We start from the raw sequence: 46,460 nt of genomic DNA, 5'->3' as shown, positions 1-46,460 counted from the left end.
CTTTCACCAATTAGCAATTAACGGCTTGCTGGGCACGCAAAAAGCAAAGCGCCATTTAATGGCGCTCTGCTGAAACTGCTTGTTATTTCTTAGGGACAACCTGGCAAACCGTAAACCGTTCTTCACTTATCAAATTACCAGCCGCATTTTCCACATCCTCAAGAGTGATGCTTTCAAGGGTCGGCACAACATCAAATAAATCCATTTCATTAAAAGCATACCGGGTAAATTGATTGGCGATATATTCCGGTGAATTGACAGCCCGCAGGAATGCACCTATTTTCTTCTTTTTTGTCCGATCAAGTGTTTCCTGTGAAATAGTCCCCTTTTCCCTTGCATCCAGGAGCATCTTTTGCAGTGTTTTAGCCAAACGGTCAGGATCGTTCGTGTCTCCGCCCACCATGGCAAATCCAAAACCCTGCTCCTGTGTATAATCAAAGGAGAATGTGTCATCAATTAATCCTTCACTGTACAGTGTGCTGTACTGCTCAGAGCTTTTACCGAACAAGATATCCAGCAGCACATTCAGACTCAGCTCATTTTTAAGCATTTCTTTGCCTGACTGATTTGCAGTACTGCTCTTTATCCCGACCAGGCACTTTGAGGTCTGGACATTCATCTCAAGAACTTTTTTCTTATTGGCCGCTTCAGAAGGCTCTTCTTCGAATTGGCGTTTGATTTCCGCCATCTCTTTATAATCCTTCTTGTTTTGATTATTCCTTACCTGAGACATAATCTTATCCGGATCAACGGGTCCGACTATGAACAGCAGCATGTTGCTTGGGTGGTAGAAAGTCTCATAGCATTCATACAGCATATCTTTTGTGATATGGGAAATGGAATCGATCGTACCTGCGATATCGATTTTAACCGGATGGTTTTTGTACATATTTTCGATGAGGCCAAAATATAGGCGCCAGTCAGGATTGTCATCATACATGGTGATTTCCTGACCGATGATGCCTTTCTCTTTTTCAACCGTCTTTTCTGTAAAATAAGGATCCTGTACAAAATCAATCAGCGTCTCAAGGTTCATCTCTACATTGGATGTGCTGGAAAATAGATAAGCTGTCCTTGTGAAAGATGTAAAAGCATTAGCTGATGCTCCCTGCTTGCTGAATTGCTGGAACACATCCCCGTCTTCTTTCTCAAAAAGCTTATGCTCCAAAAAATGTGCAATCCCATCGGGAACTTTTACATACTCTTCCTTTCCGGGGGGCAGGAAATGATTGTCGATTGAACCATATTTAGTCGTAAACGTGGCATAAGTCTTGTTAAATCCCTTTTTCGGCAAGATATATACATCCAGCCCATTTTCAAGTTTTTCATAATACAGCTCTTCCTGAAGCTGGTCAAAAGTGATTTTATCCATTACTTGCCCGCCTCCTTTCCTGTCAGAAAGTACACTGTATCCAAACTGACCTTCTTGGCTGTTGCGGCAATTTCCTCTTTTGTTACCTTATCCATTTCATTCATCCAGGTTTGAAGGGTAATTTCTTTTCCTGACACAACATTATGGTAAAGGACCTCGACAATCCCGCGTGCTGTATCAACAGTCTCCAAAAGCTGATTTTTAATGACTGCTTTGGTCTGTTCCATTTCCTGTTCTGTAAAATCGCCATTCTTCATAGCTTCCAGCTGCTCTTTAATAATACTCACTGCCTGGTCATAGTTGCTGTTATCTATTCCGGACATCACCATCATTAACCCTTTATGGCTTTCCAGGCGGCTGGCTACATAGTATGCGAGACTGGCTTTTTCCCGGACGTTCAAGAACAGTTTTGAATGAGAAAAACCTCCGAAGATTCCATTGAATACCTGAAGCGCATAATATTCCGGATCACCGTACACGACATTTGTCCGGTAGCCGATATTTAGTTTTCCCTGCTTCACATCTTGTTCTTCCCGGACTTCGTTTACAGATTCTTTCGTTCTTACCGAGGATGCAGGCGCTGTCTGAGGTGTTCTCTTCTCAAAAGTTAAAAGCTCCCCAGCAAAGGATTCGGCGTCTGCCTCTTCCACGTCACCAATAACATATAAATCAAGCTCATCCTCCGCCAATGCCTGCTGATAATATTCATAAAGGCTTTGAGGAGTGATATTGTCCACATCTTCTTTCTCGCCATGCACATGCAGTGCATACGGCTCATCTTTGCACATTTCCTGAACCAGCCGGAAATTGGAATAGCGCATTTTATCATCGTATACTGATTGAATTCGCTGTTTTAGCGTCCTTTTTTCTTTTTCAACTGTATCCTCGTCAAAAGCTCCTTCATGCACATTAGGCTTTGTCAGGATTTCCGCTAAAAATTGGAACGCTTTTTTCAACAGAGGAGTTGGATCTGAAAGAAATTTTTCGTTTGCGATTTCAACTGAAATGGTAATGACATGATACTCTCCCTTTTTCGCCAAATCGACGAAAAGCGTTGCACCATATAATTCATCAAGGTAAGCGCGCAGCTTTCCGGTTGAAGGGTAGGACGAACTGCTGCTCTGCAATACATGAGGCAATAGGGATCTTAATGTAACTGTATTCTTTTCAAGCGGGGCTTTCATTTTCCAAACCAGGGTATTGGTTTTATATTTCTCTGTTTTAACCACGTGAAGCTTATAGCCATTCATGGCTTTTACGGATTCAGAGATTACGGCCATGTCTTTTCCTCCTGTCAGTAGATTGATCAGTCCAAGGTACGGTCAATAGTAAAAAGAGGGAGCATCCCCTGTATGTAAACACTTTGCTGCTATCTTCTATAATATCCTTTGTAATAAATCATATTCTTACTATACCTTGCCCTATTTCTTTATTTCAAGTTATTGGCTGTATTGGAAGGTTTAATATAAGCAATCACGGCTTGTCCATGAATGAGTGAAGAATAAATGGTTCTCCAATAAGAATATTAGCAATAAAAAGCCCCATTTCCGAAAAGAAATGAGGCTTTGCTGTTTAACGTTTTCCTTTTATATAAGGAGTACCAGAAGCTTTTGGAGCATCTGCGCGTCCGATGAAACCCGTTAATGCAAGAATCGTTAAAACATATGGCGCAATGAGAAGATAGACATTTGGAATATTCTCAAGGAATGGAAGGCTGGAGCCGATGATGCTCAAGCTTTGCGCAAATCCGAAGAATAAAGCCGCACCCATAACACCAAGCGGATGCCACTTACCAAAGATCAATGCCGCTAGAGCCATAAAGCCCTGGCCGCTGATGGTTGCATGCCCGAAGTCTGAAGAAATAGATTGTGCGTACACACCTCCGCCTATTCCTGCAAGGGCTCCGGAGATTAATACCCCAATGTATCTCATCCTTGTTACATTGATACCCATTGTATCGGCAGCCATTGGATGTTCACCAACCGCCCGAAGCCGCAGCCCGAATGGTGTTTTAAACATTACAAACCAGGCCAGGAATGCAACGGCAATGGCAACGAATGAAGTATAATAAGTGTTTGAGAAGAATAATTTACCGATAACAGGTATGTCACTCAAAAACGGAATATCCACTTTGCTGAATCCTTTTTGAATGATATCTGTCTGGCCTTTACCATAAATGAATTTAACCAGGAACAGTGCTGCACCAATTGCCAGAAGGTTAATCGCAACCCCTGACACAACCTGGTCAGCTCTAAACGTAATAGAAGCAACAGCATGCAGGATGGATAACAGAGCTCCAACAACCATAGCTGCGAGTAATGCAACCCATGGTGTCATACTGCCAAATACATCAACAAACGTAAGGTTAAAAACAATGGCAGTAAATGCTCCAATTACCATCAAGCCTTCTAAACCAATATTTACAACACCGGAGCTTTCTGAAAAGTTTCCGCCCAATCCAGTGAAAATAAGCGGGGCTGCCCAAAGCAAAGTTGATGGAATAATAATTAATAAGATCTCCATTAAGCCCACTTACTTCACCCCCTTTTTGCTGATACGGTCAATAAAGATGCGAATCATATAGCTTGCTGCAACAAAGAAAACAATAAGAGCAATGATAATATCAACCAGTTCATTTGGAACTCCAGCTTCAAGCGGCATGTTTAAGGCGCCGACCTTCAAGCTTCCGAATAGCAATGCTGCAAAAATAATTCCAATTGGACCATTCCCGCCTAAGAGTGCTACCGCGATACCATCAAAACCTACTCCGGTAAAGCCGCCCTTAATGGCTGCATAGCCGAATGTACCCAACGCTTCCATCGCACCCGCAAGACCTGCAAATGCTCCTGAAATTACCATTGATAGAATAATATTTTTGCTTACGCTCATGCCGGCATATTCAGATGCATGCTGGTTAAAGCCTACTGCACGCAATTCGTATCCCTTTGATGTTTTTTCTAATAGGAACCACATAATAAACACACATGCTAAAGCAATTAAAATACCCCAATGCAGACGAGAATAATCAGTTAATCCCTCAAGAAACGGGGAACGCAATGATGCAGATTCTGCAATCATCTCAGTCCGGTCACTTTTTTCTGAAAGAACCGTACGGATTATATAGTTGGTTACATGCAAGGCCACATAGTTCATCATGATCGTGACAATTACTTCATGCACTTTAAACTTGGCTTTCAAAAGGCCCGGTATGAATGCCCACATCGCACCAGCAGCTGCAGCTGCGAGAACCGCGAGGGGCAGATGGATGAATTTTGGAAGTTCAAATGCAACCCCTACCCAAACAGCTGCAAGCCATCCGACGATCAGCTGTCCTTCAACACCGATATTAAATAAGCCTGTACGGAAAGCAAATGCAACTGCCAAACCGGCAAGAATATAAGGTGTGACCTGTCTGACTACTTCACCAGTGTAGTAGATTTCACCAAAAGCACCGTTCCATAGGGCAATAAATGCAGATCCAGCGTTATACCCTGTTGCTACCATTATGATTGTACCTACTAATACCCCGAGCAGAACGGCAACTAGAGGTACGACAATATTCTTCATGCGATTAGACATGGTTTTCGCCACCCGCTTCCTTCCGTTTAGAACCGGCCATTAATAAACCTAATTCTTGTTCTGTTGTTTGTTTAGGGTCAACTACCGCTACAATTTCACCTTCATAAATAACAGCGATGCGGTCACTGACATTCATAATTTCATCCAATTCGAATGAAATCAGCAGCACTGCCTTCCCCTGATCGCGCTGTTCAATCAGGCGCTTGTGAATGTATTCAATAGCTCCAACATCCAGGCCGCGTGTCGGCTGAGCAGCGATCAGCAGATCCGGATTCCGATCAATTTCACGCCCGATTATAGCTTTCTGCTGATTACCGCCGGAGAGTGCCCTTGCAAGTGTATATTCACTTGGAGTTCTGACGTCAAATTCTTTAATCAGCTTTTTTGCTTTGCTGTATATTTCTTTAAAGTTCAGAACACCTTTCTTAGAGAATGGAGCTTTGTAATAGGTTTGCAAAACCATATTTTCTCCGATTGGAAAATCGAGGACAAGTCCATGCTTATGACGGTCCTGAGGGATATGCCCAACACCCGTTTCCGTAACTTTACGCGGAGACATATTCACAATTTCTTTGCCATTCAATTTAATTGAACCGCTTTCAGACTTCCTCAAACCAGTGATCGCTTCAATTAACTCTGACTGTCCATTCCCATCTACACCGGCAATACCGACAATTTCACCTGCCCGTACATTGAGGTTAAGATTATTAACAACACCAAGCCCCCGTGAATCTTTCACATTTAAATCATGAATCTCAAGCACCTGCTCCTGCGGCTTTGAGTCTGTTTTATCCGTTTTAAAAGTAACTTCCCTTCCCACCATTAAGCTGGCAAGTTCATTCGGGTTCGTTTCAGTAACATTAACTGTACCGATTCCAACTCCTTTGCGGATAACTGTTACCCGATCACACACTTCCATAATTTCCTTCAGCTTGTGTGTGATTAGAATAATAGATTTTCCTTCCTGAATTAGAGTTTTCATTATCTGGATTAACTCTTTAATTTCCTGAGGAGTCAGAACAGCAGTAGGCTCATCAAAAATAAGGATTTCAGCACCCCGATATAGAGTCTTTAAGATCTCCACCCGCTGCTGCATTCCTACTGAAATATCGGAAATTTTCGCCTGAGGGTCAACCGCAAGTCCATATCGCTCGGAAATCTCCCTGACTTCCTTCTCAGCCTTTTTAATATCTATTTTTCCGCCTTTGGTTGTTTCTTTTCCCAGAATAATATTTTCAGTGACAGTGAAACGGTCTACAAGCATGAAATGCTGGTGGACCATTCCGATGCCCAAGTCGTTTGCTATATTAGGATCAGTGATGCGCACCGGTTTTCCTTTAACTTTAATTTCACCCTTTTCGGGCTGATACAGGCCAAAAAGGACGTTCATCAACGTTGACTTGCCAGCACCATTCTCGCCAAGCAGCGCATGAATTTCACCAGGTTTCAGCTGAAGCGTGATATTATCATTTGCAACGATTCCAGGAAACTCCTTGCGAATGTTGAGCATTTCAATAACATAATCCATTTGTTTCACTCCTTGCTCAAAATATAAGGAAATCATTAGTAGTAAGAGGTCAGACCTTGGAACTCCTTAGAAAAACCTGGCTATAAAAGCCAAGCTCCTAAATAATATGAAAATATAATTAGTGCATTAAAAATCTAAGTGAAATACAGAATTTATTCTGTCCTTCATTTAAACTTTTAATATCTTAAAGAAGGAATAAGAGGCCGCAGCGCAACCTGCTTATTCCTAAAATTAATTATTCAACTGAGAAAGAAGCCAGTTCATCTTTAGAAGATGGAACAGTCAGGTCACCATTCTTGATCTTTTCCTGCCATTCTTTAACTGCACCTTCGATTTCTGCTTTTGTAGATACTTCCGGGTTGATAGGAGCAAGGCCTACACCGTCTTCAGCCAATCCGTAAGTAGTTGTTTCTCCACCAGGGAAGCTGCCGTCTTTTGCCTTTGTAGAAAGGTCCTTAACAGCATTGTCTACACGCTTAAGAGCAGATGTAAGGATTACATTGTGCTCTTTACCATCGATTTCTACTACACCCTCAGCTGTCTGATCAGAGTCAACACCAATTGCCCAAAGCTCTCTTGCCGGATCTTTCTTTTTCAGGTCACGAGCTTCTTTGAAAAGACCGTTTCCAGTTCCGCCGGCAGCGTGGAAGATTACATCTACGCCAGAAGAGTACATTTTAGAAGCAATTGTCTGGCCTAATTCAGCTTTATCAAATGCTCCAGCATATTGAACTTCTACTTTAATATCAGGATTTACCGCTTGAACACCAGCAAGGAATCCAGATTCAAAACGCTCGATTACCGGAATTTCCATACCGCCAATGAAACCAATTTTGTTTTCTTTAGTTGCATTTGCTGCAGCAACACCTGCAAGGAATGCAGCTTCCTGCTCTTTAAACATGATGCTTGCTACGTTCGGCTGATCTACGACCGCGTCAACGATACCGAAATGAGAATCTTTTTGCTGCTGGGCAATCTCATTGATTGCACCTTCCATTAAGAAACCGATTCCAAAAACAAGATCAAAGTCCTGACGTGCTAATGTATTCAGGTTTGTAGAATAGTCGGCATCTGACTGTGATTGAAGATAGTCAAATCCGCCTTTTCCTTTTTCAAGTCCATTTTCTTCACCAAATGCTTTTAAACCTTCCCAAGCAGATTGGTTAAATGATTTATCATCTACACCGCCGACATCTGTTACCATCGCTACAGAGAATGCTTTTTCTTTATTGTCTCCACCAGCTGTTTCTCCGCCTTTTTCTTCACTTTTGCCGCAAGCACCCAGAATTGTTCCGGCAGCAAGAACTAAAGATAGCGCCAATCCAAATTTACGCTTTTTCAAGGTTGGTACCCCCTAAGAAATTGTTTTTGCATTAGCGGAATGAATGATATTGTTTTCGTGCATCCCAAAAAGCTAGATTCTCTTCCTGAGGACATGGAAACTGAACTTATCAGCTCTGAAATAATTGACCGAATAAAGAATCGGAGTATCCGCTTCATCGAAATGCATTTGCTTTAATACAAGCAGTGCAGTTTCCGGGTCACATTCCAGAATAGGGGAAATTTTCTCATGATAGCCAATAGGCTCTATTTGGGCCACAGCATAAGTGATTTTCCGGTTTGCCTCCTCTTCAAGCATGTTGAGGATCGACTCCTGTTCGTGGGAAAATGTGTCCGGAAGAATATTCTCAGGAACTTTATCCACACAATAAACGACCGGTTCACCATTAGCTGTCCTAACCCGCTCAATCACGGCAATTTCCTGGTCTAAAGCACATAAGAATCTGCGGATATCATCTTCAGTCGGTCCCAAAGTTACAGAACTCAAGAAAACGGTTCCCGGCTTCATCCCTGCCTGCAAAATCATGTTTGTGACACTATTAAGCTGTTCGATGCCGGATGTAAAAAGCGGCTTTGCATTGACAAAGGTGCCTACACCGTGACGGCGGATGATGACGTTTTCTTCTTCAAGAATGCGCAGCGCCTCCCGCAGTGTAGCTCTGCTTACACCAAGCTGTTTGGCAAGATCGAATTCGGACGGAAGCTTTTCTTTTTCTTTATACACTCCATCTTCAATGTCTTGTTTTAATCGATCGATGACTTGCAAATATAAATGCCGGTTATCTGACTTAATAGACATGCAGGGTTCCTCCAACTTCAGTTCTCAAGACATCAGACCTCTGATGTTCAATCATTCCTACTAATCGAAAATACTATAACACTTTTTACCCAATAAAGAAATAGAAATTTATCAATTTGTCGAAAAAAGGTGAAAAGAACAAAATGTTTGTGAATCCCTCTGTACCAATTCTTTTTTTCTGGTATAATACTACTTTGAAAACGATTACATTTAAGTTTTATGCTAATAATGCACCAGACAAAATACCCTCTTTTGAGATGAGTTGAAAGCACCATACCTCTTTCATTTTATGTAATTGCTTTTAGTAGTATGGCATATTGAACTATATTTTTTTATTGATCTCAGTTTTAGTCATATATCTTCCTATTACATAAAAAAATGGCCGTCCGGAGACTGGCCATTTTTTTATAAGTCATGCTTATAAATTTTAAGAGCTTGCTTCTTCAGAAGGCTTGCCCTGGAGCACAGCTCTTGGCTTGCTGCCTTCATATGGTCCGACAATGCCCCTTGCTTCCATTTCGTCAATCAGCCTTGCCGCTCTAGTATAACCGATCCTGAATCTCCTCTGAAGCATGGATACAGAAGCAGTCTGCATTTCCAATATCAATTCAACAGCTTCTTCATAAAGATCATCATCCACTTCTCCCGCTGCTTCCGGGATATCCTCTGGAATCATTTCTTCCTGATATTGTGCCTTCTGCTGGCCGATGACAAAGTCCACTATCTCTTCAACTTCTTCGTCTGACAGAAAGGCACCCTGTACACGGACTGGTTTAGAAGCACCCACAGGAAGGAAGAGCATATCTCCTCTTCCCAGAAGTTTTTCCGCTCCGCCCATATCCAGGATGGTTCTTGAATCTGTCATCGATGAAACAGCAAACGCAATTCTTGAAGGTATATTCGCTTTTATTACACCTGTGATAACATCCACTGACGGCCGCTGGGTTGCAATGATTAAATGGATGCCTGCCGCCCGTGCCATTTGAGCAAGGCGTGTGATTGCGTCTTCGACATCGGAGGATGCTACCATCATTAAGTCTGCAAGCTCGTCCACTATGACAACAATATACGGCAGGAGGGGCTGTTGTGCTTCCTCCTCGGCATTATGTCTTTTTACATACTCATTGTAGCCTTCGATATTTCTTGTGCCGGTATGGGAGAAAAGCTCATAGCGCCTTTCCATCTCACTGACAACTTTCTGCAGAGCCTGAGCCGCTTTCTTCGGATTTGTCACAACCGGCGCCAATAAATGAGGCACCCCATTGTAAACATTCAATTCCACCATCTTAGGGTCAATCATCATTAATTTTACTTCATGAGGTTTTGCCCTCATCAAAATGCTGGTAATGATTCCGTTAATACACACACTCTTCCCGCTTCCTGTCGCGCCGGCAACAAGAAGATGGGGCATTTTGTTGAGTTCTGCAAGGACTGCTTCTCCGGTGATATCACGGCCGAGTCCGATCATAAGCTTGGAGTCCGGCTTGTCATTTTGTTTGGATTCAATCACTTCCCGTAGAGAAACCATCGCCACTTCAGAGTTAGGGACTTCAATTCCAATAGCTGATTTACCCGGGATAGGTGCTTCGATCCGGATATCCTTTGCTGCAAGTGCCAGCGCCAAATCATCATTCAGACTAACAATTTTGCTTACCTTTACCCCAACATCAGGATGCACCTCATATTTTGTAACAGCAGGTCCTAAATGAACCTGTGTCACTCTTGCTTTTACTCCAAAACTCTGAAATGTTCTTTCGAGCTTGGCAGCATTCGCGTGTATAAGTTCATATTCACCACTTTGGTCAGTTTGCCTTGGCAGCTTTAAAAGTCTGATAGGAGGCAGCTCGTAGTCTTTGTTTTCCACTTCTGTAAACGTGATTGGCGGCGCATTCTCATCCTCCGGCTCTGTGACTGCCATTTCCTGAGGCTGATTAGAACCAGCTTCCAGGGGATCCTCCTGATAAGCTCTTTCGGCAAAGCTTGATATAATTGGTTCGGGATTTGGTTCAGATACCGGTTCAGCAGTATTATTGATGGTAATAACCGTTTCTGGTTCTTCTTCGTGCTGGAGAGCCTGCTGTTCTTCTTCTCTTCTTGACTGCCTTTCTTCACGTCTCTCTCTGCCTTTTTGTTTCCATTCTTTTATATCATCTATAAAACCAGCCCATTGTTTCTTGCAGAAATTCAGAATTGCGGCCATCATTTTCCCAGCAGCATCTCCGAATGTTTTTCCTGTAATAAGAACAAAACCGATAATAATTAATAAAAAGGCTACAATTTTTGAACCTGCTTCATCAAAAAGATAATAAAAGAGAGCGAAAAAAATAGCTCCAAGCATTCCTCCTCCTAAATCGGTTGTGCTTGTTTCTCCCCGGGCTTCCATCCGGAATAATTCCCATGTATTAGCTATTACGCTCGGATCATCAAACTTCCCTCCATTTGAGAGAAGCTGAAATAATGTTACATGACTCAGCAGCAGAAGGGAGCTGATGATGAGATAAACTCCGATTAATTTAGTGTGGAATAGATAGGGAAGTGCCCTCTTCCACATCAGGAAACCTGAAAAGATAACGAGTCCAATCAGGCTGAGCATGTACCATTCTCCCATAAAGAAACGGAAAAAAAGTACCGTTGCATTCCCGACCGCTCCCAGCCTGGCAATTGATATTACCGCAAGTGCCAGTAAAATCAGGGCAATTAGTTCAAATTTCATCGTCCGTTTCAATGTTTCGTTTTTTTTAGACTTTCTTTTCTTTCTTTTGGCCATATTATCACCTTATCATTGTTCTTATTAACAGCATCATCAAAATTCCATTATGTAATACATCATGTCTGTTATGAAAGAAGAAGCAGCCATTTTTTGGCTGCTTCTAAAGTTACTTTTATTATATCATAACGATTCTAATTTAAGTTGTTTTTTGAAAGGTTTTTCAGCTTAACTGCGTTAAAGTGATCATGGATCCGGGAGTGTACCTTTCATCCATATAATGGGTAGGATCACTGCTCATAATTCTTAAAATGCGGCATTCTTGTCCTGCATTCATTTCAACAAGGAGAGGGATTCCGTCATATGAGACAATTTTCTGCTTGCCGAAATCGTCCTGTTCATTTTGGTAAATGAGTTCTTGCGGCATCATAGTATAGAGGATCATTGAACCATCACTTCTTCTTTTGGTTTATTCATATCAATTAGCTCATTCAGCTTTGCAAGCGCCGGCCCGACCCCGCCTACTTCATCAATCAGTCCATATTCAACAGCATCCCTGCCGACCACATTGGTCCCTATATCCCTGGTCAGGTTGCCCTTATCAAACATCAGGTCTTTAAATTTCTGTTCGGATATATTGGAATGCTTTGTTACAAAATTAATTACCCGATCCTGCATTTTATCCATATACTCAAACGTTTGCGGCACACCGATTACCAGGCCGGTCAGCCTGATAGGGTGGATGGTCATCGTAGCTGTTTCTGCAATAAAGGAATAATCGCATGATACCGCAATTGGAACACCAATGGAATGGCCGCCTCCAAGGACAATGGAGACTGTTGGCTTAGACAATGAGGCAAGCATTTCTGATATTGCCAGTCCGGCCTCCACATCGCCGCCAACAGTATTCAAGATAACAAGAAGACCTTCTATTTTTGGGTTTTGCTCGATCGCGACGATCTGAGGGATTAAGTGCTCATATTTTGTTGTTTTATTTTGCGGCGGAAGCTGTAGATGACCTTCTACCTGTCCGACAATTGTCAAGCAGTGAATTTTGGAATCCTGAGACAGCTGCGGCACATTTGTTTGTCCAAGCTGCTGAATTTTCTCCATAAGGGCAGATGGTTTATCCTCTTTCGGCTGTTCTTGCCCTTCTCCGCTCTCATTGCGGTTTTTATTCATTTCGTTTTCCATCCTTATTTCTCCCTTCAAGCAATATATTGTTAGTATGAACGCGTGATCATTTTTCATGCGCATTATTGCCTGTGGGGCAAGAGCAAAAAAACACAGCCCTGCAATCAATGCGGGCTGTGTTCTAACTGTTATCCCTCCATAAGAATCGGAAGTATCATTGGTCTGCGTTTTGTTTTTTCATAAAGGTATTGATTCAGGCTGTCCCGCATATCCTGCTTAATCCCTGACCAGTCAAATGCTTCTCTGGCAAGGTTCTGTTCCACCGCTTCCCTAACTATTTTAACAGCTTCCTCCAGAAGCTTTTCCGATTCCCTGACATATACAAATCCTCTAGTAATGATTTCAGGACCAGCGGAGATTTTCTTTTCCTTTTTATTAAGAGTAACCACCACTAATAAAACCCCATCCTGTGAAAGCAGCTTCCGGTCTCTTAAGACAATATTGCCGACATCGCCGACACCAATCCCGTCAATCAGCACATTACCAGATGGGATTTTCCCTCCGGGAACGATTGCGCCGTCCTTTATTTCTGCTACATCGCCTTTATCCGGGATGAAAATTTGTCCGCTTGATAATCCGCACTCCATAGCAACTTTAGCATGGGCTTTCAGCATTCGGTACTCCCCATGAACCGGGATGAAGAATTTGGGACTCATCAGATTAATCATAAATTTAAGTTCTTCCTGACTGCCATGGCTCGAGGTATTAAAGGTTCCCTTTCCGGGGATCACCTCAGCACCCGCTCTAAACAGCATATCAATCGTTTTGAAAATAAATACTTCTGTTCCTCTTAAAGGTGATGCAGCAAGTAGGACGGTATCACCCTGTTTTATATTGACCTGTCTGTGGGACTGCTTCGCCATTTTTTGAAGGGCTTCGATTGGCTCTCCCTGTGTACCCGTGGTAAGAACAACGATTTGGTTATCACTGTATTTGCCGATCTCAGTGACAGGTATAATCACATCTTCTCCTACCTGCAAATACCCGAGCTGCAGAGCAATATCATAGATTCTCTGCAGACTTTTGCCGACCACTGCCACTTTCCTGCCTGTTTCGATCGCTGAATCAAAAATATGCTGTATCCGAATTAAGTCAGATGCAAATGAAGCTGCAATGACTCTCCCCTTCGCAGCATAGAATGCAGCTGTCATCTCTCTGGCCACTTTAGATTCTGAGCTGGTGTAGCCTGGCTTTTCTGCTTCTGTACTGTCAGATAGAAGGCAAAGAACTCCCTCTTCCCCTAAGCGTGCCATTTTGCCGATTTCAGGTTTGTATAAGTCAGTCGCTGCCTGATCGAATTTAAAGTCGCCGGTATACACAATTGCACCCTCTGATGTATGTATAGCCACACCGACACTGTCCGGTATACTATGGCTCGTTCTAAAAAAAGTTACATCTGCCGAATCAAATTCAACCTTGGTATCTGAATTAATTTCAATAAGCTGTGCTTTGCCTTTGTATTCCTGTTCCTTCATTTTTGCTTTGGCCAGTGCCAGAGTCAGCTTTGTTCCGTATACAGGCACATTGACCTTTGCAAGCACATAAGACAGGCCCCCAATGTGATCTTCGTGTCCATGTGTCAGAAAAATTCCTTTTACTCTTTCCTTATTTTGAAGTAAATATGTAACATCCGGTATGACGATGTCAATTCCGAGCATTTCATTTTCAGGGAACATTAATCCGGCATCAATGACATATATATCATCGTCCACCTCTGCCAAGTACATATTCTTTCCAAGTTCTCCGACTCCTCCGAGTGCTGCCAGCTTGATGCTTTCATTCTGTCTCTTTTTCAATGTATTATCCTCCCATGCATGTTCAGCCGATCAAGATCAGTTATCCATATTATACTTGAAGTCATAAAACCATGACAACCAAATTTATACATGGACTTTAATTGAGCGTTCCTGAGCTTTTTAATATAATGGTCTCTGGTTTTCGGTCCTCATGATGACTTTATGAAGACCCTTTTCTTTCATGTTCATTGATTTTGAAAGACTTAAGTACTCCATATAAAAATAAAAACCAACCAGCAAAACACTGGTTGGCAAGCTTACATTTATTTAAATAGAGCAGCAACTGCACTGCGTTCCTGTTCTGTTAACGGAACCATTGGAAGACGGACGGATCCGACATCCAGCCCTTTAAGCTGCAGCGCTGTTTTTACAGGCACTGGGCTTGGAGCAGCGAAAAGCCCTTCCATGATCGGAAGAATTTTTTGATGGATTTTTGCAGCTTTTTCATTTTCACCATTCAGGTAAGCTGTGATCATTTCCTGCATTTCATTTCCTATTACATGGGAAGCAACAGAAACAATTCCAGTCCCGCCTATTGCCATGCATGGAAGAGTAAGTCCGTCATCGCCGCTGTAAAGCATGAAGTCCTCATCCGTATTAGCAATAATTTTGGCCATAGCATTCAGATCTCCGCTTGCTTCTTTAACAGCAGCGATGTTAGAGATTTCCGAAAGGCGGATAATGGTTTCAGGCAGAATATTCACGGAAGATCGTCCCGGAATATTATAAACCATTACCGGAAGGTTCGTGCTTTCCGCAATCGTCTTGAAATGCTGGTAAAGCCCTTCCTGATTTGGCTTATTGTAGTAAGGTGCTACGATCATGATCGCATCTACCCCAATTTGCTCTGCTTTTTTCGTTAATTCAATGGATTCATACGTATTATTGCTGCCGGTGCCGGCAATGACAGGCACACGTTTGTCAGCTGCTTTCACGGCGTGTTTGAATAAAGCCAGCTTTTCCTCTTTTGTAAGTGTTGGCGACTCGCCTGTTGTCCCGGCAACGACCAAAGAATCTGTACCGTTTTCAATTAGATGATTGATAAGCTGTGTGGTTTTAGGGAAATCAATATGCCCCTTATTATCGAATGGTGTTACCATAGCTGTTGATACTCGGCCAAATAGAACCATGTTTACACTCCTTGCAGATGTTTAAAAGATCAGGAAGAAACGGGCGGATCTGCCGAATAGGATGCAAATCCGTCGTTAACCGCTGAATGGCTTTCTTCTCCTTTTTAAACATGTTATTTTCTAAAATTAAATGTCTGTTCTCTCATATTCCGCTAAATCTTCTTCCAGGCGGAAAGCATCATGCAATGCATTAACAGACTTTATCAAATCTGTCTGCTTCACCAGAACCCAGATTGTTGTATGGCTGTCTGCTGATTGCAGGATGCGGATTCCCTGCTCGGACAATGCCGTAACAATTCGCGAGGCCACACCGGGTACTCCCTGCATTCCAGCTCCGACAACCGAAACTTTTGCACACTCTCTTTCAACAAGCGGATCATGACCAAGGCCCTTTAATATACTAATTGCTTTATCGGTCATTTCTTCCGTAACCGTGTAGTTGACGCCATTCGGATATATATTGATAAAGTCAACACTGATCCCCTGGTTTGCCATAGCTTTAAAGACCTCAGACTGAAGATCATACTGGTCTTTCTTAGCAAGGACCTTTATTTGTGTCACATTGGAAACATGGGCTATCCCAGTTACCGAACGCTCTTTAATATCTGTTCCGCGTCTGTTCTTATTCAATGTTGTGACAAGTGTTCCGGGACTGTCGGAGTATGTTGAGCGGATTCTGATCGGAATTTTAGCCTGCATGGCAATCTCGACAGCACGAGGATGAATCACCTTAGCACCCTGATACGCCATATTGCAGACTTCCGTATAAGTGACAACTGATAAAGGGCGAGCATTTTCAGCTATACGCGGATCAGCAGTCATAATGCCTTCCACATCAGTGAAGATATCAATCCACTCAGCATTTATGGCTGCGCCAAGAGCCGCTGCGGAGGTATCACTGCCCCCCCTGCCGATAGTTGTGACATCACCGGTTTTAGAAGATCCCTGAAATCCTGCCACTACGACAACATCATGATTTTCAAGCTCTTTCAAAAGCCTGTCGCATTTCATATCGATAATTTTTGCGTTAGTATGATCGTTATTCGTTCTAAAACCTGCCTGTGCCCCAGTCAGAGCTGCTGCAGTGATTCCATGTTCATTTAGCATGTTTGATAATACAACACTTGAAATGACTTCACCGCAGGATAAAAGCAGATCCGTTTCGCGTTTGCTGATTTTGGTATTATTGCCTTCTATCAGCGAAAGCAGGGTGTCAGTTGCATATGGATCTCCTTTTCGGCCCATTGCCGAAACAACGACAACAACCTTATATCCATCTGCCAGCGCTTTTCTTATATGCTTAATTGCATGTTCGCGGCTGGTCTCGTCGCGGACTGATGTGCCTCCATATTTTTGAACGATGATATTCATTAAAACACCTCTAACCTCTCAACATGAAGAGAATACGTTAACTATTTTACTATTCCCAGATTAATTAAACTTTCGGCGATCTGCACGGAATTCCATGCTGCCCCTTTAAGAAGATTATCAGAAACCACCCACATATGGAAGCCTTTATCCTCATCCAAATCTTTACGGATACGGCCGACAAATACATCGTTTTTCCCGACACAATCAGCAGGCATCGGATAAATCTGATTATCCGGATCATCCTGCAGAACAACTCCAGGTGCATTTTCAAGAAGGCTCTTTACTTCATTTGCAGTCACACTGTCAGTTTCCACTTCAAAATAAAGGGACTCTGAGTGTCCGGTTGCCACTGGTAGACGAACGCATGTAGCAGCCACTTGCAGCTCTGGCATATGCATGATTTTCTTTGTCTCATTGATCATTTTCATTTCTTCATATGTGTAGCCATTATCCTGAAATTTATCAATTTGCGGAATCGCATTGAATGCAATTTGATAATGTTTTTTATCGCTCTTAACCGGAAGAATTGACGGCTCATACTCTTCGTTATTTAAAATAGCTTTTGTCTGTTCATTCAGCTCTTGAACAGCAGCTGCTCCAGAACCTGAAACAGCCTGGTAAGTAGAAACAATTACTTTTTTCAAACCGAATTTCTCTTTTATTGGCTTCAGTGCAACAACCATTTGGATCGTTGAACAGTTTGGATTGGCTATAATGCCATTATGCTTATGAAGGTCTTCTTCATTTACTTCAGGTACGACAAGAGGCACATTGGGATCCATTCGGAAAGCACTTGTATTGTCTACCACAATGGCACCATGTTCCACTGCATGAGGAGCCAGTTCCTGTGAAACACTTCCTCCCGCACTGAATAATGCAATGTCCACATCTTTAAAGCTCTCTGGCTTTGCCTCCTGAACCGTATATTCCTGGCCCTTGTATGCTACCTTTGACCCAGCAGAACGGGCTGATGATAAAAGGGTTAATTGGGAGATCGGAAAATCTCTATTTTCAAGTGTTTGAATCATTTGCTGACCAACTGCACCAGTTGCTCCAACTACCGCGACATGAAATCCTTTTTTCTGTTCCAAATTTCTTTTCCCCTTCCAGTACCATTATATTTTTCTAGCAAAGTTAGTTTTTAGTGAAAAACAATAGCCCAAAATTCAATAGAACGGCAGCCAAAGTCAATTGGCAGCCGTTTTCCTGCCTGGTTATAAAGATGGCAGGCTTCCATTTATATTATCAGCATATTGTCAATACTCCAAGAGGTTAATACTATTTTAAACATAGCTTGGAGGTTGGTTATCTTAATAATCTTTATTCTAACATATTCGTTCACTAAAGGACTAAAATTTTTTGCTAGAAAAAATAGGGGACTAATTGTCGTCTTTATATTTTTCCACTAAAACCGGCTGAAGCTGTTTGCCTTCCATTGCATGAAGCACTGTATCAGATAATGCTGTCATTCTTGCCACCATTGAATTCGGCTTTTTCACAGGATCATCCTGGCCATATGGAATAAAATAAATATTTTTTGTAGCCATTAGTCTCATTAAATTTACTCCGTTTAAACCCAATGCATCATTTGTAGATATTCCCAGCACCACTGGCTTCCCGTTTCTTAGAGTTGCCTTTGCTGCCATCAGCACAGGTGAATCGGTCATGGCATTGGCGAATTTGCTCATCGTATTTCCGGTAAGCGGGGCAATCACCATGCAGTCAAGAGGAATTTTAGGTCCCAGCGGCTCAGCTTTCACAATCGAATCAATCACTTTATGTCCAGTCAGATCTTCTATTCTCTGAACCCAGTCTTCCCCTTTTCCGAATCTGGTCTCAGTGCTCTTTACGGTAAAGGTGACGACGGGAAGCACTTCAGCCCCTGCAAGAACAAGTCTCTCTATTTCCGGGAACACTGCATCATATGTGCAATGCGATCCAGTTAATCCGAATCCGATTCTTTTTCCTTTCAAACTCATATTGTATTCCCCTTTCTCTTTTGCAAATCTTCCTTAATCAATTGAGAAAGAACATTCGCCAGTATTTGTCCGGCTGTTTTTGGAGCAACGATTCCAGGCAGGCCAGGGGCAAGCAGTGCTTTTACGCCCCGTTTTTCTGCGTAGCGGAAATCGGTTCCTCCGGGCTTTGAAGCCAGGTCAATGATGAGCGTATGTGTCGGCATCTTCGATATGACGGACGCTGTTACAACTAAATGGGGAGCTGTGTTTATGCAAATATCAACATCTTTTACCGCATCATCAATCTCTTTCAGGTTAAATGGAGTTAGGCCCATTTCCGTTATCCTGGCGATGTGCTCACTTTTTCTCGCTCCCACCTTTACTTTTGCACCCAGTGCATGAAAGGTTCTAGCTACACTCATTCCAACTCTGCCTAGGCCGATTACGGCAATATTAGAACCATGTATGGTGAAATCTGTATGCTGGATTGCCATCATGATGGTTCCTTCAACTGTTGGGATAGAATTATAAATAGCTACATCATCTCGTTCAAATAATTGAACAAGACGGCGGTCTGCCGATTTGGTGACTCCGGTTAAATATGAATTGGTTATGCCGGAATATACTGTACAGTGTGCTGGAGTCTGGGCGAGAAGTTCCTCTTCAAAAATCACTTTTTCATTGGAGAAAATCGTTTCAATCTGACCCTCCAGACCCGTACCGGGAACAGGCAGGATAATCGCGTCTATATTGGAAAAGTCCACTTCATCTATTTTTTCTTTTACTGCACCAGAGAACGCATGATCGAGCTGCTCAAAACCAATTAATGCGAGCTTTGCATCAAGCTCCGTCAGTTTACGGATGATTTCGAGCTGTCTTGCATCACCGCCGATGACTGCTATTTGGGTTCCTGTCAGCATGCAACACTCACCTTCTTTTTTCTTTCTTTTTAAGAAAGCATTTATTTTTGAAGCCAAAAACTGCATGACTCCTGGTAAAAGTATCCTCGCACCGGCAACGCCGCTATACTAAACAGCTGCACAAGACAGCAATTGCAAGCAGATTTATCATTAAACAAATGTGGCGTTATTTTGGCCGGCAATTCAATTAATAATCATAAGGGAATTGTTGTAATGAACTACTTCAACATCTTATGTATGAACGGGGCAATAGGTGAGTTTTCCACTTAAAAGAAAATGGGTCAAAGATGGAAGGGTTTTAAAGGGATTAAGGAGATTGACTTTAAACGGTAAAAAACAAAAAGGACCTAATCGGCCCTTCGTTCAAAACTAATCCTGCTGATCTTCAGATTGCGGAATATCAATAATGATCATGTCATTGCCAATTTTCCTTATATGCTCCCACGAAACCCGGATCTCGTCACCTTGGCGCTTGAAGCCGAACCACTTTAATGAAGGAATGAGCAAAGCCTGGATCTGCCCATTTTTTTCATTTATTTCAAGATCTGTCTGCCCAAGTACTCCCAGCCGTTCTGCCCGCTTCACATCCACGATTTCCTTTCCGCTCAGTTCACTTAATCTCATCATCTGCCCCCCTTTTCTTTTTCTCTATATTTTTATCGTTCAGATGGAAGTTTTAGAAGTCCTGGACAAAAAGAAAACAGCCTGCAGGAACAGGCTGTTTCTCCAATTTTGCAATCGGCCCTCAAAATTTACAGATTTTTCGGAAGTTCTCCATCCGGGCTGATTAAAGCCACAGAATAATGATCTGTGAAAATGGAATTCGCCATATTATTAACGCCCTCCATGGAAACTGCATCGATTTCATCGACAATTTCATCCATAGACCGATGGCGGCCAAGAAGCAGTTCGTTTTTGCCATTGCGGCTCATCCTGCTGTTTGTGCTTTCAAGGCTTAACATTAAGCTTCCTTTGAGTTGTTCTTTACTGTTATTCAGCTCTTTATCTGTAATGCCTTCTTTTTTAAGAGTAGCAAGTGTTTCCTGAATCGTATCAAAAAGAACATCCAGCTGTTTAGCTCCTGTTCCGCCGTAAAGCGTAACTATTCCGCTATCCTGAAAAGCAGAATGATAAGAGAAAACAGAATAAGCCAATCCTTTTTGTTCCCTGACATCCTGGAATAGGCGGCTGCTCATGCTTCCACCCAAAATATTATTTAAAACAATCAGATTGTATATATCCTCATGCCCTACCTGCAGTCCCTCGAACCCTAAGCAAAGATGCGCCTGCTCAGTATCCTTTTTACGGGCAAGATGGTTTGAATGGAACTCAGGCTTCTGCTCTGTGCGTTCTCTCTTACCGCCTTCGTAGGATCCAAAGTATTTTTCAACTTCTTTAATGAAAGATTCCTCGATATTTCCGGCAATGGAAATCACGACATTTTCAGGCGTGTATGTTTCATGCATATACTGTTTTAATGTTTCACCATTAAACGTGCCCAGCGTTCCTTCAGTGCCGAGAATCGGATAGCCAAGTGAGTGGTTCTCGTAGATTGCTTTGCTCAAAAGATCATGAACGATATCATCAGGCGTGTCTTCATACATTTTAATTTCTTCGTAAACAACATTCTTTTCTTTGTTCAGTTCCTCATCCACAAATGTGGAGTTAAAAAACATATCAGAAAGCACTTCAAGGGCAAAGTCAGAATGGGTGTCGAGTACTTTTGCGTAATAACATGTATATTCTTTTGAAGTGAAGGCATTCACCTGCCCGCCAATACTATCAAAGCTCTCAGCAATTTCCCGGGCTGATCTCGTTTTCGTTCCTTTGAAGAACATATGCTCAAGGAAATGAGAAATTCCATTATTCTCGGGAATCTCATTTCTTGAACCTGTTCCGATCCATACTCCTATTGCTACAGAACGGACGGTTGGAATGTTTTCTAGTACGACTCTTACCCCGTTTTGGCATGTATATTTCTTGATCAAATAAATTCCTCCTGTTCTGAAACCCAAAGACATAGCTTACATTAGTTTATATTATTATTGTTATTTTTTCCAAAATCCTGATTATTATTTTCTCTATATTGGATTCTCTTCTCGCTTAACAGCTCCGATACTGTTCCAATCTCCAGGTTCTTCTGCTTAAGTCCTGTTATAAGTCTATCAAGTGATTTTGCGGTGGATTCCGTAGGATGCATCAGAATTAGTGCTCCATTATGGACCTTTGATAACACTCTGTTTATCAGCACATCCGGGGAGGGCTTCCTCCAATCCACTGTATCAACAGTCCACATGACAGTGCCAAGGTTTTTCTCGGCAGCAATCTTCACTGTTTCATCTCTATAGCTGCCGCTTGGAGGAGCAAACCATGTAATGGGCTTACTCAGTTTTTCATCCATTGTGGCTTCAATCACATCATTTGTCTTTTGGATTTCTTCCCTTGTCCTGGCAGAAGAGATCACTTTCATATCCGGATGGGTGTACGAATGGTTGCCTACTTCATGGCCTGCATCCATTATCATTCTGGCAAGTTCCGGGTTATTCTTTACCCATCTACCTTCAAGAAAAAAACTTGCTGACACATTATGTTCCTTTAAAGTGGCCAGCATACCGGACAAATATTCATTCCCCCATGCCACATTAATGATGAAGCTGACCATCGGTTTATCGGGATGGCCTTTATATACAGGTGACGGCGGCAGGTCCTTTAACTTCACCTTCGGTTCAATTTGTTTAAATACAAGCTTATCATCATTGAACTTTTTGCCTGACTTCATCTTTTTATATGATGCCTCAACATCTACTTCAATCCCGTTAAGACCGGGAATGGCTTTCCATACAGGGTCAATTTTTGCGTCCTGTGCAGGGATGCTGTATTCCTCTTTTTTTGCAGTAATTTCTTCATATAGTGAACCCTTAGGCTTGGAAACAGTTACGGCATCTGTTTCTTGTTTAAGGCCTGATACATACTGATCAGTAAAAGGATTATTGATAAATACAAGTGCCATCACAAACATGATTGTAATATGGATAAACTTTCTCATTCTTCATGCCTCCTTCAATTCATAGTATGATTTGAAGGGACAAGGTAGAACGGAACCGAATAACAAAGGCGTGCAGTATAGGGCAAAAGCCCATTGAAATTCATATATGTAAAAAGCCAGGGTTTCCCCTGGCTTTTAGGAAATTTTGCCCCGCAAAATGCTTCTCTTTAAAATAGAGGTTAGTATTATTGCTGTGCTTTTTCCTTTTGCTCACGCTGTTCACGCAAAACGGCTTTGCGGGAAAGATTTACGCGGCCTTGCTTATCGATTTCAGTAACTTTTACTAGAAGTTCGTCACCAATGGATAGAACATCTTCCACTTTTCCTACACGCTCTTCAGCAAGTTCAGAAATATGAACTAATCCATCTTTACCTGAGAAGATTTCAACAAATGCGCCGAATTTTTCAATCCGTTTTACCTTGCCCAGATACATTTGTCCAACTTCCACTTCTCGTACGATATCTTCAATAATTTTCTTCGCTTTTTGATTCATCTCTTCATTTACTGATGAGATGAATACTGTTCCATCTTGTTCAATATCGATCTTAACGCCTGTTTCTTCGATAATCTTATTGATCTGCTTTCCGCTCGGTCCAATAACATCACGAATTTTATCAGGGTTGATTGACATCATCAGAATCTTAGGAGCATATTGAGACAGCTCTTTTCTTGGCTGTTCAATAGTGCTCAGCATGGAATCAAGAATCTGCATGCGGCCTTTCTTCGCCTGCTGCAGTGCTTCCTCCAGAATTTCACTGGACAAGCCTTCAATCTTAATATCCATTTGCAGAGCAGTAACTCCCTTGGAAGTACCCGCCACTTTGAAGTCCATGTCGCCAAGGTGATCTTCCATCCCCTGAATGTCTGTCAGGATTGAATAATGCTCACCTGATTTAATTAGGCCCATTGCTATACCGGCAACTGGCGCTTTAATAGGCACACCTGCATCCATCATAGCCAAAGTACTTGCACAAATGCTTGCCTGTGATGTTGAACCATTTGATTCCAGCACCTCAGATACAAGACGAATGGTATACGGGAAATCCTTTTCAGATGGAATTATCGGCTCAAGAGCACGTTCTCCAAGAGCACCATGCCCGATTTCACGGCGGCCTGGCCCTCTAATTGGCCCGGTTTCACCTACACTGAAGTTAGGGAAGTTGTAATGGTGCATGAATCTTTTTTCTTCTTCAATTCCAAGCCCGTCCAGAATCTGTACATCTCCAAGAGCTCCTAATGTACAAATGCTCAGTGCCTGAGTTTGTCCGCGTGTAAACAAACCTGAACCATGTGTGCGCGGCAGAAGGTCTACTTCTGAGGACAGCGGGCGGATGACATCCAATCCGCGTCCATCCGGACGCACTTTATCTTCTGTAATTAAGCGGCGTACTTCAGCTTTAACAATTTTATCAAGGATCTGCCTGATTTGCTTTAGCTTGTCGTCGTCTGCTTCTTCACCTTCATATTTAGCTGTAATTTCTTCTTTAACTGCTTTAATGGCAGCTTCACGGGCATGTTTCTCCTGCACCTGGATAGCTTTAATCATATCTTTCTCACAGATGCCGCGAACTTCAGCCTCTAAATCCTGGTCAACCTGGTATAAAACGACTTCCATTTTCTCTTTCCCGATTTCAGATGCAATTTCTTCCTGGAAAGCAATAAGGCGTTTAATTTCCTCGTGACCAAACATAATTGCTTCAAGCATAGTTTCCTCAGGCACTTCCTCAGCACCTGCTTCAACCATGTTGATCGCATCTTTTGTACCCGCTACAACAAGGCTGATATCGCTTTTTTCAGCCTGATCTACAGATGGATTAATGATGAATTCTCCATCGATGCGGCCTACGCTGACTCCCGCAATCGGTCCCCCAAATGGAATATCCGACACAGAAAGGGCTAATGATGAACCAAACATTGCGGCCATTTCTGATGAGCAGTTTTGATCCACACTCATCACCATGCTTACAACCTGTACATCATTTCTGAAACCGTCAGCGAATAATGGACGAATTGGCCTGTCAATTAAACGGCTTGCCAAAATTGCCTTTTCACTTGGACGGCCCTCTCTCTTAATAAAACCGCCCGGTATCTTACCAACAGCATACAAACGTTCTTCATAGTTAACTGTCAGAGGAAAGAAATCCAGATTTTTCGGTTCTTTTGATGCTGTAGCTGTACTTAAAACTACAGTATCACCATAGCGCACTAAAACTGCACCGTTAGCCTGTTTAGCCAGCTGGCCAATCTCTACGGTCAATTTGCGCCCAGCCCAATCAAGGCTGTAGACATGTTTATCTTGTCCCATAATTGTACCCCTCTCTACATTCACTTATGGACAGGCGTCTATTCTGCCTGGTCCGTTTAATTGTTTAATTATCCTGCATATTCTGCAGGCATTCCTGCGAGGACAGCATCAAAAGCTGATGAGCTTTGCATTGCCCGCAGTCCAGTTTTATATAAAAGCATGAAATGCTCGTTAATCATAATAAAATTAGGCATCTTATAGTATGCACAGTTTTCCCGTTTGCTAAAATAGGATAAGTTATGTATGTACATGATCAGGAACAAAATTCAAGTTTTTAAAGCTAATAAAAAAGCGGGAAAAAATCCCGCTTCTGTTGATTATCGACGTAAGCCAAGCTTATTGATTAACTCACGGTAACGTGCAACGTCCTTGTTGCGAAGGTAAGTTAATAGGTTACGGCGCTTACCAACCATTTTCAAAAGACCGCGACGTGAATGGTGGTCTTTCTTGTGAGTACGTAAATGGTCGTTCAAATTGTTGATTTCTTCAGTAAGGACAGCGATTTGAACTTCTGGAGATCCAGTGTCGCTTTCATGAGTTTTGAACTCATTGATTAGCTCATTTTTACGTTCTTTAGTGATTGCCATCCGGTTCACCTCCTAAATTTTCAATCCCCTGTTACTGAGCAAGCGTCGGTGACTCGACTTGCCAAGCAAAGGTTCATTTGGTACGTTACTTAGAATACAACTTTTTATGACAAAAAGCAAGGCTAAACCCTGTTTTTCTCAAAATATTGCTCAGTCAGCTGTTTATCTTTTTCAATTTGCGCAATTAACTCCTGAACGCCGGCAAATTTCCTTTCGCTTCTAAGATGTTTATGCCATTCAACGGTAACCTTCCTGCCATAAATATCTGAAGAGAAATCAAAAATATGGACTTCAACAGATGGCCTGTCCCCTTTTTCCTGATTAAAAGTAGGTTTGTAGCCAACATTGCAGACACCTTCATACCAGCTGCCATCTACTGAGAATCTTACAGCATACACTCCAGGCGGGGGAATGATGCTGTCATCAGAAACATCCACATTCGCTGTAGGAAAGCCGATTGTACGACCTCTCTTATCACCATGGATAACGATTCCTGATGTTTTATAATATCTTCCTAAAAGGTAGGGAAGATCAGCGGTATTCCCTTCACGGATATATTTCCTTATTAGCGTAGAGCTGATTTTTTCGTCTTCTTTTGCCAATTTTGCAACGACTGAATAATCAAATTGATCCCTCGAATGGAACAGCAATGTTTCCATTGTGCCGCGCCCCATCCGTCCATAGGAATAATCAAAGCCTGCCACGACATGTTTTGCATTAAGACCAATCAGGTATTGGTCAACAAACTCCTGCGGCAGAAGATTAGCAAATTCCCTTGTAAAATTGATAACAAATAAATAATCTATACCAAGATCAGCTATGATAGCAATTTTATCCTCAAGGGGCGTAATATACTCCACATGCTGAACGCTTTTCCCCAAAACCACCGAGGGATGCGGATCAAATGTCATGACAGCACTTTTTAATCCTTTTTGTTCAGCTATTGATTTTGCTTCACGGATGACTTTCTGATGACCCAGATGAACACCATCAAAATATCCAAGTGCTATTGCCAATTCAGGCATTTCGTTTCTATCCATTCGATGGGGATGATGTATATGAATTACTTCCATATTAATATTTCACCTTTTCTCTACAGAGCCTGGCCTATATAAATGCACAGCTTTTTAACGAGTGCTTATTGATCATTCCTTAACACCTTTACTGGCTTCATTAACCCTGGTTTGCGGGGGTGATGCTCATAAATTGCCAGCACAAGACCTTCTTTTTTCTCTACTGCAATTGGGCCTTTAGTGTCGAGCATATGATCAGGGATAGTTAATACAGCCCCATTTTTTACTTTCTCTGCTACTTTATCACTTATTTGAAATTTCGGCAAATGAGAAAGCGCGGCTTCCATAGGTCGAAGAACCTCGGCAATTGTCCCCTTTTCGGCCCTGTCTTCTATTTCTTCAAATGTCAGGCAATCATCAAGTGTCAGTGAGGCCGACTGGATTCTTACCAGATCAGACATATGGGCGGGGTATCCCAGTTCACAGCCAATCATGACTGCAAGCGTTCGGATGTATGTACCTTTGCTGCAGGCTACACGGAAACGGAAGGTAATATTCTCTCCCTCAAACACCTCTCTGTCATCGAGAAGTTCGATTGAGTAGATAGTGACTTTCCTGGACGGCCGTTCCACTTCTATTCCCTGTCTTGCATATTCATAGAGGCGCTTCCCATTTACCTTTACTGCTGAATACATGGGGGGAGTCTGTGTAATTTCCCCGGTCAGGCTTTGAAGTACTTGCAGCACCTGAATTCTGGAAATAGGTGCTGCAACATCTTTCCTCTCCACGACTTCACCTGATGCATCTTCTGTTGTCGTAGAAAAACCCAATGTGACTTCTCCCTCATAAGATTTCCCTGCATCTGTTATGTATTCAGCCACCTTTGTTGCCCTTCCAAGGCAGATTGGAAGTACTCCTGTCACGTCAGGGTCCAGTGTTCCGGTATGACCGATTTTTTTCATTCTTAAAATCTTCCGCAGCCTGAAAACACAGTCATGGGATGTCATTCCCTTAGGTTTAAAAAGCGGCAAAATCCCTTCCATATTATGTACCACCTTGTCTATTTGTGTTTAGAAAAAAATGGATAGACAAAGTGTCTATCCATTCCATTATTCTTCTTCTTTGGAGCGTTCCTCATCTTTGGAACGGCCTTCGTCCTGAATTTGATGGAGCAATGATTCAATACGGTTTCCGTAGTCGATTGATTCATCGAATTCGAATAGAATTTCCGGTGTTTTCCGCAGCCGGATTCGCTGGCCGATTTCAGACCGGATAAAGCCTTTTGCTTTAGCCAGCCCGCGAAGCGTATTTTCCCTCTGTTCCTCATCACCCAGAACGGAGATAAACACGGTTGCCTGCTGGAGATCCCCGGTTACTTGAACATCAGTGACTGTTACAAAACCAACCCGCGGGTCCTTGATTTTTCGGCTGATGATTTCGCCCAGCTCTTTTTTCATTTGTTCTCCAACTCGATTTGCTCTAAGGCTCATTCTATATCACCTCTTCTTAAAGCCACTCAAAATCTGTAATTGTCCGTTCAATTTCCGGGAACGAATCAATCATTTTCAGTGCATTTTGCAGCTCGTGCTCAGTTGAAACCTGAGTGGACGATACAGCCACAATGGCAATTTTAGTCCTCTGCCATAGGTCCTGAAAGTCCACCTCAGATACAGAGACATTGTATCTTTGTTTCAGCCGGGTTAGAATACGCTGCAAAACTGCCCGTTTTTCTTTCAAAGAATGTGTGTCATAAATGATACATTCACAGGCAGCAAGCCCAATTATCATTAACGTTCCACTTCTTCCATAATATATGCTTCGATAACGTCTCCTTCTTTAACGTCATTGAAGTTTTTGATGGTAATACCGCACTCATAGCCTTGGGCAACTTCTTTAGCGTCATCTTTGAATCGCTTAAGAGCGTCAACTTCGCCTTCAAAAATTACAACTCCATCACGGATTAAACGAACGCCGCTGTCACGGGTGATTTTTCCGTCTGTGACATAAGAACCTGCAATTGTACCGATTTTGGAAACTTTGAATGTCTGGCGCACTTCAGCCTGGCCGATAATTTTCTCCTGGAACTCAGGATCAAGCATGCCCTGCATCGCCAATTCGATTTCCTCGATTACTTTGTAGATGATGCGGTGCAGGCGGATATCAACATTTTCTGCATCTGCTGCACGTTTCGCGTTATTGTCAGGACGTACATTGAATCCAATCACAATAGCATTGAAAGCAGCAGCTAAAGTGATGTCAGACTCGTTAATGGCACCTACACCTGTGTGAAGGATACGTACATTAACACCTTCTACATCAATTTTATGAAGAGCAGCAGTCAATGCTTCCGCTGAACCTTGAACGTCGGCTTTCACAACGATGTTTAAGTCTTTCATTTCCCCTTGTTTCATATGTTCAAACAGGTTATCCAGACTTACGCGTGTTTTTTCATTTCTTTGAGCCTGCAATGCCTGCTGGGCACGGGCTTCACCAACCTGGCGGGCTGTTTTTTCATCATCAAGAACAGCGAATCGGTCACCGGCTTGAGGAACATCGTTAAGACCTGTAATTTCAACAGGTGTTGAAGGTCCCGCAGTTTTCACACGGCGGCCAAGGTCATTTACCATTGCACGGACACGTCCAAATGAGTTACCGACAACGATAGGGTCTCCTACCTTCAATGTACCGTTTTGTACAAGCAGCGTCGCAACTGAACCGCGTCCTTTATCAAGCTGTGCTTCGATAACAGTACCAACGGCATTGCGGTCAGGATTTGCTTTGTATTCTTCAACCTCACCAACAAGAAGAATCATTTCAAGCAGTTCATCAATTCCCTCGCCTTTAATAGCTGAGATTGGAACAAAGATTGTGTCTCCGCCCCATGCTTCTGGAACCAGGCCATGTTCAGTCAATTCCTGCATAACACGGTCAGGGTTTGCTGCTTCCTTATCCATTTTGTTAACAGCCACAATGATTGGCACTTCCGCTGCTTTCGCATGGTTAATTGCTTCAACTGTTTGCGGCATAACACCGTCATCAGCTGCTACAACGAGAATTGTTATATCAGTAATTTTCGCACCGCGGGCACGCATAGTTGTGAACGCAGCGTGTCCAGGAGTATCAAGGAAAGTAATCTTTTTGCCGTTTTCTTCAACCTGATAAGCTCCGATATGCTGAGTGATTCCGCCTGCTTCTCCCGCAGTTACTTTCGTGTTGCGGATGGAGTCAAGCAATGTTGTTTTACCATGGTCAACGTGTCCCATGATAGTTACAACAGATGGACGTTCCACCAGTTCGGCATTTTCATCTTCAGCGAAGTATACTTCAAGGTCTGTTGTATCAACCAGTATCTCTTCTTCTACTTCAACACCGTATTCACCTGCAATCAGCTCAATGGCATCTTTGTCAAGTTCCTGGTTAATGGTTGCCATAACACCAAGCATAAATAGCTTTTTAATGATTTCAGAAGGCTCGCGGTGAAGCTTCTTTCCCAGTTCCGCTACTGTCAGTGATTCGCTGAAAGTAATTTTTGAAGGAAGCTCCTTCACTTTTTTAGGAGCTGGGGCCACATGCGTCTGCTGCTGTTTGCCTTTGTTGTTCTTATTCTTATTGTTGTTTCGGTTATTGTTATTGTTTCTATTGTTATTATTGTTTCTGTTGTTGTTATTGCCTCTGTTATTACCGGAGAAGTTTTTGCCGGACTGGCTGCCCTGTCCCTGGCTTCTGTTTTCACCGGATTTATTCTGAGGCTTGCTTTGTGCAGCTGTAGAATTGCCGGCACTATTATTTGAAGCCGGTTTTTGATTTCCCTGCGGCTTCTGCTGGTTTTGAGGTTTGCTCTGCTTTTGAGCCTGGCTGTCATTCTTGATAAAAATACCGTCAAGCTTCTGGACTGCCGCCGGCTCAATCGTTGTCATATGATTTGAAACCTCTATATTCATGTCTTTTAATTTTGTAATAACATCCTTGCTTGAAATGTTATGTTTTTTCGCATATTCATAAACGCGCATTTTACTCATACTTTCACCCCCGCTAGTATTAATCGAGCAACGTTAACAGCTTTTTTGCAAATCCGGCATCTAACACTGCCACTACAACGCGGGCTTCCTTCCCTATAGCCTTGCCGAGCATTTCCCGGTTTTGAATCAGCTTATAAGGAACCCCGAATGATTTACATTTATCTGTAACTTTTTTTGCCGTATTTGCGGATGCATCTGCAGACAGCAAAACAAGCTTTGCTTTGCCGTTTCTGATCTCTTTAACAGCAAGCTCTTCTCCCGAAGTAATTTTCCGTGCCCGATTGGCTAAGCCAAGCAATGACATCCATTGATTTGAGTTCATTTGGATTGCCGTTTCTCCTTCTCTATTAACTCCAAGAGTTCTTCATAGATAGCATCATCTATGGAAACTTCTAAATGATTGGCTAAGATATTCTTCTTCTTCGCTAACAAAACTGCTTCCTTTTCTTTGGAAAGATAAGCCCCGCGCCCTGATTTTTTTCCGGTCGGGTCAACAGATACTTCCCCTTCTTTGGAGCGAACGATGCGAACGAGTTCTTTTTTCGGCCTCATTTCACCGGTAGCGACACATTTTCGCAAAGGAACTTTTTTACGATTGTTCACGATCATTCACCTCTTCCCTATTCTTTTTCCTCTAAAAGCTCATCCTGAAATTCGAAGTCTGCATCATTTTCGTAGTCTTCGTTTTCATAATCATCATTATCAAAGTTCAACAGTTTTTCATCCCTCGGATAAATTCCGGCTTCCCGGGCATCTGTTTCCGATTTGATGTCTATTTTCCAGCCTGTAAGCTTTGCTGCAAGTCTTGCATTTTGTCCGCGCTTTCCGATTGCCAGTGAAAGCTGATAATCAGGAACTACAACAGTTGTTGCTTTGTCATCTTCATTTACGATTACGTCCAGCACCTTTGAAGGACTTAGTGCATTTGCCACGAATACTACCGGATCTGAAGACCATTTTACAATATCAATTTTTTCGCCCTTTAGCTCATTGACTACCGCCTGTACACGGGTGCCCTTAGGCCCTACACATGAACCTACCGGATCAACTTCTTCATTGTCTGAATGAACAGAGATCTTGGAACGGTCCCCTGCCTCACGCGCAACGGATTTGATTTCAACAGTTCCATCATAGATTTCAGGAACTTCGATTTCAAATAATCTCTTCAGCAGGCCAGGATGGGTTCTGCTTACGAAGATCTGCGGTCCTTTTGTTGTCTTTTCTACTTTTGTAATAAAGACTTTAATGCGGTCATGGGGCTGATAACGCTCATTAGGCATTTGTTCGTTCGCCGGAAGGATCGCTTCAATCTTTCCAAGGCTCACATAGATGAACTTAGGATCTGTACGCTGAACAATTCCCGTCATGATATCTTCTTCACGGTCGATAAATTCAGAATAAATGATGCCTCTTTCCGCTTCACGGACACGCTGTGTAACAACCTGTTTTGCCGTCTGGGCAGCGATGCGCCCAAAATCCTTAGGTGTTACTTCCATTTCAACGACATCTTCCACCTGGTAGTTCGGGTTGATTTTTTGAGCGTCCTCAACAGAGATCTCAAGACGCGGATCAAATACTTCATCCACTACCTCTTTACGGGCAAAAACTCTCATCGTTCCGTTCCCTAGGTTTAAATCAATGCGCACATTCTGTGCCTGGTTAAAGTTTCTGCGGTAGGCTGACACCAATGCAGCTTCTATGGCTTCGATAATCACATCGCGAGAAATGCCTTTTTCTTTCTCAAGCAATGTCAGAGCATCCAAAAGTTCACTGCTCATGAGATTTATATCCCCCTTTATTTCTCTAATAAAAATAATCAACTCCAAAGCAGCAATTTGCTTTTCTTAATAAGCAAGCCCGCAATCAGCCGTATTAAAATACAACGGCTAAACGGGCATTCGCTACCTTCTCATAAGGAATTTCAATATTTTTCTTCCTTGTTTTGATTTTCACTTCTACTGTAACGGTCTCGCCGTCAAATTGGGTTAACACACCTTCGAACGTTTTTTCACCGTCAATTGGCTCGTATGTTTTAATGAAAACATTCTTGCCGACTGCTTTAATAAAATCACTGTCTTTCTTAAGAGGGCGTTCAGCTCCCGGCGATGAAACTTCCAAGAAATAGTTGTATGGAATCGGATCTTCAGCATCAAGCTTTTCGCTTAGCCTTTCACTGACCATTCCGCATTCCTCGATATCAACACCAGTTTCTTTATCAATAAATACGCGAAGGAACCAGTCTTTCCCTTCTTTTACATATTCAATGTCGACTAATTCTAAATTAAGTTCATCCACAATAGGGGTGACCAGTTGTTCCACCGTTTCAGTCACTTTGCTCATTCATATCCCTCCTTTTTCCTGAATTCTTAAGCGCTGTTTTTAATCAATAAATTAGAAATTGTCTCTGCTAAACTTTAACTACATATAGTTTTAACATAGATCCGATAGTAAGAAAAAACCGTACACAACACGAAAGAGTGGGTTGCCCCACTCTTCCTTTTGCGAGAGTTATTCTTAGTATTTCCAATAAAACTATACCATAACCAATTTTTTTATGCAAATGGAATAGCTGTCAGCAGAAGGGTTTGGAACATTTGCTGGTCTTATTTTTAGAACAGAGACAGCTGATTTTGTTCCGGAAGGGATTCCAGGCAGCCGTGGTTATCGAGATACTCGATTATCGTCTTGGACACTTTTCCGCGCTGCTGCAGGTCTTCCTTCGACAGGAATTCCCCATCTTCCCTTGCTTTAACAATATTGAATGCTGCGTTTGTACCCAAACCCGGAATGGAATTAAACGGCGGGATCAAAGAATCTCCATCAATGATAAACTCACTTGCGCTTGAGCGGTATAAGTCCACCTTTTGGAAGTTAAAGCCCCTTTCGTTCATTTCCAGAGCCAATTCCATGACAGTTAGCAGGTTCTTTTCTTTCGTTGAAGCATCAAGTCCCTTTGCATTGATTTCTTCGATGCGCGCACGGATCGCCTGGGATCCTTTAACCATTGCATCCACGTCAAAGTCCTCTGCGCGGACAGTAAAATATGCTGCATAGTAAAGAAGCGGATGGTGCACTTTAAAGTACGCAATCCGGACAGCCATTAATACGTAAGCAGCTGCATGGGCTTTAGGGAACATGTATTTAATCTTTTTGCAGGAATCAATATACCATTCAGGCACTTCATTCTTTCTCATTTCTGCTTCCATCTCATCGCTCAGGCCTTTACCCTTACGGACCGATTCCATAATTTTGAAAGCAAATGCAGGCTCAAGGCCCTGATAGATTAAATAGACCATTATATCATCACGGCAGCCGATTACTTCACTTAGGTTACAAATATTGTTATGGATTAATTCCTGGGCATTTCCGAGCCAAACATCTGTACCATGAGAAAGACCTGAAATCTGCACAAGCTCCGAGAAAGTGGTGGGCTTTGTATCTTCGAGCATCTGGCGTACAAATCGCGTACCAAATTCGGGTATGCCGAGTGTTCCGGTTTTACACATGATTTGCTCTTCGGTCACACCAAGGGATTCCGGCCCGCTGAAAATTTTCATTACTTCCGGGTCATCTGTGGGAATGGTTTTTGGATCAATTCCGCTCAGGTCCTGAAGCATCCTGATAACGGTCGGATCATCGTGACCCAGTATATCAAGTTTTAATAGATTATCGTGAATGGAATGGAAGTCAAAATGGGTTGTTTTCCATTCAGATGTCCGGTCGTCTGCAGGGAACTGAATAGGCGAAAAGTCGTATATATCCATGTAATCCGGCACAACAATGATACCGCCCGGATGCTGTCCGGTCGTCCGCTTTACCCCTGTACAGCCGGAAGCCAGCCTGTCAATTTCCGCACCCCTTATTTGCAGATTATTATCGTTCTGATATGCTTTGACGTAACCATAAGCTGTTTTGTCGGCAACAGTACCGATTGTTCCAGCACGGTATACATAATCCTCCCCGAATAGCACCTTTGTATAGTTATGGGCTCTAGGCTGGTATTCCCCTGAGAAGTTCAAGTCAATATCGGGAACCTTATCTCCCTTGAAACCAAGGAACGTTTCGAACGGAATATCATGTCCATCCTTTTTATATTTAGCTCCGCAGCCCGGGCAGTCTTTATCAGGCAGGTCGAAGCCGGAGCCCACTGACCCGTCATTGAAAAACTCTGATGTTTTGCATTCCGGGCAAACGTAATGCGGCGGCAGCGGATTTACCTCCGTTATTTCGGTCATCGTCGCAACAAAGGAGGATCCGACAGATCCACGGGAACCAACCAGATAGCCATCATCAAGTGATTTTTTTACAAGCTTATGAGAGATCAGATAGATAACCGCGAAACCATGCCCGATAATACTCTTAAGTTCTTTTTCAAGACGCGCCTCAACAATCTCAGGAAGCGGATCACCATAGATTCTTCTTGCCATTCCGTAACTCATGCTGCGCATCTCTTCATCTGCGCCTTCAATTTTTGGCGTATACAAATCATCTTTAATCGGCTTTATTTCTTCAATCATATCTGCAATTTTGTTGGTATTCTCTACCACAATTTCCTTCGCTTTGTCTTTGCCGAGAAATGAAAAAGCGTCAAGCATTTCATTGGTAGTCCTGAAATGGACATCCGGAAGCTGATGGCGATTCAGCGGATTGGCTCCTCCCTGTGAATTAACAAGGATTTTCCGGTAGATTTTATCATTTGGATTCAGATAATGGACATTACCTGTCGCGACTACCGGCAGACCAAGCTTGTCCCCCAGTTTTACAATATTGCTGATGATTTCTTCCAGGGCTTTTTCATCCCTTACAAGTTCAAGCTCTAAAAGGTGTGCATAAACGGCTTTTGGATGCACTTCAAGATAATCATAGAATTGCGCTGTATCTTCCACTTCGTCCGGAGATTTCTGCATCATGCCTTCAAAAACTTCCCCTTTATCACATCCGGAACCAACCAGTATTCCTTCACGATGCTTTTGAAGGACTGACCTCGGAATGCGCGGCACTCTGTAAAAGTATTCCATATGCGAGATGGATACGAGTTTAAAAAGGTTTTTCAGACCTGTTTCCGTTTGTGCAAGCAGGGTGCAATGGGCCGGTCTTGCACGCTGATAAGCGTTTCCCTGTCCCATATTATCATTGAATTGATCATGAAATTCGATCCCTTTTTCCTCTGCACCTTTAAGCATCTTAAGAAGCAGATAGCCTGTTGCTTCCGCATCATAAATAGCACGGTGATGCTGGGTGAGTTCAACATCGAATTTTTTGGCAAGGGTATTCAGACGGTGATTTTTCATGTCAGGATATAAAAAACGTGCGAGTTCAAGAGTATCTATTACAGGATTAGGAGCCTTGCCAATACCGATTTTTTTATAGCCGACATTCAGGAAGCCCATGTCGAATGAAGCATTATGTGCTACTAAAACAGCATCTCCTGTCCATTCATGAAACTTCTTCAGAACATCTTCTACTTCCGGTGCATTCTCCACCAGATCATCTGTTATTCCAGTAAGATTAATAGTTGTTGCGGATAAAGGGTGATGAGGGTTTGCAAAGGATTCAAACCGATCAATGATTTCACCATCATGAATCTTAACTGCGGCAAGCTCTATAATCGTATCATATACAGCTGATAAGCCGGTTGTCTCAACATCAAATACAACATAGGTATCTTCACTAAGCTTGCGATGCGCATCATTATAAGCAATCGGCACACCATCGTCCACAAGGTTTGCTTCAATTCCATACAGAATCTTAATATCATTCTTTTTCCCGGCACCATAGGCTTCAGGGAATGACTGAGCAACAGCATGGTCTGTAATGGCTACTGCTTTATGTCCCCATTTCTTCGCCTGAGAAACCAGTGCGCTGACAGAAGAAACTGCATCCATTTGGCTCATAGGTGTATGAAGATGAAGTTCAACCCTTTTTTCTTCTGCAGGCGATGTATCCTGCCTTTGTATAGGTTTGATTTCATTAATATCGTTCCCGATCATTACCAGGTCACGGACAAATGTATCGTTTTGAATGCTTCCGCGGACCTTTAGCCACATCCCTTTTTGAATATGCTGGTATAAAGCAGCATCCTCTTTATCCCGGGAAAACATTTTTACTAGAATGGAACTGGTATAATCCGTAATTTTAAAAGTTAAGAGTGTCCGGCCGCTGCGGAGCTCTCTTGTCTCAGCAGCAAACACGTAGCCTTCAACTGCTACTCGGCGCTCTTCATCTACTATATCAATCAATTTGCGGTAATCCGCATCATCTTTAATGGTAAGACCGATTGTAAGCGGCCCCTTGGGTGCTGTGTGATCTGCAGATTCAGCTTCCGCTTCTTTCTTCTGCATCTCGATTGCTGCCTGTAGACCACGCTCCTGGTCTTCTTTGCGTTTAGCTTCCATGAATTTTTCATATTCTTCATTGGAACCCTCTGAGGATACTTCAGTATCAACTGTTAAGGCCGGAAAACCAAAGACTTGAAAAACATCTGAAATAGTGCCGGCATACTTCTTTTTGATAGACAATCCTTCCAATTCATTACGGACTTTTATGATAAGTTTGTTGCCCTGTACAGAAGGAACCTGTTCATTCAGAAGCTTTAAAAGCGGCGGCGCCATGCCATCCATTTCTTTAATGCAGTTATGCCAGTATTCAAGTACAAGCTTTTCAGTAAAATCCTGATTTCTCACAGAGATGCTGTATGAAATTTCTGCGATATGGGAAAATGTTTTTTCCAGCTGATCTGTGAAACGGCTATATACACTGCAAGGCAAAATCTTTGGAAAAGCAAAACAAAAATGCCATTTCCGAGACTGTCTTTCGACTATGACCCTTTCGATTTGGGCATCATGAAAGTGCTGCACAAAGGCATCCTCAGTTAGCTGCATCTGCTGGAGCAAGAGCTGAAATCTAGAAGGTTCGCTCATCTTTCTCTCTCCCATCCAATAATCTTGGTTTCTATTTTAAGTTGAATTTTTTTGATGTATTTAAAAAAACAGACGGACTTAATTATAACATATCGTATCAGATAGTGATTGAAAAAACGGATTCCATTTTGGAACCCGTTTTTTCGTCTAAATCAAATGATATTTACACATATTTTTTATGCAGGAATACTGCAGCTGCATTAACATTTTACAGGAAAAATCTCTGAATATCGTTCCAAGTGACCACTAGCATTAGTAGCATTAAAAGGGCAAAGCCAATAAAATGGACCATTCCCTCTTTATGGCGGTCAATCGGCTTCCCTCTTACAGCCTCAACCGCAAAGAACATTAATCTTCCGCCATCAAGAGCCGGAATTGGAAGAAGGTTCATAATCCCTAGATTTATACTTAGGATTCCTGCCCATTTCATTAAGTAATATATGCCTGATTTGGCTACAGTATCTGTTGAAACATAGATTCCTACCGGGCCAGATAATGCATCAATTGAAAACTGTCCAGTAACAAGCTTGCCAAGCATGACAAAAATTTCTTTCGTCCAGAAATAGGTTTCCTTGGCTCCGTAGGTAATGGCCTTTAATGGAGATTTTTCCATCGGGCTATACACACCTATGATTCCTATTTTTTCGCCTTCTACGTCCTGAACCTTTGGTGTTACCGATATTGTATGTTCCTGGCCGTTTCTTTCCACTAAAAATTCCAATTCTTCACTTGGATTCTTTCTAATGATTTCAACTACATCTGACCAGCTTGAAATTTCGGCACCATCCACACTTTGAACCATATCGCCTTCCTTAAGTCCAGCTTCATATGCGGCACCATCAGGCGTCAGCTTGCCAAGGGCAGGTTCATTTGTCGGAATGCCCTGCATTAAGGCTATTAGAACAAAAACGATAAAAGCCAGAACAAAATTCATCATTGGGCCAGCAAAAATCGCCATTGTTCTCTGGCCCAAGGTCTTTGAAGCAAATTGACGGTCATATGGAGCAATGAGCGTTTCAGTCCCATCCTCTACCAGTACGGCTGAACGGCTGACTTTGAAAATTTGGATTGACTCATCCTCTTCTCCCTCAACATATCCTTTTATTACAAGGCTATGCTCAATATCAGCATCTTCAACTTCAATGATTCTTGCATCAGGATATTTATCCTTGTTGTTTAATATAATTTGGCTTACTTCCTCGTTTTTATCAAGGATTAAGCCAATTCGATAGCCGGGTTTGATTTCCACCATTTCTGGATCTTCACCGGCCATGCGGACAAACCCGCCGATGGGCAGAAGTCGAATCGTATATACTGTTTCATCTTTTTTAAAGGAAAACACCTTTGGCCCGAATCCAATTGCAAATTCCCGGCAGAGTATTCCTGCCCTTTTTGCAAATAATAAATGTCCGAGTTCATGAAAAAATACCAGTGCCCCGAAAATAACAATAAAGGCTATTACTGTACTCAAGTTTTAACCACCTTTTTTTAGAGGTTGTTCAAATGCCGCTGGCAAGTGCATTACATTAAGAAATCAGTTGTTACGCACTCTTCAGCACTTGAACACAAGCTTATAGAAGCGAGCTAACATATTTTCTCGTTTCCAAATCTGTCTCCTGAATTTCATTCAGACTTGGATTTGAGATAATGTCATGGCTGCCCAGCGCTCTTTCGATGAAATCTTCTATTTGCAGGAAGGTAATCTTTCCATCCAGGAATGCAGCAACAGCAGCTTCATTCGCAGCATTCAATACGGCTGGCATTGATCCGCCGGCTTTTCCGGCTTCATAGGCAAATTTCAGACAGCGAAAACGATTAAAGTCCATTTCTTCAAAATGAAGCTTGCCGATTTCAGCAAGATTCAGCCGCTTTGCTGTTCGCAGCGGGAGCCTGTCAGGATAAGTTAAAGCATACTGTATAGGTACTCTCATATCCGGGGTGCCAAGCTGTGCGATTACACTGCTGTCATGATATTCCACCATGGAATGGATAATGCTTTCTTTATGAAGAAGAACATCTATTTTACTGTAATCCATAGAGAAAAGCCAATGCGCTTCAATAACTTCAAGTCCCTTATTCATCATTGTGGCAGAATCGATGGTTATTTTTGCTCCCATTGACCAGTTCGGATGATTAAGCGCCTCTTCAACAGTCACATTTTCCAGTTCTTTGCGGGAGCGATCTCTGAAGCTGCCTCCCGAAGCTGTTAAAATGAGTCTTTCAATATTTTTTTCTCTTTCCCCCTGCAAAGATTGAAAAATAGCAGAGTGTTCACTGTCTACAGGAAGGAGCGTTACACCATTTCGCTTTGCTGCTTCCATGACCAGATGGCCGGCTGTCACAAGGGTTTCCTTATTCGCGATGGCGATTGTTTTCTTTTCCTCAATCGCCTGCAGGGTGGGGTTAAGGCCTACACTGCCTAATACAGCATTAACCAGTATTTCTGATTTTTCGTAAACGGCAACCTCTATCAAACCTTCATGTCCATATGTAAATGTTATGCCGGGAAACTCCGCTTTAAGAATATCTGCGGAACTTTTTTCTGATAGTGAGACAAGTTCCGGCTGAAAGTCAGAGATAATCTTCCTGGCAAGGTCTATATTCCTGCCTGCAGACATGGCGGCAAGCTTAAATTCCTCGGGGTGCTCCTTAATAATATCAAGGGTCTGTGTGCCAATAGACCCTGTAGCCCCCATCAAACTGATATGTTTCATAGTCTCCTCCTAATAAGAAAAGCGGAAGCGCCTTGCCCACCCCCCGAACAAGCATAAGACGAGCCTTCCTGAAAGGCGTTTTTTCCATTTCTGGAGGAACATCTTATGATCTTGAGGTGGCAGGCGCTGGAGCTGGACAATTATCCAGTATACTGCTCTTTAACCAACAGGTTTAGAGCAGGTGGAAAAAATGAAGCAATGGCAGGACGAATAACAAGCTGTCAAACCGGTCCAGAATTCCGCCATGGCCAGGTAAAATATTTCCTGAGTCTTTTACATTATAATGACGCTTTAATGCTGATTCCACTAAATCCCCTATCTGTCCAAACACGGACAGGATGGCTGTAATTATTAATAGCCCCAGCAGGGACTCATCAATATCTGTAAAGATAATAAATAATACCGCAACTAGAAGCGCACAGACTACACCGCCAAGCGAACCTTCAACAGTCTTATTCGGGCTGATTTCCGGCCAAAGCTTCTTCTTTCCCAGCGATTTTCCTATAAAGTAGGCACCTGAATCTGTTGCCCAAATAAGAAATAATGCAAAAAAGAGATATGTCAGGCCTTGATCAGCGAAGCGGGTCTCCATAAAATAGTAAAATCCAATGCCAACATATAAAGTAGACATTATGGAAAAAGCCACATCATCAAAAGTAAATTTATTTTTTGTCGCGACAGTATACGTTAAGAAAAGAAGCACTCCAAAAAGAGCTACCTCAATTTTTGTGTAATTCAAATCATCCAGGATTGATTGAAATTCTTTGGGCAAAAGGAAAATCCACAGTAATAGTAAAGAGATAATGCCTGGAATCGAAAATAAACTTAAATTCCTCATTTTCAAGAGTTCATATAGTGCAATTGATGCCAGTAAATATGCCAGAATGATGATTGGCATGCCTCCATAGATAATAATCGGCAGGAGGATTGCTCCAAATATAATGGCTGTGATAATACGCTGTTTCATTCAATTTTCAACACCTTTATTGTACTCCACCAAAACGCCTTTGGCGGCTTTGGAATACTTCGATCGCTTCAAGCATTTGCTCTTCATTGAAATCCGGCCATAAGACATCAGTAAACCAGAATTCTGTGTATGCAAGCTGCCAGAGCATAAAATTGCTTAATCTGATTTCACCACTTGTGCGTATCAGCAGATCAGGATCCTTCATCCCTCCTGTCATAAGGTAGGATGAGAACTTTTCTTCATTCAATTCATTTTCATCCAGTATACCACTTTTGCATTCATTTAAGACATGCCTGACGGCTTCGAGTATTTCGGCTCTGCTCCCATAATTCAGTGCAAAGTTAAGCACCAGTCCCGTGTTATTTTTTGTCTCTTCCATTGCTTTAGAAACTGCTTTGCGGGTGTGGGCAGGCAGATGGTCAAAATAACCTATCATTCTTACTTGTACATTTTCTTCTACCAGCTCAGGCAGAAAAGTTCCCAGAAATTCCTCAGGCAGTTTCATCAGAAAATCCACTTCCATTTTTGGCCGTTTCCAATTCTCAGTTGAGAAAGCATATAAAGTTAGCGTCTTCACTCCAATATCGCTTGCAAACCTGGTGATTTTTCGGACTACCTTCATTCCCTCATGATGGCCGGCAATTCTTGGAAGCGCTCGTTTTTTAGCCCATCTGCCATTCCCATCCATAATGATGGCAACATGCTCAGGAATATGCAATCCTTTTATTTTTTCAACTCTCTCTCGGAGTTCGGAAGAACTGTTTTGGGACTTCCATAACTTCATTTTATCAAACATAAGTCTGCTCCTTTAAAATAGGTTAATCCTCCGATAAAAGACAAAGTGTGAAACTTCAATCAGTGGGCTTTTTCATCGCTGATTGATAGTTGATATTCAGTCATAGTATCTTTTAGAGATTATTCTAATGGTAAAATTATGATATTGCCTCTTTCCGCATGATAATATCATACCAAAAATAATTAAATATATCTCTATAAAAGAGTATGTTACCAGAAAGTTAATTCAGATAGGAAACTGCCTTCTTCGCATATTTCAGCTAAGTCGGCGCCCTAACGCCTGAGCAGATTATGTAAGCTCCCAAAGAGTAAAAGAACCCCCTATTGATAGAGGGTTCTAACTATAGAATAAATTTATACTGCAAGGATTTCTTTTTCTTTTTCTTTTGTTAATTCATCAATCTTGCTGATGTGGTCATCAGTAAGCTTTTGAATGTCATCAGAAAAACCGCGGAGATCGTCTTCAGTGATTTCTCCATTTTTCTCAAGCTTTTTCAGGTCATCATTGGCATCGCGGCGAACATTGCGGATGGCAACTTTTGCTTCTTCTGATTCTTTTTTAACAACCTTAACAAGCTCTTTACGGCGTTCTTCTGTAAGCTGTGGAATAGCCAGTCTGATTACACTGCCGTCATTTGATGGATTTAATCCGATATCAGATTTAAGGATGGCCTTTTCAATTTCTCCCAGAATGGTTTTGTCATAAGGCGTTATAACTAAAAGGCGCGCTTCAGGAGCAGACACCCCGGCAAGCTGATTAACAGGAGTCGGCGCACCGTAGTAATCAACAGTGATGCGATCAAGCAAAGAAGCGTTGGCTTTACCTGCACGGATGCTCGCAAGCTCCCTTGTATAAGCTGAAATCGCTTTAGTCATTCTTTCTTTTGCATCTGCAATAACTTGTTTTGGCATTATTTTTTCCCCCTAACGATTGTTCCAATTGTTTCACCCATTACAGCGCGGTTAATATTGCCTTTTTCCATGATTGAAAATACAATTAACGGAATGTTGTTATCCATACATAAAGATGATGCTGTGGAATCCATTACAGCCAATCCTTCTTTCAATACATCAAGATAGGAAAGCTCATCGTATTTTTTTGCGTTTTTATCAATGCGGGGATCAGCTGAATAGACTCCATCCACATTATTTTTCGCCATAAGAATTACTTCTGCTTCAATTTCCGCAGCTCGCAATGCTGCTGTAGTATCAGTTGAGAAGTAAGGATTTCCGGTTCCTGCAGCAAAGATCACAACCCGCTTTTTCTCAAGATGGCGGATAGCTCTTCTGCGGATGTACGGTTCAGCAACCTGTCTCATCTCGATCGAGGTTTGAACTCTTGTCTCCACTCCAAGGTTCTCGAGGCTATCCTGCAATGCCAATGAGTTCATAACAGTTGCAAGCATGCCCATATAGTCGGCATTTGCTCTATCCATACCCATTTCTTCTCCGATCTTTCCTCGCCAGATGTTACCGCCGCCGACAACAACAGCAACCTCAACACCTAGTTCAGCCAGATCCTTAACCTGTGCAGCAATTGATTTTATCACTGAAGGATTAATTCCGAAACCTTGCTCTCCTGCTAAAGCTTCTCCACTTAATTTCAAGACCACGCGTTTGAATTTTGGGCTGCTCATAAGAACCTCCATATGTAGTATAAAAAGCTCAAGCGCTAAAAGGCGCTATTGCTGCATTTACAATTTTATCTCATTCTTGAAAAACAGGGAACACAAAGTGTTCCCTGATTCATAGCTTGATTATTTTTTATTCAAAATTATTTCTTAACTTGGTTCATTACTTCTTCTGCGAAGTTGTCTTCACGCTTTTCGATGCCTTCTCCAACTTCATAGCGAACGAACTCACGGATTTTTCCGCCTTTAGATTCAACGAATTTGCCAACTTTTTGATCAGGGTTTTTAACAAAAGCCTGATCGTTTACGCAAACATCTTCGAAATACTTGCCAAGACGGCCTTCAACCATCTTTGCAACGATGTTCTCTGGCTTGCCTTCGTTAAGAGCCTGCTGAGTCAACACTTGACGCTCGCGTTCTACTTCGTCTTGTGACACTTCATCGCGGGATACATATTTAGGGTTTAGGGCAGCAATATGCATTGAAACATCTTTCGCTGCATCTTCGTCAGTTGTTCCCTCAAGGACTGTTAACACACCAATGCGTCCGCCCATGTGAAGGTACGCACCAAATGCATCACTGTCAGTTTTTGTTTTGATTTCGAAGCGGCGAAGAGAAAGCTTTTCTCCGATTTTAGCAATCGCACTATTGATGTGAGATTCTAAAGTAGCACCGTTAGCCATTGTCTGACCAGCTGCTTCTTCTACAGAAGCCGGCTTGTTAGCAAGCAAATGCTCAGCGATTTCTTTTACAAGAGTTTGGAATCCTTCGTTTTTGGCAACGAAATCTGTTTCAGAGTTTACTTCAAGGATAACAGCTTCGTTTCCATCAACTTTAACAGAAGTAAGACCTTCCGCAGCAATACGGTCACCTTTCTTAGCAGCTTTAGCGATTCCTTTTTCACGAAGAAAGTCGATTGCTTTTTCCATATCACCATCAGTTTCCTGAAGTGCTTTTTTGCAGTCCATCATGCCTGCGCCTGTTTTTTCACGAAGTTCTTTAACCATTTGAGCAGTAATTGCCATTATGAGATCCTCCTTAATGAGTTATGTAATAATATCTTTACCATTTATTACTGTATAGAAAACTAAACTTTGCCTTTTCTTTAAAAAAAGGTGATAAAGGGTGCTCCCTCTTATCACCTTCTTTAAATCAAGAAAAAAGCACCTTAGAGCTGTAAAGCTCCAGCACCACATGGCGCGTCTGCTTTTATGTTAAGCAGTTGTAACTTCTTCACCTTGTTTAGCTTCAAGGATAGCATCTGCCATTTTACCAGTTAACAATTTAACAGCACGGATAGCATCATCGTTTGCAGGGATTACAACATCAATTTCATCCGGATCACAGTTAGTGTCAACGATACCAACGATAGGGATGTTTAATTTGTGTGCTTCTGCAACAGCAATGCGCTCTTTGCGAGGGTCAATGATGAATAGAGCATCTGGAAGGCTCTTCATGTCTTTGATTCCGCCCAAAAACTTCTCTAAGCGCTCTTGCTCTTTCTTCAATTGAACAACTTCTTTTTTAGGAAGAACTTCGAAAGTTCCATCTTCAGACATTCTTTCGATATCCTTTAAACGCGAAATACGCTTTTGGATTGTTTCAAAGTTTGTTAAAGTTCCGCCCAACCAGCGCTGGTTCACATAGAACATACCGGAACGGATAGCTTCTTCTTTAACAGAATCTTGAGCTTGTTTCTTAGTTCCTACGAAAAGGATTGTACCGCCGTTTCCAGCAAGTTCCTTAACGAAGTTGTAAGCTTCTTCTACCTTCTTAACAGTCTTTTGAAGGTCGATGATGTAGATGCCGTTACGCTCAGTGAAGATATATTTCTTCATCTTAGGGTTCCAGCGACGTGTTTGGTGTCCGAAGTGTACACCAGCTTCAAGCAATTGCTTCATTGAAATTACTGACATTTGTGTTTCCTCCTAATGGTTTTTATTTCCTCCGCCTATATCATTTTCAGCCGGCAACTGCATGTGAACAGCACCATCCGGCTAAATCCATAAGCGTGTGTATTAACACCATTTGTTAATATAGCATAAGTATTTTTCACAATCAAGCTATTCTTGCTGATTTTGGCGAAATTTAAGCATTAACTCGACTTCTGTCTTCCCTTTACCTAATTGTTTGGCAATATCCTCGGTACTCATTCCCTGCTTTTTCAGAGTAAACACTTGATCATATGTTGATGAAGGAATCTCTTCCTTAAATTGCTGACTGCTATCTGACTGTGTGACAGATTCAGTTTCCATTATGGATGATAAGTTTTCTTTTTCACTCAATTTATCCTCTGTTTTCCTCAAATTCTGTTTATAAGCTTTAGATGCCTGGTAGATGGACGCTTTGGCTAATCGCATTGATTTCTCATCTACTTTAGCTATTTCTTGATCATTTTTTCTGTCCAAATTTACTCTGATACTATTCTCTTTTATAGATGGATCATTTTTCGTATTAAACTGTGAAATTTTGCTAATAAAATCATCGTTTTCTTCTTTCATTTGAATAAGGTACGACGATATAACCTCTTCCATTTCAACAATCACTTTTTCCTGTCTTTTCTCTGTATCCATTAATTTATTCTGACGCAAATAAAGCAGAATAATGAATAATAAGGCTACAATATTCAATAGCAGGCTTATAGCTATTAGAAAAGCTGTCATGATATCCCTCTATCCGCTGTAGTCAATAACCTTCCCTTTGTAAGGATGGTTCTGTTTGTCATTGCTGTCTTTTTTTCGATCTTCTTTCCGATCATGCCCCCCGG

Annotated in this window: 41 protein-coding genes (1 of these 41 only partly in view); all 41 read right to left on the bottom strand. The window is 42.1% G+C overall.

Annotated features, from left to right (window positions below):
- Nucleotides 1–82: 82 nt before the first annotated feature.
- The gene (gene yfmH, locus PBF_RS07770; protein ID WP_035329093.1) at nt 83–1,372 is read right to left on the bottom strand and encodes an EF-P 5-aminopentanol modification-associated protein YfmH; all 1,290 of its coding nucleotides are present in this window, start codon (nt 1,370–1,372) and stop codon (nt 83–85) included.
- Nucleotides 1,372–2,652: an EF-P 5-aminopentanol modification-associated protein YfmF gene (gene yfmF, locus PBF_RS07765; protein WP_035329091.1), complete on the bottom strand. Its 1,281-nt coding sequence runs from the start codon at nt 2,650–2,652 to the stop codon at nt 1,372–1,374. Before yfmF ends, yfmH begins: the two co-directional genes overlap by 1 nt.
- 292 nt (nt 2,653–2,944) lie before the next feature.
- On the bottom strand, nt 2,945–3,904 hold the full coding sequence (locus tag PBF_RS07760; RefSeq protein ID WP_035329089.1) for an ABC transporter permease: 960 nt from the start codon (nt 3,902–3,904) through the stop codon (nt 2,945–2,947).
- Nucleotides 3,905–4,951 (bottom strand): ABC transporter permease, encoded by a 1,047-nt coding sequence (locus PBF_RS07755; RefSeq protein WP_035329087.1) that lies wholly within the window; start codon nt 4,949–4,951, stop codon nt 3,905–3,907.
- A complete protein-coding gene (locus PBF_RS07750; protein WP_035329085.1) occupies nt 4,944–6,479 on the bottom strand; it encodes an ABC transporter ATP-binding protein in 1,536 nt (511 codons plus the stop codon). Before PBF_RS07750 ends, PBF_RS07755 begins: the two co-directional genes overlap by 8 nt.
- A 235-nt stretch (nt 6,480–6,714) precedes the next feature.
- Nucleotides 6,715–7,821 (bottom strand): BMP family lipoprotein, encoded by a 1,107-nt coding sequence (locus tag PBF_RS07745; RefSeq protein ID WP_035329083.1) that lies wholly within the window; start codon nt 7,819–7,821, stop codon nt 6,715–6,717.
- A 72-nt stretch (nt 7,822–7,893) separates the two neighbouring features.
- On the bottom strand, nt 7,894–8,619 hold the full coding sequence (locus tag PBF_RS07740; RefSeq protein ID WP_035329081.1) for a GntR family transcriptional regulator: 726 nt from the start codon (nt 8,617–8,619) through the stop codon (nt 7,894–7,896).
- 427 nt (nt 8,620–9,046) lie between these two features.
- The gene (locus PBF_RS07735) at nt 9,047–11,386 is read right to left on the bottom strand and encodes a DNA translocase FtsK (protein ID WP_035329079.1); all 2,340 of its coding nucleotides are present in this window, start codon (nt 11,384–11,386) and stop codon (nt 9,047–9,049) included.
- A gap of 163 nt (nt 11,387–11,549) precedes the next feature.
- Nucleotides 11,550–11,771 carry a YlzJ-like family protein gene (locus tag PBF_RS07730; RefSeq protein ID WP_035329077.1) on the bottom strand — a complete coding sequence of 74 codons (222 nt, stop codon included), beginning with the start codon at nt 11,769–11,771 and terminating at the stop codon, nt 11,550–11,552.
- Nucleotides 11,768–12,508, bottom strand: a complete 741-nt coding sequence (locus PBF_RS07725) for a ClpP family protease (protein WP_035329123.1) — start codon at nt 12,506–12,508, stop codon at nt 11,768–11,770. The genes PBF_RS07730 and PBF_RS07725 overlap by 4 nt, the downstream gene beginning before the upstream one ends.
- Nucleotides 12,509–12,648: 140 nt before the next feature.
- Nucleotides 12,649–14,316, bottom strand: coding sequence for a ribonuclease J (locus PBF_RS07720; protein ID WP_035329074.1), 1,668 nt, complete (start codon nt 14,314–14,316; stop codon nt 12,649–12,651).
- A 263-nt stretch (nt 14,317–14,579) separates the two neighbouring features.
- Nucleotides 14,580–15,446, bottom strand: a complete 867-nt coding sequence (dapA, locus tag PBF_RS07715; RefSeq protein ID WP_035329072.1) for a 4-hydroxy-tetrahydrodipicolinate synthase — start codon at nt 15,444–15,446, stop codon at nt 14,580–14,582.
- A gap of 126 nt (nt 15,447–15,572) precedes the next feature.
- Entirely contained in the window at nt 15,573–16,817 is a 1,245-nt protein-coding gene (gene dapG, locus PBF_RS07710; RefSeq protein ID WP_035329070.1) for an aspartate kinase, read from the bottom strand.
- A gap of 41 nt (nt 16,818–16,858) precedes the next feature.
- On the bottom strand, nt 16,859–17,908 hold the full coding sequence (gene asd / locus PBF_RS07705) for an aspartate-semialdehyde dehydrogenase (RefSeq protein WP_035329068.1): 1,050 nt from the start codon (nt 17,906–17,908) through the stop codon (nt 16,859–16,861).
- A gap of 288 nt (nt 17,909–18,196) precedes the next feature.
- The gene (gene dpaB, locus PBF_RS07700) at nt 18,197–18,796 is read right to left on the bottom strand and encodes a dipicolinate synthase subunit B (protein WP_035329058.1); all 600 of its coding nucleotides are present in this window, start codon (nt 18,794–18,796) and stop codon (nt 18,197–18,199) included.
- Nucleotides 18,793–19,695 carry a dipicolinic acid synthetase subunit A gene (gene dpaA / locus PBF_RS07695; protein WP_035329121.1) on the bottom strand — a complete coding sequence of 301 codons (903 nt, stop codon included), beginning with the start codon at nt 19,693–19,695 and terminating at the stop codon, nt 18,793–18,795. Before dpaA ends, dpaB begins: the two co-directional genes overlap by 4 nt.
- A 369-nt stretch (nt 19,696–20,064) precedes the next feature.
- Nucleotides 20,065–20,319 (bottom strand): YlmC/YmxH family sporulation protein, encoded by a 255-nt coding sequence (locus PBF_RS07690; RefSeq protein WP_035329055.1) that lies wholly within the window; start codon nt 20,317–20,319, stop codon nt 20,065–20,067.
- Nucleotides 20,320–20,447: 128 nt separating this feature from the next.
- A complete protein-coding gene (locus tag PBF_RS07685) occupies nt 20,448–21,683 on the bottom strand; it encodes a M16 family metallopeptidase (RefSeq protein ID WP_035329054.1) in 1,236 nt (411 codons plus the stop codon).
- A gap of 41 nt (nt 21,684–21,724) precedes the next feature.
- Nucleotides 21,725–22,741 (bottom strand): polysaccharide deacetylase family protein, encoded by a 1,017-nt coding sequence (locus tag PBF_RS07680; protein ID WP_035329052.1) that lies wholly within the window; start codon nt 22,739–22,741, stop codon nt 21,725–21,727.
- Nucleotides 22,742–22,926: 185 nt separating this feature from the next.
- The gene (pnp, locus tag PBF_RS07675) at nt 22,927–25,047 is read right to left on the bottom strand and encodes a polyribonucleotide nucleotidyltransferase (RefSeq protein ID WP_035329049.1); all 2,121 of its coding nucleotides are present in this window, start codon (nt 25,045–25,047) and stop codon (nt 22,927–22,929) included.
- Nucleotides 25,048–25,364: 317 nt separating this feature from the next.
- Nucleotides 25,365–25,634, bottom strand: a complete 270-nt coding sequence (gene rpsO, locus PBF_RS07670; protein ID WP_009330698.1) for a 30S ribosomal protein S15 — start codon at nt 25,632–25,634, stop codon at nt 25,365–25,367.
- A gap of 122 nt (nt 25,635–25,756) precedes the next feature.
- Entirely contained in the window at nt 25,757–26,707 is a 951-nt protein-coding gene (gene ribF, locus PBF_RS07665; protein ID WP_035329047.1) for a bifunctional riboflavin kinase/FAD synthetase, read from the bottom strand.
- A 65-nt stretch (nt 26,708–26,772) separates the two neighbouring features.
- Complete coding sequence (gene truB, locus PBF_RS07660) at nt 26,773–27,690, bottom strand: tRNA pseudouridine(55) synthase TruB (RefSeq protein ID WP_035329045.1); 918 nt, start codon at nt 27,688–27,690, stop codon at nt 26,773–26,775.
- 66 nt (nt 27,691–27,756) lie between these two features.
- Complete coding sequence (gene rbfA / locus PBF_RS07655; RefSeq protein ID WP_035329043.1) at nt 27,757–28,137, bottom strand: 30S ribosome-binding factor RbfA; 381 nt, start codon at nt 28,135–28,137, stop codon at nt 27,757–27,759.
- Between the two features lie 16 nt (nt 28,138–28,153).
- On the bottom strand, nt 28,154–28,435 hold the full coding sequence (locus PBF_RS07650) for a DUF503 domain-containing protein (protein WP_035329042.1): 282 nt from the start codon (nt 28,433–28,435) through the stop codon (nt 28,154–28,156).
- The gene (gene infB / locus PBF_RS07645) at nt 28,435–30,666 is read right to left on the bottom strand and encodes a translation initiation factor IF-2 (RefSeq protein ID WP_035329040.1); all 2,232 of its coding nucleotides are present in this window, start codon (nt 30,664–30,666) and stop codon (nt 28,435–28,437) included. Before infB ends, PBF_RS07650 begins: the two co-directional genes overlap by 1 nt.
- Before the next feature lie 19 nt (nt 30,667–30,685).
- On the bottom strand, nt 30,686–30,988 hold the full coding sequence (locus tag PBF_RS07640; protein ID WP_009330704.1) for a YlxQ family RNA-binding protein: 303 nt from the start codon (nt 30,986–30,988) through the stop codon (nt 30,686–30,688).
- Entirely contained in the window at nt 30,985–31,269 is a 285-nt protein-coding gene (rnpM, locus tag PBF_RS07635; RefSeq protein WP_009330705.1) for an RNase P modulator RnpM, read from the bottom strand. Before rnpM ends, PBF_RS07640 begins: the two co-directional genes overlap by 4 nt.
- Before the next feature lie 17 nt (nt 31,270–31,286).
- The gene (nusA, locus tag PBF_RS07630) at nt 31,287–32,444 is read right to left on the bottom strand and encodes a transcription termination factor NusA (protein ID WP_035329038.1); all 1,158 of its coding nucleotides are present in this window, start codon (nt 32,442–32,444) and stop codon (nt 31,287–31,289) included.
- A gap of 94 nt (nt 32,445–32,538) precedes the next feature.
- Nucleotides 32,539–33,006 carry a ribosome maturation factor RimP gene (gene rimP, locus PBF_RS07625; RefSeq protein WP_035329036.1) on the bottom strand — a complete coding sequence of 156 codons (468 nt, stop codon included), beginning with the start codon at nt 33,004–33,006 and terminating at the stop codon, nt 32,539–32,541.
- Between the two features lie 269 nt (nt 33,007–33,275).
- Nucleotides 33,276–37,586: a PolC-type DNA polymerase III gene (locus tag PBF_RS07620; RefSeq protein WP_035329033.1), complete on the bottom strand. Its 4,311-nt coding sequence runs from the start codon at nt 37,584–37,586 to the stop codon at nt 33,276–33,278.
- A gap of 208 nt (nt 37,587–37,794) precedes the next feature.
- Nucleotides 37,795–39,057 (bottom strand): RIP metalloprotease RseP, encoded by a 1,263-nt coding sequence (rseP, locus tag PBF_RS07615; RefSeq protein ID WP_035329031.1) that lies wholly within the window; start codon nt 39,055–39,057, stop codon nt 37,795–37,797.
- Nucleotides 39,058–39,157: 100 nt separating this feature from the next.
- Entirely contained in the window at nt 39,158–40,300 is a 1,143-nt protein-coding gene (gene dxr, locus PBF_RS07610) for a 1-deoxy-D-xylulose-5-phosphate reductoisomerase (protein ID WP_035329022.1), read from the bottom strand.
- Between the two features lie 172 nt (nt 40,301–40,472).
- Entirely contained in the window at nt 40,473–41,267 is a 795-nt protein-coding gene (locus tag PBF_RS07605; protein ID WP_035329020.1) for a phosphatidate cytidylyltransferase, read from the bottom strand.
- Between the two features lie 16 nt (nt 41,268–41,283).
- Entirely contained in the window at nt 41,284–42,063 is a 780-nt protein-coding gene (locus PBF_RS07600) for an isoprenyl transferase (protein ID WP_035329018.1), read from the bottom strand.
- Between the two features lie 353 nt (nt 42,064–42,416).
- Nucleotides 42,417–42,974, bottom strand: coding sequence for a ribosome recycling factor (gene frr / locus PBF_RS07595; RefSeq protein ID WP_035329016.1), 558 nt, complete (start codon nt 42,972–42,974; stop codon nt 42,417–42,419).
- Nucleotides 42,974–43,699, bottom strand: coding sequence for a UMP kinase (gene pyrH / locus PBF_RS07590; protein ID WP_035329014.1), 726 nt, complete (start codon nt 43,697–43,699; stop codon nt 42,974–42,976). The genes frr and pyrH overlap by 1 nt, the downstream gene beginning before the upstream one ends.
- 137 nt (nt 43,700–43,836) lie before the next feature.
- Complete coding sequence (gene tsf, locus PBF_RS07585) at nt 43,837–44,718, bottom strand: translation elongation factor Ts (protein WP_035329013.1); 882 nt, start codon at nt 44,716–44,718, stop codon at nt 43,837–43,839.
- A 189-nt stretch (nt 44,719–44,907) separates the two neighbouring features.
- Nucleotides 44,908–45,609, bottom strand: a complete 702-nt coding sequence (gene rpsB, locus PBF_RS07580) for a 30S ribosomal protein S2 (protein WP_035329011.1) — start codon at nt 45,607–45,609, stop codon at nt 44,908–44,910.
- 147 nt (nt 45,610–45,756) lie between these two features.
- On the bottom strand, nt 45,757–46,356 hold the full coding sequence (locus PBF_RS07575; RefSeq protein WP_035329009.1) for a DUF6115 domain-containing protein: 600 nt from the start codon (nt 46,354–46,356) through the stop codon (nt 45,757–45,759).
- A 9-nt stretch (nt 46,357–46,365) separates the two neighbouring features.
- Nucleotides 46,366–46,460: the end of a hypothetical protein gene (locus tag PBF_RS07570; RefSeq protein ID WP_035329007.1), read on the bottom strand. 217 nt of this gene lie beyond the right edge of the window; 95 of the gene's 312 nt are visible here — the last part of the coding sequence; the start codon falls outside the window, past its right edge; it ends in the stop codon at nt 46,366–46,368.

The organism is Cytobacillus firmus DS1, assembly GCF_000565285.1.
In the GTDB taxonomy this organism is placed as follows: domain Bacteria; phylum Bacillota; class Bacilli; order Bacillales; family Cytobacillaceae; genus Cytobacillus; species Cytobacillus firmus_A.
This window is presented reverse-complemented; position numbering and strand designations above follow the sequence as displayed.

Coding starts and splice junctions, on each gene's coding strand:
- rbfA (WP_035329043.1), bottom strand. CDS start 28,137: ATGAGCCTTAGAGCAAATCGAGTTGGAGAACAAATGAAAAAAGAGCTG.
- yfmF (WP_035329091.1), bottom strand. CDS start 2,652: ATGGCCGTAATCTCTGAATCCGTAAAAGCCATGAATGGCTATAAGCTT.
- truB (WP_035329045.1), bottom strand. CDS start 27,690: ATGGAAGGGATTTTGCCGCTTTTTAAACCTAAGGGAATGACATCCCAT.
- pnp (WP_035329049.1), bottom strand. CDS start 25,047: ATGGGACAAGATAAACATGTCTACAGCCTTGATTGGGCTGGGCGCAAA.
- rpsB (WP_035329011.1), bottom strand. CDS start 45,609: ATGTCAGTAATTTCAATGAAGCAATTGCTTGAAGCTGGTGTACACTTC.
- frr (WP_035329016.1), bottom strand. CDS start 42,974: ATGCCAAAACAAGTTATTGCAGATGCAAAAGAAAGAATGACTAAAGCG.
- PBF_RS07730 (WP_035329077.1), bottom strand. CDS start 11,771: ATGATCCTCTATACTATGATGCCGCAAGAACTCATTTACCAAAATGAA.
- dxr (WP_035329022.1), bottom strand. CDS start 40,300: ATGAAACATATCAGTTTGATGGGGGCTACAGGGTCTATTGGCACACAG.
- PBF_RS07640 (WP_009330704.1), bottom strand. CDS start 30,988: ATGAACTCAAATCAATGGATGTCATTGCTTGGCTTAGCCAATCGGGCA.
- PBF_RS07725 (WP_035329123.1), bottom strand. CDS start 12,508: ATGAATAAAAACCGCAATGAGAGCGGAGAAGGGCAAGAACAGCCGAAA.
- yfmH (WP_035329093.1), bottom strand. CDS start 1,372: ATGGATAAAATCACTTTTGACCAGCTTCAGGAAGAGCTGTATTATGAA.
- dpaB (WP_035329058.1), bottom strand. CDS start 18,796: ATGAGTTTGAAAGGAAAAAGAATCGGATTCGGATTAACTGGATCGCAT.
- rimP (WP_035329036.1), bottom strand. CDS start 33,006: ATGAGCAAAGTGACTGAAACGGTGGAACAACTGGTCACCCCTATTGTG.
- pyrH (WP_035329014.1), bottom strand. CDS start 43,699: ATGAGCAGCCCAAAATTCAAACGCGTGGTCTTGAAATTAAGTGGAGAA.
- PBF_RS07605 (WP_035329020.1), bottom strand. CDS start 41,267: ATGAAACAGCGTATTATCACAGCCATTATATTTGGAGCAATCCTCCTG.
- PBF_RS07680 (WP_035329052.1), bottom strand. CDS start 22,741: ATGAGAAAGTTTATCCATATTACAATCATGTTTGTGATGGCACTTGTA.
- PBF_RS07750 (WP_035329085.1), bottom strand. CDS start 6,479: ATGGATTATGTTATTGAAATGCTCAACATTCGCAAGGAGTTTCCTGGA.
- tsf (WP_035329013.1), bottom strand. CDS start 44,718: ATGGCAATTACTGCTCAAATGGTTAAAGAACTTCGTGAAAAAACAGGC.
- ribF (WP_035329047.1), bottom strand. CDS start 26,707: ATGGAAGTAATTCATATACATCATCCCCATCGAATGGATAGAAACGAA.
- PBF_RS07755 (WP_035329087.1), bottom strand. CDS start 4,951: ATGTCTAATCGCATGAAGAATATTGTCGTACCTCTAGTTGCCGTTCTG.
- dapA (WP_035329072.1), bottom strand. CDS start 15,446: ATGGTTCTATTTGGCCGAGTATCAACAGCTATGGTAACACCATTCGAT.
- PBF_RS07735 (WP_035329079.1), bottom strand. CDS start 11,386: ATGGCCAAAAGAAAGAAAAGAAAGTCTAAAAAAAACGAAACATTGAAA.
- PBF_RS07575 (WP_035329009.1), bottom strand. CDS start 46,356: ATGACAGCTTTTCTAATAGCTATAAGCCTGCTATTGAATATTGTAGCC.
- dapG (WP_035329070.1), bottom strand. CDS start 16,817: ATGAATATCATCGTTCAAAAATATGGAGGCACATCAGTCCGCGACGAG.
- infB (WP_035329040.1), bottom strand. CDS start 30,666: ATGAGTAAAATGCGCGTTTATGAATATGCGAAAAAACATAACATTTCA.
- PBF_RS07600 (WP_035329018.1), bottom strand. CDS start 42,063: ATGTTTGATAAAATGAAGTTATGGAAGTCCCAAAACAGTTCTTCCGAA.
- nusA (WP_035329038.1), bottom strand. CDS start 32,444: ATGAGCAGTGAACTTTTGGATGCTCTGACATTGCTTGAGAAAGAAAAA.
- PBF_RS07620 (WP_035329033.1), bottom strand. CDS start 37,586: ATGAGCGAACCTTCTAGATTTCAGCTCTTGCTCCAGCAGATGCAGCTA.
- PBF_RS07740 (WP_035329081.1), bottom strand. CDS start 8,619: ATGTCTATTAAGTCAGATAACCGGCATTTATATTTGCAAGTCATCGAT.
- PBF_RS07690 (WP_035329055.1), bottom strand. CDS start 20,319: ATGAGATTAAGTGAACTGAGCGGAAAGGAAATCGTGGATGTGAAGCGG.
- rpsO (WP_009330698.1), bottom strand. CDS start 25,634: ATGGCAATCACTAAAGAACGTAAAAATGAGCTAATCAATGAGTTCAAA.
- PBF_RS07650 (WP_035329042.1), bottom strand. CDS start 28,435: ATGATAATTGGGCTTGCTGCCTGTGAATGTATCATTTATGACACACAT.
- dpaA (WP_035329121.1), bottom strand. CDS start 19,695: ATGCTGACAGGAACCCAAATAGCAGTCATCGGCGGTGATGCAAGACAG.